The 57,671-nt window shown below is 64.2% G+C and carries 48 protein-coding genes (2 of these 48 cut by a window edge); 28 read left to right on the plus strand and 20 right to left on the minus strand.

The features are described from left to right. Positions 1-2,160, minus strand: the 5' portion of a protein-coding gene (gene uvrA, locus HH302_RS12170; protein ID WP_172202427.1) for an excinuclease ABC subunit UvrA. Its footprint begins 657 nt before the window's first position; the window shows 2,160 of its 2,817 coding nt (coding positions 1-2,160); it begins with the start codon at positions 2,158-2,160; the stop codon falls past the left edge of the window. Between the two features lie 37 nt (positions 2,161-2,197). Further along, positions 2,198-2,800, minus strand: coding sequence for a transglutaminase family protein (locus HH302_RS12175; protein WP_172202428.1), 603 nt, complete (start codon positions 2,798-2,800; stop codon positions 2,198-2,200). 78 nt (positions 2,801-2,878) lie between these two features. Between HH302_RS12175 and HH302_RS12180 the strand changes: the two genes are divergently transcribed. Then, a complete protein-coding gene (locus HH302_RS12180; RefSeq protein WP_253946089.1) occupies positions 2,879-4,246 on the plus strand; it encodes an MFS transporter in 1,368 nt (455 codons plus the stop codon). Next, on the plus strand, positions 4,246-4,770 hold the full coding sequence (ssb, locus tag HH302_RS12185) for a single-stranded DNA-binding protein (protein WP_172202429.1): 525 nt from the start codon (positions 4,246-4,248) through the stop codon (positions 4,768-4,770). The genes HH302_RS12180 and ssb overlap by 1 nt, the downstream gene beginning before the upstream one ends. Before the next feature lie 105 nt (positions 4,771-4,875). Here the strand turns inward: ssb and HH302_RS12190 are convergent, their stop codons facing one another. The 4 genes from HH302_RS12190 to HH302_RS12205 form a co-directional block, all read right to left on the minus strand. Then, on the minus strand, positions 4,876-5,529 hold the full coding sequence (locus HH302_RS12190; protein ID WP_172202430.1) for a PEP-CTERM sorting domain-containing protein: 654 nt from the start codon (positions 5,527-5,529) through the stop codon (positions 4,876-4,878). Between the two features lie 370 nt (positions 5,530-5,899). Further along, entirely contained in the window at positions 5,900-6,199 is a 300-nt protein-coding gene (locus HH302_RS12195; protein ID WP_281391266.1) for an HU family DNA-binding protein, read from the minus strand. A gap of 103 nt (positions 6,200-6,302) precedes the next feature. Further along, positions 6,303-6,530 carry a hypothetical protein gene (locus tag HH302_RS12200; protein WP_172202432.1) on the minus strand — a complete coding sequence of 76 codons (228 nt, stop codon included), beginning with the start codon at positions 6,528-6,530 and terminating at the stop codon, positions 6,303-6,305. Positions 6,531-6,661: 131 nt separating this feature from the next. Continuing rightward, entirely contained in the window at positions 6,662-8,251 is a 1,590-nt protein-coding gene (locus tag HH302_RS12205; protein WP_172202433.1) for a response regulator, read from the minus strand. 155 nt (positions 8,252-8,406) lie between these two features. Between HH302_RS12205 and rapZ the strand changes: the two genes are divergently transcribed. From rapZ to mgtE, 4 genes are all read left to right on the plus strand, one after another. Then, entirely contained in the window at positions 8,407-9,249 is an 843-nt protein-coding gene (gene rapZ / locus HH302_RS12210) for an RNase adapter RapZ (protein ID WP_172202434.1), read from the plus strand. A gap of 15 nt (positions 9,250-9,264) precedes the next feature. After that, a complete protein-coding gene (locus tag HH302_RS12215) occupies positions 9,265-9,654 on the plus strand; it encodes a NusG domain II-containing protein (protein ID WP_172202435.1) in 390 nt (129 codons plus the stop codon). Then, a complete protein-coding gene (locus tag HH302_RS12220; protein WP_172202436.1) occupies positions 9,635-10,168 on the plus strand; it encodes a Gx transporter family protein in 534 nt (177 codons plus the stop codon). The genes HH302_RS12215 and HH302_RS12220 overlap by 20 nt, the downstream gene beginning before the upstream one ends. 114 nt (positions 10,169-10,282) lie before the next feature. Next, complete coding sequence (gene mgtE, locus HH302_RS12225) at positions 10,283-11,728, plus strand: magnesium transporter (protein ID WP_172202437.1); 1,446 nt, start codon at positions 10,283-10,285, stop codon at positions 11,726-11,728. Between the two features lie 24 nt (positions 11,729-11,752). On the opposite strand, the gene HH302_RS12230 is transcribed toward mgtE, so the two are convergent. The 5 genes from HH302_RS12230 to HH302_RS12250 form a co-directional block, all read right to left on the minus strand. Then, on the minus strand, positions 11,753-12,517 hold the full coding sequence (locus HH302_RS12230) for an ABC transporter substrate-binding protein (RefSeq protein ID WP_172202438.1): 765 nt from the start codon (positions 12,515-12,517) through the stop codon (positions 11,753-11,755). A gap of 69 nt (positions 12,518-12,586) precedes the next feature. Beyond that, on the minus strand, positions 12,587-13,810 hold the full coding sequence (locus HH302_RS12235) for an MFS transporter (protein WP_172202439.1): 1,224 nt from the start codon (positions 13,808-13,810) through the stop codon (positions 12,587-12,589). Positions 13,811-13,910: 100 nt separating this feature from the next. Then, positions 13,911-15,194, minus strand: coding sequence for a glutamate-1-semialdehyde 2,1-aminomutase (gene hemL / locus HH302_RS12240; protein ID WP_172202440.1), 1,284 nt, complete (start codon positions 15,192-15,194; stop codon positions 13,911-13,913). Between the two features lie 71 nt (positions 15,195-15,265). Further along, on the minus strand, positions 15,266-15,889 hold the full coding sequence (thiE, locus tag HH302_RS12245) for a thiamine phosphate synthase (protein ID WP_172202441.1): 624 nt from the start codon (positions 15,887-15,889) through the stop codon (positions 15,266-15,268). Then, a complete protein-coding gene (locus HH302_RS12250; protein WP_172202442.1) occupies positions 15,886-16,710 on the minus strand; it encodes a hydroxymethylpyrimidine/phosphomethylpyrimidine kinase in 825 nt (274 codons plus the stop codon). The genes thiE and HH302_RS12250 overlap by 4 nt, the downstream gene beginning before the upstream one ends. A gap of 104 nt (positions 16,711-16,814) precedes the next feature. On the opposite strand from HH302_RS12250, the gene HH302_RS12255 reads away from it, so the two are divergent. From HH302_RS12255 to HH302_RS12280, 6 genes are all read left to right on the plus strand, one after another. Beyond that, on the plus strand, positions 16,815-16,967 hold the full coding sequence (locus HH302_RS12255) for a rubredoxin (protein WP_206256560.1): 153 nt from the start codon (positions 16,815-16,817) through the stop codon (positions 16,965-16,967). A gap of 161 nt (positions 16,968-17,128) precedes the next feature. Next, complete coding sequence (locus HH302_RS12260) at positions 17,129-17,485, plus strand: PleD family two-component system response regulator (RefSeq protein ID WP_172202666.1); 357 nt, start codon at positions 17,129-17,131, stop codon at positions 17,483-17,485. A 26-nt stretch (positions 17,486-17,511) separates the two neighbouring features. Then, positions 17,512-17,877, plus strand: a complete 366-nt coding sequence (locus HH302_RS12265; RefSeq protein ID WP_172202444.1) for a response regulator transcription factor — start codon at positions 17,512-17,514, stop codon at positions 17,875-17,877. 16 nt (positions 17,878-17,893) lie between these two features. Beyond that, on the plus strand, positions 17,894-18,415 hold the full coding sequence (locus HH302_RS12270) for a chemotaxis protein CheW (protein ID WP_172202445.1): 522 nt from the start codon (positions 17,894-17,896) through the stop codon (positions 18,413-18,415). Between the two features lie 64 nt (positions 18,416-18,479). After that, a complete protein-coding gene (locus HH302_RS12275; RefSeq protein ID WP_172202446.1) occupies positions 18,480-20,633 on the plus strand; it encodes a methyl-accepting chemotaxis protein in 2,154 nt (717 codons plus the stop codon). Positions 20,634-20,657: 24 nt separating this feature from the next. Beyond that, a complete protein-coding gene (locus tag HH302_RS12280; RefSeq protein ID WP_172202447.1) occupies positions 20,658-27,167 on the plus strand; it encodes an Hpt domain-containing protein in 6,510 nt (2,169 codons plus the stop codon). 80 nt (positions 27,168-27,247) lie between these two features. Here the strand turns inward: HH302_RS12280 and HH302_RS12285 are convergent, their stop codons facing one another. From HH302_RS12285 to HH302_RS12310, 6 genes are all read right to left on the minus strand, one after another. Beyond that, complete coding sequence (locus HH302_RS12285; RefSeq protein ID WP_172202448.1) at positions 27,248-28,687, minus strand: deoxyribodipyrimidine photo-lyase; 1,440 nt, start codon at positions 28,685-28,687, stop codon at positions 27,248-27,250. Between the two features lie 83 nt (positions 28,688-28,770). Next, entirely contained in the window at positions 28,771-30,843 is a 2,073-nt protein-coding gene (locus HH302_RS12290; RefSeq protein ID WP_172202449.1) for a transglycosylase domain-containing protein, read from the minus strand. 3 nt (positions 30,844-30,846) lie between these two features. Next, positions 30,847-31,938, minus strand: coding sequence for a multifunctional CCA tRNA nucleotidyl transferase/2'3'-cyclic phosphodiesterase/2'nucleotidase/phosphatase (gene cca, locus HH302_RS12295; protein WP_172202450.1), 1,092 nt, complete (start codon positions 31,936-31,938; stop codon positions 30,847-30,849). After that, positions 31,938-32,582 (minus strand): glutathione S-transferase family protein, encoded by a 645-nt coding sequence (locus tag HH302_RS12300; protein WP_172202451.1) that lies wholly within the window; start codon positions 32,580-32,582, stop codon positions 31,938-31,940. The genes cca and HH302_RS12300 overlap by 1 nt, the downstream gene beginning before the upstream one ends. Positions 32,583-32,597: 15 nt before the next feature. Then, positions 32,598-33,560, minus strand: a complete 963-nt coding sequence (locus HH302_RS12305) for a complex I NDUFA9 subunit family protein (protein WP_172202452.1) — start codon at positions 33,558-33,560, stop codon at positions 32,598-32,600. Between the two features lie 14 nt (positions 33,561-33,574). Beyond that, a complete protein-coding gene (locus HH302_RS12310; protein WP_172202453.1) occupies positions 33,575-35,530 on the minus strand; it encodes a lytic transglycosylase domain-containing protein in 1,956 nt (651 codons plus the stop codon). Positions 35,531-35,649: 119 nt separating this feature from the next. On the opposite strand from HH302_RS12310, the gene HH302_RS12315 reads away from it, so the two are divergent. From HH302_RS12315 to HH302_RS12325, 3 genes are all read left to right on the plus strand, one after another. Beyond that, on the plus strand, positions 35,650-36,285 hold the full coding sequence (locus tag HH302_RS12315; protein ID WP_253946090.1) for a 5-formyltetrahydrofolate cyclo-ligase: 636 nt from the start codon (positions 35,650-35,652) through the stop codon (positions 36,283-36,285). Positions 36,286-36,351: 66 nt separating this feature from the next. Continuing rightward, positions 36,352-36,984: a 1-acyl-sn-glycerol-3-phosphate acyltransferase gene (locus HH302_RS12320; RefSeq protein WP_172202454.1), complete on the plus strand. Its 633-nt coding sequence runs from the start codon at positions 36,352-36,354 to the stop codon at positions 36,982-36,984. Then, positions 36,981-37,976 carry a phosphatidate cytidylyltransferase gene (locus HH302_RS12325; protein WP_246479702.1) on the plus strand — a complete coding sequence of 332 codons (996 nt, stop codon included), beginning with the start codon at positions 36,981-36,983 and terminating at the stop codon, positions 37,974-37,976. Before HH302_RS12320 ends, HH302_RS12325 begins: the two co-directional genes overlap by 4 nt. A 64-nt stretch (positions 37,977-38,040) precedes the next feature. Here HH302_RS12325 and HH302_RS12330 read toward each other — a convergent pair whose 3' ends face one another. Together HH302_RS12330 and HH302_RS12335 are read right to left on the minus strand one after the other, a co-directional pair. Beyond that, positions 38,041-39,216 (minus strand): nitronate monooxygenase family protein, encoded by a 1,176-nt coding sequence (locus tag HH302_RS12330; protein ID WP_246479701.1) that lies wholly within the window; start codon positions 39,214-39,216, stop codon positions 38,041-38,043. Positions 39,217-39,385: 169 nt separating this feature from the next. After that, complete coding sequence (locus HH302_RS12335) at positions 39,386-39,592, minus strand: lipoprotein (RefSeq protein ID WP_371814714.1); 207 nt, start codon at positions 39,590-39,592, stop codon at positions 39,386-39,388. Positions 39,593-39,666: 74 nt separating this feature from the next. Between HH302_RS12335 and cyaY the strand changes: the two genes are divergently transcribed. Both cyaY and HH302_RS12345 read left to right on the plus strand, forming a co-directional pair. Beyond that, positions 39,667-39,987 carry an iron donor protein CyaY gene (cyaY, locus tag HH302_RS12340; protein WP_172202456.1) on the plus strand — a complete coding sequence of 107 codons (321 nt, stop codon included), beginning with the start codon at positions 39,667-39,669 and terminating at the stop codon, positions 39,985-39,987. A 38-nt stretch (positions 39,988-40,025) separates the two neighbouring features. Further along, positions 40,026-41,474, plus strand: a complete 1,449-nt coding sequence (locus HH302_RS12345; RefSeq protein WP_172202670.1) for a cobyric acid synthase — start codon at positions 40,026-40,028, stop codon at positions 41,472-41,474. Here HH302_RS12345 and HH302_RS12350 read toward each other — a convergent pair. Beyond that, positions 41,464-43,833, minus strand: a complete 2,370-nt coding sequence (locus HH302_RS12350) for a penicillin-binding protein 1A (RefSeq protein WP_172202457.1) — start codon at positions 43,831-43,833, stop codon at positions 41,464-41,466. The two genes, HH302_RS12345 and HH302_RS12350, sit on opposite strands and share 11 nt — an antisense overlap. Before the next feature lie 170 nt (positions 43,834-44,003). Between HH302_RS12350 and HH302_RS12355 the strand changes: the two genes are divergently transcribed. The 11 genes from HH302_RS12355 to HH302_RS12405 all read left to right on the plus strand — a co-directional run. Beyond that, a complete protein-coding gene (locus tag HH302_RS12355; protein ID WP_206254393.1) occupies positions 44,004-45,083 on the plus strand; it encodes a pilus assembly protein PilM in 1,080 nt (359 codons plus the stop codon). Then, positions 45,080-45,703: a PilN domain-containing protein gene (locus HH302_RS12360; RefSeq protein WP_172202458.1), complete on the plus strand. Its 624-nt coding sequence runs from the start codon at positions 45,080-45,082 to the stop codon at positions 45,701-45,703. Before HH302_RS12355 ends, HH302_RS12360 begins: the two co-directional genes overlap by 4 nt. Positions 45,704-45,714: 11 nt before the next feature. Further along, the gene (locus HH302_RS12365; protein ID WP_172202672.1) at positions 45,715-46,377 is read left to right on the plus strand and encodes a type 4a pilus biogenesis protein PilO; all 663 of its coding nucleotides are present in this window, start codon (positions 45,715-45,717) and stop codon (positions 46,375-46,377) included. Next, entirely contained in the window at positions 46,374-46,925 is a 552-nt protein-coding gene (locus HH302_RS12370) for a pilus assembly protein PilP (protein WP_253946091.1), read from the plus strand. Before HH302_RS12365 ends, HH302_RS12370 begins: the two co-directional genes overlap by 4 nt. Before the next feature lie 2 nt (positions 46,926-46,927). Then, entirely contained in the window at positions 46,928-49,057 is a 2,130-nt protein-coding gene (pilQ, locus tag HH302_RS12375) for a type IV pilus secretin PilQ (RefSeq protein WP_172202674.1), read from the plus strand. Between the two features lie 18 nt (positions 49,058-49,075). Continuing rightward, complete coding sequence (locus HH302_RS12380) at positions 49,076-50,944, plus strand: Ig-like domain-containing protein (protein WP_172202459.1); 1,869 nt, start codon at positions 49,076-49,078, stop codon at positions 50,942-50,944. 97 nt (positions 50,945-51,041) lie between these two features. Further along, positions 51,042-51,554: a shikimate kinase gene (locus tag HH302_RS12385; RefSeq protein WP_371814716.1), complete on the plus strand. Its 513-nt coding sequence runs from the start codon at positions 51,042-51,044 to the stop codon at positions 51,552-51,554. Continuing rightward, a complete protein-coding gene (gene aroB, locus HH302_RS12390) occupies positions 51,524-52,618 on the plus strand; it encodes a 3-dehydroquinate synthase (protein ID WP_172202460.1) in 1,095 nt (364 codons plus the stop codon). Before HH302_RS12385 ends, aroB begins: the two co-directional genes overlap by 31 nt. Beyond that, entirely contained in the window at positions 52,615-53,736 is a 1,122-nt protein-coding gene (locus HH302_RS12395; RefSeq protein ID WP_172202676.1) for a deoxyguanosinetriphosphate triphosphohydrolase, read from the plus strand. Before aroB ends, HH302_RS12395 begins: the two co-directional genes overlap by 4 nt. A gap of 9 nt (positions 53,737-53,745) precedes the next feature. Next, positions 53,746-54,441: a transposase gene (locus tag HH302_RS12400; protein ID WP_172202461.1), complete on the plus strand. Its 696-nt coding sequence runs from the start codon at positions 53,746-53,748 to the stop codon at positions 54,439-54,441. A 200-nt stretch (positions 54,442-54,641) separates the two neighbouring features. Then, a protein-coding gene (locus HH302_RS12405) for a glutamate synthase-related protein (RefSeq protein WP_172202462.1) crosses the window boundary here: on the plus strand, positions 54,642-57,671 show its 5' portion. It continues 1,653 nt past the right edge of the window; 3,030 of the gene's 4,683 nt are visible here — the first part of the coding sequence; its start codon is at positions 54,642-54,644; the stop codon falls past the right edge of the window.

A 57,671-nucleotide genomic window follows, 5' to 3' on the forward strand; every position in this document is an offset into this window, starting at 1 on the left:
CTCACGCGATGCCGGCACACCGGCGTACAGCTCGCGGATCGGCGTCAGCAGGCCGGTGTAGGTCGCGGGGTTGGAGCGCGGCGTGCGGCCGATCGGCGCCTGGTCGACGCTGATCACCTTGTCGAAGAATTCGAGGCCTTCGATGTCGTCGTATGGCGCGGGCTCCGCGACCGAGCCGTACAGATGGCGCGCGGCAATCGCGTACAGCGTGTCGTTGATCAGTGTGCTCTTGCCGGAGCCGGAGACGCCGGTGATGCAGGTGAACAGCCCCACCGGCAGTTCCAACGTCACGTGCTTGAGGTTGTTGCCCCGTGCGCCGCGCAGGTAAAGCTGGCGCTGCGGGTCGGGCGACTTTCGCTCGCCCGGCAACGCGATCTTGCGCCGGCCTGAGAGGAAGGCGCCGGTCGCCGAATCCGGGTGTGCCTCGACTTGCGCCGGCAGGCCGTGCGCGATCACCTGGCCGCCATGTTCACCCGCGCCGGGGCCCATGTCGACCACGTAGTCCGCAGCGCGGATCGCGTCTTCGTCGTGCTCCACCACGATCACCGTGTTGCCCAGATCGCGCAGCCGCGCCAGCGTGCCAAGCAGCCTGTCGTTATCACGCTGGTGCAGGCCGATCGACGGCTCATCGAGCACGTACATCACGCCGGTGAGGCCGGAGCCGATCTGGCTCGCGAGCCGGATGCGCTGCGCTTCGCCGCCCGAGAGCGTATCGGCGCTGCGTTCAAGCATCAGGTAATCGAGGCCCACGTCGATCAGGAACTGCAGCCGCGCGGAGATCTCATGCACGATCTTGTCGGCGATCTGAGCGCGGTGGCCTTCGAGCTTCAGCGTGTCGAAGAAGTGCTTGCACTCGGCCAGCGCAAGGCGGCCGACCTGCGGCAAGGTGCGGTCGCCGATGAAGACGTGGCGCGCCTCTTCACGCAGGCGCGTTCCTTCGCAGGTCGGGCAGGCCTGGTGGCTGCGGTACTTGGCCAGCTCTTCGCGCACTGCGATCGAGTCGGTCTCGCGATAGCGGCGCTCCAGGTTCGGCACGATGCCTTCGAAGCTGTGCTCCTTGGTGACGTTGCGACCGTTCTCCGACAGGTACTTGAAGGCGATCTTCGTCTTGCCCGAACCGTACAGCACGATCTGCTGCATCTCGGCCGGCAGTTCCTCGAAGGTGGCGTCGATGTCGAAGCCGTAGTGCGCCGCGAGGCTCTGCAGCATCTGGAAGTAGAACTGGTTGCGGCGATCCCAGCCGCGGATCGCGCCGCTGGCGAGCGACAGATGCGGAAAGGCGACGACGCGCGTCGGATCGAAGAACTCGACCGAGCCGAGACCATCGCACTTTGGGCAAGCGCCGACCGGGTTGTTGAAGGAGAACAACCGCGGTTCGAGTTCCGCAATTGCGTAGCTGCACACCGGGCAGGCGAAGCGTGCGGAGAACAGGTGCTCCTTGCCGTCATCCATCTCCACCGCCAGCGCGCGGCCTTCGGCATGGGCGAGCGCGGTTTCGAAACTTTCGGCCAGGCGCTGGCGCGCATCGGCGCGCACCTTGAGGCGGTCTACGACGATGTCGATCGAATGCTTGCCGGTCTTTTCGAGTTTCGGCAGTGCATCGATCTCATGCAGCGTGCCGTCGATGCGCAGGCGCACGAAGCCCTGTGCGCGCAGCTCGGCAAACATGTCTTCGAAGCTGCCCTTGCGCTCGGTCACCACTGGCGCGAGCACCATCACCTTGGTGTCCTCGGGCAGCGCGAGCACGGTGTCGACCATCTGCGACACGCTCTGTGCCGCGAGCGGCAACTTGTGTTCCGGGCAGTGCGGCTGGCCGGCGCGGGCGTACAGCAGGCGGAGGTAGTCGTGGATCTCGGTGACGGTGCCGACGGTCGAACGCGGGTTGTGGCTAGTCGCCTTCTGCTCGATCGAGATCGCTGGCGACAGGCCTTCGATCAGGTCGACGTCCGGCTTTTCCATCAGCTGCAGGAACTGCCGCGCGTACGCCGACAGCGATTCGACATAGCGGCGCTGCCCTTCGGCGTAGAGCGTGTCGAACGCCAGCGAGCTCTTGCCCGAGCCCGACAGGCCGGTGATCACCGTGAGCCGGTTGCGCGGGATGTCGAGCGAGATGTTCTTCAGGTTGTGCGTGCGCGCACCGCGGATCTTGATGTCGTCCATGAGCGTTCTTCGATTCCCTTGCCGCGCTTCGGCGCGTCTAGGTCGGGGCGCCGGCGGTTCGCAGCGGCGCCTCGATGTCGGGCAGGTTCAGGAACACCTGCTCGATGGTGGAATGGCGGGTCAATGCGTCGACCACGGCCTGCAGCGGTTCGGCGTACAGGCCTTCGATGTCTTGTTCGGCGCCGCCCCGGATCGGGAAGGCGAGGTGTTCGTGCGGCGGCGTGAAGCGGGCGTCTACGCCGGGCTTGTTGCCGCGGGCGTCGATGCGGTACCAGCCGTGGTCGGCCAGGTACACCGCGTTGAGTCCATGCAGGCAGTACGGCGCACCGCTGTCGTCAACCGGCAGGCGCTGGTAGCAGAGCGCCGCGGGGATGCCGTTGGCGCGCAACAGGGCGGCCAGCAGATGGCTCTTCGCGTAGCAATAGCCAGTTCGGTGTGCGAGTACTTCGGAGGCGCGCAGCGTCATCGGCCCGCTGCGGTAGTCCCAACTGTGGCGGATTTCGTCGCGCACAAATTCGAAGCAACGTCGTGCGATCGCCTCGTCGCCACTACCCGCCTCAGCCGCGAGCTGCTGCGCCAGCGCGTGTACGGCCGGTGTTGTCCAATCAATGCTGGAGCTGGACGCGAGGTAGGGAGTCATTCGATGCGCGAACGCGGGGTGGCCGGGAAGGGCAACCTGCTAATATACGCAACTCGCTGATTCAAAGCCATTTTCCCGATGTCCTCCCCGTTCTCCGACCGCATGAGTGCGCAGGAACGCCGCGCCGGCGCCACGCTGGCCGCGATCTTTGCGTTGCGCATGCTCGGGCTGTTCCTGATCCTGCCGGTGTTCTCGGTCTTCGCGAAGACGCTGCCGGGCGGGAACGACCTGCAATGGGCCGGGCTGGCGCTGGGCGCCTTCGGCATGGTGCAGGCGATTTTCCAGGTGCCCTTCGGTGTCGCGTCGGACCGCTTCGGCCGCAAGCCGGTGATCGTTTTCGGCCTGCTCATGTTTGCTGCCGGTTGTGCGTTGGCCGCCTGGGCGCCCAACATCGGCTGGATGATTGCGGCGCGTGCGCTGCAGGGCGCTGGCGCGATCTCCGCCGCGGTGTCGGCGCTGGCCGCCGACCTCACCCGCGAGCAGCATCGCACCAAGGTGATGGCGATGATCGGTTCGACGATCGGGCTGGTGTTTGCCGTGTCCCTGGTCGCTTCGCCGGCGCTGTACCAGTGGATCGGCATGCACGGCATGTTCCTGCTGACCGGGGCCTTGTCGCTGCTGGCGATCCCGGTGTTGCTGCGCGCGGTGCCGACGCCGCCGCGCATCGAAACCGCGATGCCGCGGGTGCCGCTGGCCACGGTGCTGACCGAACGGCAGCTGATGCCGCTTCATTTTGGCGTGTTCGCGATCCACATGATCCAGATGGGCATGTTCCTGATCGTGCCGCGCATCCTGGTCGAGTCCGAACACCTGCCGCTGACCGAGCACTGGAAGATCTACCTGCCGGTGGTGCTGGCTAGTTTCGTACTGATGGTGCCGGCGATCATTTACGCCGAGCGCAAACGCCAGATGCGGCGCGTACTGTTGGCGTCGATTGCGCTGCTGGCAGCCACGCAACTCGGTTTTCTGTTGGTGCAGGATACGTTCTGGCCGATCGTTGGCCTGCTGTTCCTGTTCTTTGTCGCCTTCAACATTGTCGAGGCCTCGCTGCCCTCGCTGGTGTCGCGCATCGCGCCGCCGCAGGCCAAAGGGGCGGCGCTGGGCGTCTACAACACCTCGCAGTCGATCGGTGCGGCGCTGGGCGGCGCGGCGGGCGGGGCGGTGGCCGCCCACTTCGGGCCGCATGCGGTGTTTGCAGGTACCACGCTGCTGGCCTTGATCTGGTGGCTGTGGGCGCGCAGCATGCGCAACCCGCCGCAGCTGACCGAACGCGAGATCGCGATTGATCCGCATATCGAGATCGCCAGCTTCCGCCACGAACTGCTCGCGCTGCCCGGCGTGCGCGAGGCCATCGTCATCCCCGAGCGGCGGATGGCATACTTGAAGATTAATCTTGAGCGCTGGGATGAAGCATCCCTGCGCCGTCTTACTGGAGGGAAAGCCTGATGGCTTCTGTGAACAAGGTGATCCTCGTCGGTAACCTCGGTGCCGACCCGGAGACCCGCTACGCCCCGAGCGGCGACGCGATCTGCAATATCCGTATCGCGACCACCGACACCTGGCGCGACAAGGCCACCGGCGAGAAGAAGGAAGCGACCGAATGGCACCGCGTTGTGTTCTTCGGCAAGGTCGCGGAAATCGCCGGCCAGTACCTGAAGAAGGGCTCGTCGGTCTATATCGAAGGCCGCCTGCAGACCCGCAAGTGGCAGGACAAGGAAGGTCGTGACCAGTACACGACCGAGATCCGCGCCGACCAGATGCAGATGCTCGGCGGCCGCCCCGGTGGTGAGGGCGGCGGCTCGCGCGGCGGCTACAACAGCGGCGGCGACGACTACAACCAGGCACCGGCTCCGCGCGGCGGCAATCAGGGCGGCGGCAATGCACGCCCGCAATCGCGCCCGGCCCCGGCGCCACAGGCCCCGGCCGGCGGAAACAACTTCGGCGATTTCGACGACGACATTCCATTCTGATACGCGTCCGCCGATTCGTCGCCCGAAAAGAAAAAGCCCTGAGAAATCAGGGCTTTTTGCTGTGTGGCATCCGAGCGCCAGACTCGGCGGCCGGTTGATGAGGTATCAGCCGGTCTTGCGGCGGCGCGATGCGGCGAGTCCGACGAGCCCGAGACCGGTCAACAGCAGCGTGGCGGGTTCCGGCACCGCTGCCGATTCGGTGTCGAGCGTGAGACGGAAATCGCGGTTGAAGAACACCCAGTGATTGGCGTCCGCCCGCGCATCCGCGGTCAACGCAATGGTCAGCGTGTTGTCGGCGAGGTCGCTGCTGAAGTCGGCGGCCGAAAGATCCCAGCTGTAGGGGCCATATCCCGCGGCCGATTCGGAGCCGAGAAACGCGTTGAAACCGTGGAAGCCGTTGTAGGTCAGCGCGGGGTAGGTGTGGCCGCCCAGCGTGTCGTCGTCGACGTGGTAGGCCTTGATCAAGGAATCGCCGGCAAACGAATTGGCCGTGGCGCTCAGCTTCACGCTGCGCAGGCTGGTCGAATCTGCCACGCCGCTCAGATCGAAGCGCAGATACGTCACCAGGAAGTCGGTGCCGTAGCCGTAGATCCCGGACCACAGACCCCCGTAGCTGTAATGCGAGATGTCGCCCATGCCGCGATGGACGCTGGTGCTGTCAGTCGCGCTCAACGTGTAGATGACACCCGCGCTGGCCGTGCCGATCCCTGCCAAAGCCAGCGCCAGCGCGAGGCTTGTCTTGCCGATCATGTGCCGCATACCACTCTCCCTTGTGACGTAGTCCAAACAAAAACGGAATTCATCCGGTCTGGAAGCAACCCAGGTGATACGGGCGTTCCGATCGTGGGCCACGTTCTGATGCGCGGCACTGCCGTCGGGAGCGATGCGTCCGCCGGAATGGTTCGGACGCGCAGTCGGAATCGCGATTCTCGCGAGGCGGTCGCGGTACGGAATTGATCTGGCGTGGGGGTGGGGCGTTGCGCGGCGGAAATATGTCACACAGATAGACGGATTTCCCTTGTGCCGGCTTCGCAAGTGGAAACTCCGGCGGGAGCCCAAAAGAAAACGCCCCGCAGGGGCGGGGCGTTCATCCGCTCGGCCAGCGGTGGCTGGCCGATGCGACGGTCAATTACTTGTTGACCGCGGCCTTCAGCTTGGCTCCGGCGCTGAACGTCGGGGCCTTCGATGCGGCGATCTGGATCGCTTCGCCGGTCTTCGGGTTGCGGCCGGTACGGGCGGCACGCTTGCTGACTGAGAAGGAGCCGAAGCCAACCAGGGAGATTTCGTCGCCGGCGGCGAGGGTTTCGGTCACGACATCCAGCAGGCCGTCGAGGGCTTTGGCGGAGTCGGTCTTGGTGAAGCCGGTCTTGGCGGCCAGCGCATCGATGAGTTCGGATTTGTTCATGATTCGGGTTCTTTTCCGGGTTATGTGAAAAGCGTGTGGCCACGCCGGAAGGGGATGTTATCCCATGACGGCGCGGAATGGCGTTGCAAAGCTTGAAAACCTTGGGTTTGGCACGAAAAAAAGCGTGTCAACCGTTTGCCGGGCGGGCCAGCCCGCGCCAGCGGCGAATCCCTCGCACGCTGCGACGCAAGTCTATGCCAAATACGCGGCGGAACTGCCACCAGCCGCGATCGCCGCCCAACACTGCCCATTGTGCCATTTGCTGCTCGCCATCTTCGGTCTGGACCTCGTACCAGCCGTCACGCACCGGTGCGGTGTTGGCGGGGAACCATCCGGTCAGTCTGGGCTTGCGCATACATGCCTCCATGGGGCTTGCCAGCGCTTGGATTCGGTTATCCAAGCGTATTTGCCGTTGCGGGCGGCTCGCTGCCGCATTTCTAGCATAGCGCCAGGCCGCGGGCGCGTGCATGAGCCCGCCATGCCAGTTCAGCTGGTGTCTGAGACGATCGCCTTGCGGGTCGTTGGCTTGTGGCGGTCGCCGCCGTTGCGCACCGCAATCCGGTCATAGCGGATATGTGCCTGAATCACCTCGCGCTCGCGCGGTGCGGCGCTGAAGGCGTCGATCAACAGTTCACGGCACGCCGTCGCGCGATCGGCATCCCAGGCGCTGTCCAACGCATCGAGTGCCGCGGCGAGCGCTTGCAACAGCCGTGCGGTGGCTTCCGGATCCGCTTCGGTACCCGGCGGGGGCATCGCCATCGGCGGCGCTGCATCCGCGGGCGGTGCAGCGGGTTTGATGCGCCCGAGGCGGCGCCTGAGGCTCGCGTCGAGCTTTTCCGGGTCTCCCTCGATGCGCTCGGCAACCTTCAATGCATCTTCGTTGCGACCACTCTCGATGCAGACTTCCGCGAGGTCGACTGAAATTGAGACCGCAATCTGCGGCGTCGCCGCGTGGACCGACAGCGCCCGGTCGATCGCGGCGCTCGCGGCCTCCAGCTGGCCTTCGTCGCGCCGCAACCGTGCTTCGGCGACATCGCTGGCGATGAGCCCGTCGGCCGTCTCCGCGTGGGCCTGGCGCATGGCCTTGAGGCGTTCGTCGGCTTCCTTGCGGGTGCTTTCGCCGACCAGATTCTTCAACAAGGTCAAATGGTCGTCGATCTTGGTACGTGCGCTCTTTTGCGTTCGGTCGACCACCTTGCGCATCGCGCTGGCGGCGCGTTCGCGGTCGCCCGTTTCCGAGGCGAGTTTGCCCAGGTGGCGCAGCCGTTCAAGGTTGGCGGGCGAGAGCGCGTCGGCACGCTCCAGGTAGTCCATCGCCGCGGCCAGGTCGCCGCGCTGCTCATGCGTGCGGGCGAGAAAGTCGTACACCGAGAGGTACTCAGGGCATTCGAGGTTGAGCTTCGCCGCTTCGTCGGCGGCTTCGTCAAGCTGGCCGCGTTTCTGCAGCACCATCGCGTAGCCCATGCGCGCCCAGGGCACGGCGCGCTGGGTGGATACGCTGGTGTAGATCTCGGCGGCTTCATCGATGCGATCAAGCGTGAGCAAGGCTTCGGCCTTGATCCGTTGCGCATCCAGCGTGTGGTGGCCCTTGCCCGAGATCACCTTGTCGCAGGCGGCCACCACGCCCGCGTAATCATGCTCCGCCAGCTTCGCGAAGACGTCCTTGAGGATCTTCTTCTTCATCAGCGCAGCCATCACCCGGTGGCTCAGGTCATTGGCCGAAAAGGGCTTGATCAGGTAGTCGTCGGGCGCGAACTCCACTGCCGAGATCACGCGCTTGTAGGTGCGCTCGCCGGTGACGATGAGGAACACGGACGATAGGGGCAGCAGGCTTTGGTAGCGCAGGTCTTCGAGCAGCTCCACGCCGTCTTTCTGGTTGTCCAGGTGGTGGTCGCACAGCACCACGTCGAAGCTGCCGTTGCGGCACTGGCGCAGCAGGTCGGTGGCATTGGCTGCCATGCTGGCCTGCTGGATGCCGATCAGCGCCAGTTGCGTGCGTAGCCAGGTACGCACCGAGCCTTGCTGATCGGCGATCAGCACTCGAATCTGCGAGAGGTCGAGATTGGGCAACTGCAAGTGAAGAGCTCCCTGTGTCGTGCCGGCTTGGGTGTGCGAAGACACCCTCACGCCGGATAACGGCAGTTTCGCCCCAATGCTTAATCGCGACGCGCCTGACAGGCTGCCAGGCTTCCGTTATGCTCGGGACACCCCCGTGCCGACCCCCCGACACCATGCAACTGATTCTGATCTCCGGCCTCTCCGGTTCCGGCAAGAGTATCGCGCTCGCGGTGCTTGAAGATGCTGGTTACTACTGCGTCGACAACCTGCCGGCACCGCTGCTGCCTGGGCTGGTTGCCCACCTGCGCGGCGCGGGCTACGAGCGCGTCGGTGTTGCCGTGGATGTGCGCGGCGGCGCCAGCCTGCAGGCGTTGCCCGAGACCATGGCTGCGCTGCGCGGCGAGGTCGAGGACGTCCGCTTCGTTTTTCTTGAAGCACGCAACACCACGCTGATCGCCCGCTTTTCGGAAACCCGTCGCCGCCACCCGCTTGCGGACGACGGCGTGACGCTGCTCGAAGCGATCGAGCGTGAGCGCGACGCGCTGGAAGCCGTTGGCGAGCTGGGCCAGCGTATCGATACCAGCGATCTGCATCCGAATACGCTGCGGGTGTGGCTGAAAGACCTGATCCAGGCTTCGCCAGCGCAGGGCCTGACGCTGTTGGTGGAATCCTTCGGCTTCAAGCACGGCATTCCGCTCGACGCCGATCTGGTGTTCGATGTGCGCTGCCTGCCCAATCCTTTCTACGACCCCGCGCTGCGGCCGCTGACGGGGCGTGACCAGCCGGTGATCGACTTCCTCTGCGCCCACGAAGACGTCGGCCGCATGGTGCAGGACATCGGCAACTGGCTCGCGAACTGGCTGCCCTCCTACATGCGGGACAGCCGCGCCTACCTGACGCTGGCGATCGGTTGCACCGGTGGCCAGCACCGCAGCGTCTACATCGCCGAAACGATTGCCGCGCGTTTCCAGGATCAGGTGCGGGTGCTGCTGCGGCACCGCGCACTCAAGTCCTGAGCCGGGCTGGCGCCGATGCGGCTCGCGGCGCGCGACTGGCTGGCCCTGATCCGGCCGGGCGACTACCTCGTGCTGCTGCTCGCCGCAGTGCTGGTCGGCATGCTCGGGCGGCATTTCTGGCGTGGCGGCGAGGCGGATCGTGCGGAAATCCGCGCCGCCGGCAAGCTGTTTGCGACGGTGCCCTTGTCTGCGCCGCAGGTGATTACGGTGCCGGGCCCGCTCGGCCTGACGAAGATCGAAGTCGACATCGGCCGTGCGCGCGTTGCGAGCGATCCGGGGCCGCGTCAGTACTGTGTGCGGCAGGGCTGGCTCAGCACCGCTGGGGCGGTCGCAATCTGCGCGCCCAACGAGGTCACGCTCGCCTTGCTGGCGCGCCAACCTGCCTATGACTCACTCGGTTATTGAACTACGACCCGATGCGTCGGACATCCGCGTGGCGCGTTTTGCCACCGCGGCGATCGTGCTGTCGCTGGCCGAAGCGGCGATCCCGCTGCCGCTGCCGGGCGTAAAGCCGGGCCTCGGCAACATCGTCGTGCTGATCGTGCTGTGGCGCTGGGGTTGGCGCGATGCGGCCTGGGTCGCGCTGCTTCGGGTGTTTGCCGCAAGCCTGCTGCTCGGCCAGTTTCTCGCGCCTGGATTCTTCCTTGGCCTTAGCGGCGCCCTGGCAAGCCTTTGCGCACTGGGTGGTGCGGTGCATCTGCCGCGCCGCTGGTTTGGCCCGGTCACCGCGAGCCTGTTCGCCGCGTTTGCACACATCGGCGCGCAACTGGTGGTGGCGCGGCTGTGGCTCGTGCCGCACGACGGCGTGTTTGCGCTGGCGCCGATCTTTGCGCTGGCGGCACTCGTCTTTGGCCTGATCAATGGGCTCGTTGCCGCCCGCATGTTGGCCGAGCTGGAGGCCTCCGGCGCGCCGACCTGAGCCGGCGCAGGCGCTCACCATACCGCTTTGCTTGCCCGGCGCCGCTAATCGTTCGCGGTTGTCACACGATTCCCGTACACTCCGCACTCCCTCCAGCCTGCCGGCGTAGTGAAGATGGCAGAAGTCCACGAAACCCCGCATCACAGCGACGACGTACAGCAGCACCTCCGTGAGGTGCAGGCGGCGCTCGCACGTCACAAGGTTGTCGAGGAGCTGGTGCATCGGCAGGAAATGCCCAAGCACGAGCTCGTCGAGAACCTGGTGCACAAGCAGCACCTTGCCGAGCTCGCAACGCGTCTCGACAAGCTCCACCCGGCGGACATCGCCTACATCCTCGAAGCGCTGCCGCTCGACGAACGTCTCGAAGTCTGGGATCTGGTCAAGGCCGAGCGCGACGGCGAGATCCTGCTCGAAGTCTCGGATGCGGTTCGTGAATCGCTGATCGAGACGATGGACCAGGCCGAGCTGGTGGCTGCGGCCGAACAGCTCGATGCCGACGAACTCGCCGACCTTGCCCCTGACCTGCCCAAGCAGGTCATGGAGGATGTCTATCTCGGCCTCGATGCCGAGGCGCGCGAGCAGTTGCGTGCTGCGATGTCCTACCCGGAGGATTCGGTCGGCGCGCTGATGGACTTCGACATGGTCACCGTGCGCGAAGACGTCAGCCTCGAAGCGGTGCTGCGCTACCTGCGCCGCTTCGACGAACTGCCTGATCACACTGATCTGCTCTTCGTGATCGACCGCAAGGAGCGCCTGCGCGGCGTGCTGCCGGTGGGGCGCCTGCTGATCAACGATCCGGACGTCGTCGTCAGCGACATCATGCTGACCGAGCACCTCACGCTGGAGCCGGGCGACTCGGCCGACGAGGCGGCGATGGCCTTCGAACGTTACGACCTGGTGTCGGCGCCGGTGGTCGACTCGCACCACCGCCTGCTCGGCCGCCTCACCGTGGCTTCGGTGCTCGATTTCGTGCGCGAGTCGTCGGAAGCCGAGCTGCTCGGGCAGGCCGGCCTGAAAGAAGAAGAAGACATCTTCGCGCCGATCGTCGACTCGGTGAAAAACCGCTGGCGCTGGCTGGCGATCAACCTGGTCACCGCCTTCATCGCCTCGCGCGTGATCGGCGCCTTCGAAGGCTCGATCCAGAAGCTCGTCGCGCTGGCCGCGCTGATGCCGATCGTCGCCGGCATCGGGGGTAACTCGGGCAACCAGACGATCACGATGATCGTGCGCGCCATCGCGATGGGGCAGGTTGCGGCGGAACACGGCAAGCGCCTCTTCCGCAAGGAAATCGGCGTCGCGCTGTTCAACGGCATCGTGTGGGGCGGGCTGCTCGGCCTCGCGGCGATCCTGCTCTATCGCGATATCAAGCTGGGCATGGTGCTGACCGCGGCGATGACGCTCAACCTGCTGCTCGCCGCATTCATGGGCGTCGCGATCCCGATGACTCTGATGCGCTTTGGCAAGGATCCGGCGGTGGGCTCTTCGGTGCTGATCACGGCCGTGACCGACTCGGGCGGCTTCCTGATCTTCCTCGGGTTGGCGACGCTGATTCTGCTGTAGCCCCGTGGCGGGGGCGTCGTTGCCTCAGTCGCGCGGCGGCGCTTGCTTGAGGATGCGCTGGTAGCTGCCGTTCTCGACCAGGCGTGCCCAGGCGCTGCGCAGCTTGTCCAGCGTTTCGCGTGGGGTGGCCGGGTTGGCGGCCAGGTAGAGCGTGAGCTTCATGCCGAGCGCCACGGTCGGCTCGAACTGGCTGCAATCCAATTGCTCGGCGCGGCAGTAGGCATCCAGGCTGCCCGTGGCGATCGGTGCGTAGTCGACACGGCCCAGGCTGAGCAGCCGCATGGCCTGCCGGTTGTCGGTGGTTTCGATCAGTTCGGTCTGGGGCGCAAAGCCCTGTTGCTGCAGATAGATTTGACGCGCATCGCGCGGCACCACGGCGATCGTGTGTCCGCGCAGATCCGCCAGCACTTGCGGATGCAGATCGGTGCGGCGCTTGAGTTTGTAGAGTCTGTGCTCGAGCGTGCCAAGCGGTCCGATCCATTGAAACGCCGCCTCGCGCTCGGCGGTGCGCCCGATCGGATAGACCAGTACGGCATTCTGCGTGGCGGCGGTCTGCATCACTGCGTTCCAGGCGCGCAGATCGAGCCGGTATTCGAGCCCGGCCTCCTTCAGCAAGGCTTCGATGAATTCGGTCGAGCTGCCAACCACGCGGCCGTCGCGCAGGCTGCTATGCGGTTGAAGTTCCTCGGTCATCACCAGCAGTTCGCCGGCAAGGGCGCGCGAAGCCGATAGCGTGGCGACAAGCGATGCTGCGGCGACAAGCATTCGGACAAAGGCTTTGGCTGGCATGGCCACTCCGGCAGTCTGTTGAGCTTGAGTCTAGGCCCAGTCGCAAAATCCGGCGAGAGGCCGCGACAGTCAGGCCGCAGCGGTGCGCAGCACCGGCGCCTCGCGGATCGGCAGGTTCACCAGCGCCGCTGCGCCCGCCAGCGCAATATCGGCGTACCACATCGCGTCGTAACTGCCGAGGCGGGTAATCGCGATGCCACCTAGCCATGCGCCGAGAAAGCCGCCCATCTGGTGCGACAGCAAGGTCAGGCCGAACAGCGTGGCCAGATAGCGGTGGCCGAACAGTTTGCCGACCACCGCAGCGGTGGGTGGCACGGTGGCGAGCCAGGTCAGGCCCAGCCCGGCGGCGAAGAGATAGAAGGTCAGCGGCGTTTTCGGCGCGACGAGATAGAGCGCCACCAGCAGCGCGCGCGAGCCATACATCCAGAACAGCACGTACTTGCTGCGCATGCGCTGCACTGCCCAGCCGGCGGCAAGGCTGCCGAAGATGTTGGCCAGCCCGATGATCGCCAGCGACCAGCTCGCCACATTGCCCGGCAGGCCGCACAGCTGCACTTCACCCGGCAGGTGGGTGACGAGGAAGGCGATGTGGAAGCCGCAGGTGAAGAAGCCGGCGTGCAGCAGCAGGTAGCTGCGGTCGCCCATCGCATCGCCAATCGCCGCGCGCAGGCCGCGGTCGGCTGGTGCGTGCGGTGCGGCAGGCTGTTGCGGCACATTGCGGTCGCCGACCAGAGGCCGGATCAGCGGCAGCGCCGCGAGCGAGATCAGCGCGAGCGAGAACATCGCGCCCATCCAGCCAAAGCCGCCGATCAGGCGCTGCACCAGCGGCGCGAACACGAACTGGCCGAAGGATCCGCCGGCGTTGATGATGCCCGACGCCATGCCGCGTTTTTCCATCGGCAGCTTGCGGGCGGCGGCGCCGATCAGCACCGAGAAGCTGCCCGCACCGGCGCCCGCGGCGGTCAGCACGCCGATCGCGAGCGACAGCCCGAAGGCCGACTGCATCAAGGGTGTCAGCGCCAGCCCGACGGCCATCAGGAAGGTCCCGCCGACCAGCACGCGGCCCGGTCCCCAGCGGTCTGCGATGGCGCCCGCCACCGGCTGCGCCGCACCCCACATGAACTGGCCAATCGCCATGGCGAAGCTGATCGTGACGACACCCAGGCCGGTCGCGCTGTTGATCGGCGACACGAAGAGCCCCATCGACTGCCGTGCTCCCATCGTGATCATCAGGATCGCGGCCGCGGCGAGGGTGACGGTCCACCAGGTGCGTGCTTGGGTCGGGGTCAGCATGGCGGCTCCGTTCAGGGAAGGCGGCGATTATCGGGGCCGCGCCGTGCGGCCGCCATCCGTACCGATACGGAGGCGACAATGCCGCCCCCGTTCGCGTCGATCAGCCGAGAGTGGCGAACACCGCGTCAGCAGCGGCGATCGTTGCCGCAACGTCGGCTTCGGTATGCGCCGCCGACACGAAACCGGCTTCGAACGAGGCCGGCGCGAAGTAGTGGCCGGCGTCCAGCATGCCGTGGAAGAAGCGGTTGAAGCGCGCTTTGTCGCAGGCCATCACCTGATCATAGGTGCTCGGCAGCGCGTCGGTGAAGTAGAGGCCGAACATGCCGCCGACCGCCTGGGCACAGAAGGCGACACCGTGCTGCTTCGCCGCCGCGGCAAGGCCGTCGGTGAGCTGCTTCGTGCGCGCCGAAAGGTTCTCATAGAAGCCCGGAGCGCTGATCAGGCGCAGGGTTTCGAGGCCCGCAGCCACCGCCACCGGGCTGCCTGACAAGGTGCCTGCCTGATACACCGCGCCAAGCGGTGAAATCTTTTCCATGATCTCGCGCCGGCCGCCGAAGGCGCCCACCGGCATGCCGCCGCCGATCACCTTGCCCAGCGTCACCAGATCCGCATCGATACCGAACAGGCCTTGCGCGCCCTTCGGGCCAACGCGGAAGCCAGTCATTACCTCGTCGAAGATCAGGATGCTGCCGTGCTTGGTGCACAGCGCGCGCAGCGCGTCGAGGAAGGCGCGGCTGGGCATCACGAGGTTCATGTTGCCGACCACCGGTTCGAGGATCACGGTGGCGATCTCGCCGCCGCGGCTGGCGAACACTTCTTCCAGTGCGGCGACGTCGTTGTAGGGCAGCACGATGGTGTGCTTGGCGAAATCCGCCGGCACGCCGCCCGAGGACGGGTTGCCGAAGGTCAGCAGGCCCGAGCCGGCCTTCACCAGCAGGCTGTCGGCGTGGCCGTGGTAGCAGCCTTCGAACTTCACGATCGCGTCGCGGCCGGTGAAACCGCGCGCGAGCCGGATCGCGCTCATCGTTGCCTCGGTGCCCGACGACACCAGCCGCACCATGTCGAGGTTGGGCACGAGGCGGCACAGGGTTTCCGCCATCTCGACCTCGATCTCGGTCGGTGCGCCGAACGAGAGCCCCAGCGCTGCTTTCTCCTGCACTGCGCGGATCACGTCCGGGTGGGCGTGGCCGAGGATCGCCGGGCCCCAGGAGCCGACATAGTCGATGTACTCCTTGCCGTTGGCGTCCCACAGCCGGCTGCCCTGGGCGCGGGCAAAGAAACGCGGCGTGCCGCCGACGTTGCGGAAGGCGCGAACGGGCGAATTGACGCCGCCGGGGATGCTGCGTTGGGCGCGGTCGAAGAGCTCTTGATTGCGATCGGTCATGGTTGGGACTCGGGAATGCGATTTCGAGGCCGGCGATTGTCTCACCGCCGGGCGCTCGCGTCCCGTGACGATCAGTGGCCGGCGAACAGTGCGGCGTAGGCGGCAGCACGTTCGCGCGGCGTGGCGGATTCGTAAAGATCGCTGATCACCGCGAGCAGGTCGGCGCCAGCGGCGACCAGCGCGCCGGCGTTCTCTGCGGTGATGCCGCCAATGCAGGCCACCGGCTTGCCGAACGCACGCGCTGCGCCGAGCAGCGACATCGGTGCCGGCGGCGCATGGGGTTTGGTCGGTGATGCGAACATCGCGCCGAAGGCGACATAGTCGGCGCCGCACTCTGCCACATCGCGCGCACGGTCGAGATCGGCATAGCACGACACGCCGATGATCGCGGTGGCACCAAGCCGGGCGCGCGCGGCGGCCAGTTCGCCATCGTCGCGGCCGATGTGGGCGCCGTCCGCGCTAATTGCGGCAGCAAGTGCCACATCGTCGTTGATCAGCAGCGGCACGGTGTAGCGCTGGCACAGCGCCAGCAGCGCGGTGGCCTGCGCGAGCGCGAGCGCCGAGTCGGCGAGCTTGTTGCGGTACTGCAGAAGCACCGCGCCACCAGCGAGAATGGATTCGGTTGTCGCCAGCAGGCGAGCCGTATCGGTCCAGTCCGGCGTGATCGCGTACAGCCCGCGGCGCAAACGAGTCATGGCTGGCCCCCGAGCGGGCGATGCGGAATCCGCCGCCCCATGCCGAGCTGCTGTGCATTGGCGAGCGTCTGCCAGACATAGGCCTGCGCGCTCCGCGCAGCGTCGGACAAGGCCTCGCCGCGCGCCAACCTTGCCGCGATGGCCGCCGAGAGGGTGATGCCGGCGCCGAGGTAACTTCCCGACAGGCGTTCCCATGCATCGGTCCGCACCACGCCCCGGATCCCGTAGAGCGTGTTGATGACTTGCGCGGTGGGCTCGTGACTGCCGGTGATCAGCACATGCTCACAGCCCGAATCGAGCAGGATCTGCGCACATTCGGCGAGCGAACGACCGGCCGGACCGTCGCTTTCCTGTTCGTCGGCCAGCAAACGCGCTTCGATGCTGTTGGGAATGAACAGCGCGCACTGCGGCAACAAAAGTTCACAAAGTGCGCCGATCAGGTCTTCATCGATCTGGCCATCATCGCGGCCACCGTAAAGGTCCGGGTCCAGCACGACCGGCACGCTCGGATAGTCGGCCACCAGCGCCGCGACCATTGCGGCGGTTCGCGCGTCGGCCAGCGTGCCGACGTGGAAGGCCGAAACCGGCAGATCCTCAAGCACGGCGCGCGCTTGCTCGTCGATCAGCTCAGCCTCGACCGGCCAGAAACGCTCCACGTTGCGTGTGTCGCGCACGCTCAAACCGGTCGTTACGCAAGCGGCATGCGCGCCGGCTGCCGCGATCGAAAGCGCAGCACCAACGTTGCCGCCACCCCCGGAAGGGTCGCTGCAAGCGAGGCTCAACACGACTGGAAGTGCCGTGGCGTGGGGCGGGGAGGGCATTGGGGGACGGCGGGCGGGGCCGCGAAATGCGGTAAGATCGTGAAATCTTAAATGAATTTCATAAAGAAATGAGTTTGTCAGCCGATACCCCGATGCGTACCTGGATGTGCCTGATTTGCGGCTTCATCTACGACGAAGCGCAGGGCCTGCCCGACGAGGGCATTGCACCGGGCACGCGCTGGGAAGATGTCCCGCCGAACTGGACCTGCCCCGAATGCGAAGCGCGCAAGGATGATTTTGAACTCGTCGAAATCTGAGCAAGAAACAGCGCCGAAGCCGGCGCTGCTGGCGTTTTGCGGTGCCGCGCGGGTAATTTCAGTTATATTCACGCGTCACATCGACAATTCCAACAATACGGGCATGAACTGCGGAGGTATGCGTCTTGGCTGATGCTTCGACCCTCAACGGCGTGAAGGTGATGGTCATCGACGACTCGAACACCATCCGGCGCAGCGCAGAGATCTTCCTCGCCCAAGCCGGCTGTCACGTGCTGCTCGCCGAAGACGGCTTTGATGCCCTGGCGAAGATCGCCGACCATCATCCCGACATCGTCTTTGTTGACATCATGATGCCGCGGCTCGATGGCTATCAGACCTGCGCGCTGATCAAGAAGAACCCCAAGTTTTCCGGTACCCCGGTGATCATGCTGTCGTCCAAGGACGGTCTGTTTGACCGTGCGCGTGGCCGCATGGTCGGGTCCAACGAGTATTTAACGAAACCCTTTACCAAGGACAGCCTGCTCAAGGCGGTAGCCGCACACGCCGGCCGCGCCTGACCCCGCTGAGCAAACAAGGAGCACCCATGCCGATCAAAAAGATTCTCATCGTTGATGATTCGCCCACCGACCGTTTTGCCTTGATGGAGTACCTCGTCAAGCAAGGCTACAACGTCGTCACCGCTGAAGATGGCGCCGATGGCGTGCAGAAGGCGAAGGCTGAACTCCCCGATCTGATCCTGATGGACGTCGTGATGCCTGGCATCAACGGCTACCAGGCCACTCGTACGATCTCGCGCGAAGATACGACGCGCCATATCCCGATCTTCATGTGCACCTCGAAGGATCAGGAAACCGACAAGATCTGGGGCATGCGCCAGGGTGCCAACGATTACCTGACCAAACCGCTCGATCTCGATCTGCTGCTCGAAAAGATCAAGGCCCTGGGCTGAAAGCGGAGCGGCGAGCATGGCCAAGCGCATCAGTCTGAGAGAGTTCCAGCAGGATCTTTCGAACCGTCTCGCCGGCACCAAGAACGCACCGGCCAAGCCCGCCCTGCTGGCGGTGCTCGCCGGCGGCGAGGGCTGGCTGGTCGATCTTGCCGATACTGGCGAAATCCTGGCCGTTCCACCGATCGCGCCTGTTCCGCTGACGCAGGACTGGTTCCGCGGGTTGGCCAACGTTCGCGGCAATCTTTTCAGCGTCGTCGATTTCCCGGCGTTCCTCGGTTTGTCCCAGGTTGTAACCGGCAGCGAATCGCGTTTGCTGCTGGTGGGCTCACGGCTCGGTGTGAATACCGCCTTGCTCGTCTCCCGCGCGATCGGTCTGCGCAACCCTGACGATTTCGATGTCGACCCGCGCTTCCACGACCCCCGTCCATGGGTCGCGGGCGGGCTGCGTGATAGCCAGGATCGCCTCTGGAAGCGCCTGTCGGTGCGGCAACTACTCGCCGAACCGCGCTTCCTCGATGCGGCCAACGTGAATCACTGACCGCACAGCCCCTGAATACCCAAACGCTCACAACAACATAACGTCCGCACCTCGGAGTACCTGCATGGCCCTCAAACTGTTCGGCCGCACTCTCGGCCAGAAGCGCCCCGGCGCAGAGCTGTCCGGCGACAGCACGATCATGGAAGACACAGTGATGGAGGCCAAGGCAGGCGCTGCCGCGGCCTCTGGACTGTCCCGACTGCCTCTGCTTGGCGGCAAGACGGTGGCCGAGCAGCTGCGTCTGCTGGGCATCCTGTTCGGTCTCTTCACGCTGATCGCGGTGGGCCTCACGGCATGGCAGCTGCGTAGCGCCGGATTCGGCACCGCCTACGTGTCGGCGGCTGGTCAGATGCGCACCCTGTCGCAGCGTCTCGCGAAAGCGGCGCAGCAGGCACTGCAAGGTAACCCGGGCGCCTTCACGGAATTGAAGGACAGCCGTGAGCGTTTCGAGCAACTGCTTGGTGCGGTGAGCAACGGCGGTTCGGTCGACGGCACTTCGGTACCGGCAAGCGGCCGCAGCGTGCGTGAAGAGCTCGACGGCGTGACCAAGCTCTGGGAAAAGACCAACAAGGACGCCCAACAGCTGATCAGCCAGCAAAAGAACCTCTCCACCCTCGGCGCGGCGGTGACGACGATCAACTCGGAAAACCCGAAGCTGCTCGACTTGTCCGAGCAGGTCGCCGCTTTGAAGCTGCAGACCGGCGCGAATGCGCGCGAGATCGCAACCGCGAACCAGGTCGTGATGCTGACGCAGCGTATGGCGAAGAACGCCAACGCGCTGCTCGTCGCTGACGCGATCGACCCGGAAGTGGCCTTCCTGCTGGGCAAGGACGCCAACACCTTCCGCGAGCTGGTCGAGATTCTTGAGAACATGACGCCGGACTCCGACCGCGACATGAAGAACAAGATCGGCGCGCTGCGCGAAGCGGGCGAAGAACACCTGCAGGGCGTTCAAAGCATCCTTGGCAACATTCAGCTGCTGGTGCAGGCGAAGCGTGCCGGTAGCCAGATCTTCAACGATTCGTCCAAGCTGCTGACCGCCACCGACGCGCTGGCGACCGGCTACAACAAGGCCTACGTCGGATTCACCGCGCTGACCGCGCTGATCATCCTGTTCGCGGCGCTGGCGCTGGTGACCCTCGCGCTGCTCGCGAAGGTCTACAACGACGACCTGAAGATGCGCCAGACCGAAGCGGAGCGTCAGCGTGCGCAGGCGGAAGGCGAAAAGAACGCCACCCAGCAGGCCATTCTTCGTCTGATGAACGAGATGGGCGACTTGGCGGATGGTGACTTGACGGTGCGTGCAACGGTTACCGAAGACATCACCGGCGCGATCGCGGACTCGGTTAACTACACGATTGAAGAACTCTCGGTTCTGGTACGCCGCCTGAACGACGCAGCAGGCCGCGTGACGGCAGCAACCGAATCCGCGAAGCAAACCTCGGATGAGCTGATCGACGCCGCTGAAAAGCAGTCGCGCGAGATTCAGCAGGCCGGCTCGCAGGTGACGGAGATGGCGCGCCAGATGACCGACGTGTCGGGCAACGCGCTGCAATCCGCTCAGGTTGCCCGCCGCTCGCTGGATGCAGCGCGTAAGGGTCAGGACGCGGTGCAGAACACGATCAAGGGTATGAACGAAATCCGTGAGCAGATCCAGGAAACTTCGAAGCGGATCAAGCGCCTCGGCGAAAGCTCGCAGGAGATCGGTGAAATCGTGGAACTGATTTCGGACATTACCGAACAGACCAACGTGCTCGCGCTGAACGCCGCAATTCAGGCTGCATCAGCCGGTGAAGCCGGTCGCGGCTTCACGGTGGTTGCGGAAGAAGTGCAGCGCCTCGCGGAACGTTCCGCGGAAGCAACCAAGCAGATCGCGGCGATCGTGAAGACGATTCAGACCGATACGCAGGATGCTGTGGCCGCTATGGAAAACTCGACCCGTGGTGTGGTCGATGGGGCCAAGCTGTCCGATGCCGCAGGTCAGGCACTGTCCGAGATCGGTGACGTGTCGGTGGAAGTGGCCTCGCTGGTTGAAAAGATCTCGTCCGACACGCAGAAACAGGCAAACGTCGCGACCGAGGTGGCAGGCACCATGCGCGACATTCAGAGCCTGAACGAACAAACCACCCGCGGTACGCAACAGACCGCCGTCTCGATTGGCCAGCTCGCCGACCTCGCGGTCGAACTCAAGGGCTCGGTTTCCGGCTTCAAGGTGTAAGACCCGCAGGGAAAGACGCTGACGATGAATTCCGAGATGGAACTCGACATCGCCCCGCTGACTTGGGTCCGGGGCGAGATCGACGCTGCCCTGGCCCGGGCACAGGATGCTTTGACCAAGGTGGAAGCGGGCGAGGACCGCAGCGAACAGCTGCGCTTTGCCCAGAACCATGTCCACCAGGTCCAGGGGGCGCTCTCCGTCGTCGGTCTCGACGGCGTGACACAGTTTGCCGAGGCGCTCGATGCGCTGCTGGCCTCGCTCGCGGGGGGGCAGATCGAATTTGGCGATACGCATGCGCCGCTGCTGCGCCGTGCGCTGATCGCACTCGGCAACTATCTTGCGGAGCTGCAGGACGGCGCGCCGCATCAGCCGCTGCGCCTCTACCCGCTCTACGCGGAGATCGCCGAGGCCCGCGGCATCGAGGTCCCGGGACAGAGCGAACTGTTCTTCCCGAATCTGGCCGTGCGGCCATCGCAGGATTCGCACGTCAGCCTAGATCCGGCGGTCGCAGCCAAAGAGTTGCGCACGGCCCGCGCGCGTTTCGAGAAAGGCCTGCTGTCCTGGCTGCGCGAACCCGCGTCGGACAGCGGCCCGCGCCTGATGCTTGTTGCGATCCAGCGGATTGCCGAAATCAATCCGGCTCCTGGTGCGCAGGGCTTCTGGTGGGCATCGATTGCGTTCTTCGAGGGCTTGGCCCAGCGTGCGATCGCCGCTGACCGCGATGCGCAGCGCCTGTGTCGGCGAATCGACACGCAGATGCGCCGCCTGCTCGAAGGCTCGCATGTTGTGGCCGAGCGTCTTGTGCGCGACGTGCTGTTCCATGTGGCCAACGCGAGCATCAATACCGAGCATGCGCGTGCGGTGCGCAGCGCGTTCCGTCTTGATGCCTTGCTGCCCGCCGCAGCTGACGCGCGCATCGCAGAAACGCCCTTGGCGCCGGTGCAGCGCGCATTGCGCGAAGCGATCGAGAACGCCAAGGAGTCGTGGAACAAATTCGCGGCAGGGTCTGCAGTTGGTCTGCCGCAGTTGCAGGAGAACCTCGCGGCCGCGCGCGCGCCGTTGCAGACGCTGCATCAGCCCGCTGTTGCGCGGCTGGTTGAGGCGCTGCATGGCACCGCGGCGTGGTTGCGCAAGGATCCGCTGAAGTCGAACGACGACCTGTCGATGGATGTCGCGACGGCTTTGCTGATCGCCGAGCAGGCGGTTGATGCCGCCTCTGCCCCCAGCCAGGATCTGCTGCAACGCCAGGTCGATGCGTTGGTTGCGCGCCTCGCCGCGCGTGAGGCCGGCCGCGATCCGGGCGAGCTCGACGAACAGCTGTTCGGCGAAAGCTCGCGACGTGCGCAGGAGCGCTTGTTCTTCAACCAGCTGGCGCGTGAGATTCAGACCAGCCTGGGCCAAGTCGAGCAGACGCTGGACACGTATTTCCGCAATCCGTCCAACAGCGCCGCGCTGGCCGCGCTGTCGGCTCCGCTCAAGCAGGTCGAGGGTGCATTCTCGATGCTTGGCGAGACCGACGCCGCCAAGCTGGTCGCAGAGAACGCCGCGCGTGTTGCGGCGCTCGGCGGCGAAGAGCCGGTTGCTCCCGAAGTTTGCGAACAGATCGCGCATGAGTTCTCTGCGCTGGGCTTCTTTGTCGAGGCCCTGCGTTTCGGCCCGGCGCGGCTCGAGAAATTCCTCGCCCCGCAGGGCGGGGCTGTAGCGCCCGAAGCACCCGCTACGATCGAAGCGGAAGTGCGCCAGCAAAGCCGCGAGACGCAGCAGCTGATCCAGCAATTGGCGGAAGCGCCTGCCGATCAGAAGGTGCGCGAAGAACTCAAGCAGAACCTCGAAACCCTGCGCGAAGACGCAGCGTTGCTGGCCGACACCAAGCTCGAACAGCAGGCTCGGGAAGCGCTCGCGGCGTTGAAGACGGGCGATGACTCCGCGAAGGTGCAGGAAGTTGTCGCCGCTATCGCCCCCGCTGCGGCACCGGAGCCTTCGGCCGATGCGGCTCGCCTGATCTCCGCCAGCGAAGACGAGGTCGACGCCGAACTGCTCGCGATCTTCCTGGAAGAAGCGCACGAGGTGCTGGAGACAATCCGCTCGCACCGCGAGGCGGCCTCGCTTGATCCGCACAACCACGAAAACATCGTCACGATTCGCCGCGGCTTCCATACCCTCAAGGGTTCGAGCCGGATGGTCGGCCTCAACGACTTCTCCGACGCGGCCAAGGCGGTGGAATTTTCGCTCAACCGCTGGTTGCAGCAGGAGCGTGACGCGACTCAGCCCTTCCTTGATCTCGTCGCCAACGCCCATGTGCTCTTCGGCGCCTGGGTGACGCAACTGGAAGCGGGTGGCAGCACATGGCGTGACGCAAGTGCTTTGGTCGCCCAGACCGAGGCGCTTGATGCGCTGATGGAAGGCGTCTCGCCCGAAGTCTCGACCGTCGCCCCTGTGGCGCCGGTGGAAGTACCTGCGGCGGCGCCCGCGTCCGCTGCGCCCGAGGCCGACCTGGATCTCGAGCTTGAGTTCGACAGTGCCGAGCCCGAGATCGATCTTGCCTCGACCTTGCTCGCCCCGGTGCAGGACTCGGTTGCCGAAGAAGAGCCGGAAACCGTTGATCTGACCGCCACCCTGCTCGCACCGTTCGACGATGCAGTCAGTGCCGCCGAGCCCGCGAAGCCATTGATGGCTGAGCTGGATGAACTCAAGGCCGACGCGGTTGAGCAAGAAGAAGTCTTCGATCTCACCGCCAGCCTGACCGGACCGGAAGATCTCGCGTCGCTGAGTTTCGAGTCCGAGCCGGAAGAGCTCGTCGAGCCGCCAATGATGGCGCCGATTGCGCCGTCGCCCGCGCCGACGAGCGAAGCGACGCTCGATTTCGATCTGGCCGAAGTGTCGCTGACCGACGAAGAGGCGCTGCCTTCCCACTCCGGCGAGGAAGAAGTCGATCTGACGGCGACGCTGCTCGCGCCGCTGGAAATGCGCGAGGCTTTCCTTAACGCGCATGACGAACCTGCGCCTGCCGAGGAAGTGCCGAGCCTGCCGACGCTCGACCTCGATCTGGAACCGGAGCCCGAACCCGAAGAGGTGCTGGAGGTTCAAGCGCCGGTTGAGCTCGCCCCGGAACCAGAACCCGAGGCCGCCGCACCGATCGAGATTCCGGAGATCGTGCCAGTCGAGCCGCTCGAGGCGGATCTGGCGCTCGAGTCGCTGCAGGATGTCGTGCTTGAGCCGGTTCCTGAACTCGTGCCCGAAGCCGAGCTGGTTGAAACCGCCGCTCCGGTGGAATTTGGGGTGGCTGAAGAGGCTGCGCCAATCGAACTCGAAGTGCCGGAGCTGTTGCCGGTCGAGGAAGGCACGGACGAGGCCAGCCTTGCAGAGCTTGAAGCGCTCGATGCCGTCCCCGAGATTGAAGAGGTGGACGACACCGCGGCGCCGGCCGAGCTGATCGAGCCGGTTGATCTCGCGCTTGAGCCCACCGGATCTGACGCGCAAGAGCTGGACGAGCTGGATGCCATCGATGACGCCGTCGCGTCGGGCGATTTGACCCTGGAAGAGCCCGAGGCGCCGCCGCCCGAGCCGGACACCGTGCGGATCGGCGACACCGAGATTTCGCGCCAGCTCTTCGAGCTCTACATCGCTGAGGCGCACCAGCACGTCGCTACGCTGCGCGAAGAACTGCCGCGCTTCCAGCACAACCCGGTGCTGGTGCCGCAAGAGCCCGTCATTCGTGCGGCACACACGCTGGGTGGCATTTCCGGCACTGCCCGCATCGATTCGATCCGCACGCTGGCCAAGGCGCTCGAACACGCGCTTGCTCGTCTGCATCTCGCCGAACAGGCGCCGACGCCGGATCAGGCCGATCTATTCCGCTTGAGCGGCGAACGCCTGCAGGCCATGGTGGCCGAGGTGGACGCGCGGCAGATGCCGCTTGCAACGCCCGAACTGGACGACGCGCTGGAGCGTGTAGTGGCGCATGCCGAGCCGGAGGTCGTGGAAGAGACGCTTGAGGCGTTGGATCTCGCCACGCTGACCGAGGCCGAAGAGCCGACCGTCGACGCCGAACCCGAGGCCTCGTTCGACGAGACCCTGGTGCCGGCCGAAGCCGCTGCGCTTGAAGAGCCGGTCACCGTGGCCGAGGAGGCGCCGCTTGCTGCGCTGCCCGAAGCGCACGAAGCGGTGTTCGAGGCTGAAGAGGCCCCGATCGTTGCGGCCGTCGAGGCGCCCGAGCCCGAACGCGCGGTGGTGCACGACGATCTCGACGAACAGCTGTTGCCGATCTTCTTCGAAGAAGCCGAAGAACTGATGCGCGACCTCGCTGCCGAGGCCCGCAAGCTGCATAATCCGGCTGAAGCCGAAGAGGGCGCTCAGGCGTTTGCACGCCTGTTGCATACCCTCAAGGGCAGCGCCCGGATGGCCGGCGCGATGACGCTCGGCGAGTTCGTGCATGGCATCGAGAACCGCTTGCTGCACGCACGCGCTGCCGGTGTAGACGGCACGCAGCTCGCCGACGACATGGAAAGCGGCCTCGACGCGGTGGGCCACATGGTTCAGCGCATGCAGCGCGGCGAACCTGCGCAGCCGCCAGTCCACGCTGCCGTGAGCGCTGCACCCGCGGCAGACGCCCAGGCGCCGGATACAACGGTCGCCACGGCTGCGCCCGCAGCGCCGAAGCCGGCCGCGCCTGCGATGGTCAGCGTGGAGGAGGCGGAAGCGCAGGCTGGGCCGCGTGCAACGCTGCGTGTGCGCTCCGACATGGTCGACCGCTTCGTCAACGAGGCCGGCGAAATCTCGATTGCACGTACACGTATCGAAGGCGAACTGCGCACGCTGCGCCGCTCGCTGCTCGATCTGACGGAAAACGTGATTCGTCTGCGCAACCAGCTGCGCGAAGTTGAAATCGCGGCCGAAACGCAGATGCAGGCGCGCGTTGCGCAGGCCGAACATCAGCATGCCGACTTCGATCCGCTCGAATTCGACCGATTCACCCGCTTCCAGGAACTGACGCGGATGATGGCCGAGTCGGTCGGTGACGTGACGACGATCCAGCAGAACTTGCTGAAGAACCTCGACGCCGCCGATACTGCGCTGCACGCGCAGGGCCGCTTGTCGCGTGACCTTCAGCAAGCGCTGATGGGCGTGCGAATGGTGCCGTTCGACGAACTCTCCGATCGCCTCTACCGCGTCGTGCGGCAGACCGCGAAGGAACTCGGCAAGCGCGCCAACCTCGACATCCGCGGCGGCACCATCGAAATCGACCGTGGTGTGCTGGACAAGATGACGGCCCCGATCGAGCACTTGCTGCGCAACGCGGTGGCGCACGGTCTGGAAACGCCGGAACAGCGTCGCGCTGCGAACAAGCCGGAGATCGGCCAGATCACGCTGACGATCACCCAGCGCAGCAACGAAGTTGCGATCGAGCTGGCGGACGACGGACGTGGTCTGGACTTTGACGGTATTCGCCGACGCGCCGAGTCGAAGGGCTTCCTCACCGCGGGTGAGAACGCCTCCGACGCGCGACTGACCCAATTCATCTTCGAGCCGGGTTTCACCACCGCCGAGAAGGTGTCCGAGGTTGCAGGCCGCGGCGTCGGCATGGACGTGGTGAAGAGCGAAACCACCGGTGTTGGCGGCCGTATCGACGTTGGCTCAGTCGCTGGCCAGGGGGCACGCTTCCTGATCCACCTGCCGCTGACGCTCGCCGTGACGCAAGCTTTGCTGGTGCGTTCGGGCGAACGCACCTACGCGATCCCGTCGAACATGGTCGAGCAGGTGCTCGAGCTCAAGCAGGACGCGCTGGACGAGCTGCGCACCAATGGTTTCGCGACCTGGAAGGATCAGCGTTATCCGTTCTTCTATCTGCCGCGTGTGCTGGGCGATCGCAAGTCACAACCGGCTGCCGGCCGCTTCCACTGGGTGCTGCTGCTGCGAGTCGGCACCGACGCAATCGCGCTGTATATCGACGAGCTGCGTGGCAACCAGGAAGTTGTGGTCAAGAACGCCGGGCCGCAGTTCACGCGTCTGCAGGGCTTCTCGGGCGCGACGGTGCTGGCCGACGGCGAGATCTCGCTGATCATCAACCCGGTGGTGCTGGCCGACCTGCTGCAATCCGCGACGGCGCATGCCGAGGCGGCCGCCGCCGCAGGCGAGCCGGTGGCGCCGCCGCCGGTCGATACGTCCTATGTGCCGACGGTGATGGTGGTCGACGATTCGCTGACGGTGCGCAAGATCACCAGCCGCCTGCTCGAACGCGAGGGCTATCGCGTCGTGACGGCGAAGGATGGTGTCGATGCGCTGGAGCAGTTGGTCGAAACGATGCCGGACGTGATGCTGCTCGATATCGAGATGCCGCGTATGGATGGCTACGATCTGACGCGCAACATCCGCGCCGACGATCGCCTGCGTCCGCTGCCGATCATCATGATCACGTCGCGCATGGCGGACAAGCATCGCAACTACGCGTTCGAGATCGGGGTGAATCACTACCTCGGCAAGCCGTACAACGAAGAAGAACTGCTCGGCCTGATCAAGGATTTCGTCAAGCGCTGAACGCCGCAGTCCTGAAACGAGAAACCCCGCTACGGCGGGGTTTCTTTTTTCTGACTGACCAGGGATCGCGCAATGCGCACCTAGTCGGTTTCGCTCGTCTTGACGAGCTTGAAGCGCTGCAGCGTGCGCTCTCGCGCTTGAGCGTGATCGACCAGCGGTGGCGGATAGTCACGTCCGATGACGCATGCGTGCGAAGCCTGTTCGAGCGGGCTCATCAACCAGGGCGCATGGATCCAGCGTGCCGGCACATCTGCGAGTTCAGGCAGATAGCGCCGAATGAAGCGCCCGTCCGGATCGAAGCGCTCCGACTGGGTCACCGGGTTGAAGATGCGGAACCAGGGCTGTGCGTCGCAGCCTGTGGACGCGGCCCATTGCCAGCCACCGTTGTTGGCTGCGAGGTCGTAGTCATTGAGCTTCTCGGCAAAGTAGCGTTCGCCACGCAGCCAGTGAATGCCGAGGTCCTTCGTCAGGAAGCTTGCGACCACCATGCGCAGCCGATTGTGCATCCAGCCCGTCTGGTTCAACTGACGCATCGCGGCGTCGACGAGTGGATAGCCGGTGCGCGCCTCGCACCATGCCTCGAACATGCGTTCGGCGCCGGGGCCTTCTTCCCAGCGCACCGCGTCGAACTCAGGGCGGAAGCTGCGCGCCACGACGTCCGGCCGGTGCCATAGCACCTGCTGATAGAAGTCCCGCCAGATCAGTTCGTTAAGCCAGGTTTCGGCACCCCTGCCTGGTGTATCGAATGCCGCGCGCGCGAGTTCGCGGATCGAGATCGTGCCAAATCTCAGGTGTGTCGAGAGGTAGGACACGCCCTTCACGGCCGGGAAGTCGCGCGCCCGGTCGTAGTCGCCCATGCGTGAGCGAAAGTCCTGCCACAGCGCGCGGGCGCCGGACATGCCACAGGGCATCGCGAGCTGAGCCAGGTTGCTGGGCTCAAACCCAAGCTCCGCGAGGCTCGGAATTCGTCTGTCGTCCTTAGGCGCGCGCAGGTTAGCGGCGTAGCGTTCGACCGGGTACGCCTGCAGGAAGAACGGCGTCAGCTGGCGTCGCCACGCGTTGCGGTACGGCGTGAATACCGAGAATGGGCGTCCGGCGCCGGTCAGCACCTCGCTCTTCTCGAATATCACCTGATCCTTGAAGGTGTGGAACGCCACGCCGGCCGCGCCGAGCGCACCGCGGACCGCGTCGTCGCGTGCGAGGGCCGCGGGTTCGTAATCGTGGTTGGCGTACACCGCGCTCGCCCCGAGTTGCAGCGCGAGCGCCGGCAACGCCTCGCGCGCGGAGCCATGCAACACGATCAAACCGCCGCCGCGCGCGCGCAGTGCGGTATCGAGCTCGACGACGCTGGCGTGGATGAACTCGACCCGTCGATCCTGGCGACACGGCAAGGCATCGAGAATCTCGCGATCGAACACGAAGCTGCAGTACACCTGTGTATGCGCCTTGAGGGCGTGGTAGAGCGCAGCGTGATCGTTGTCGCGCAGATCGCGACGGAACCAGACGAGGGCGATGGACATGGTGGCCAGCGGAGCGAACGGATGGGAATGACAGCTGACCGCTGCGCAAGTTCAGTGCGCACCGCAGCGCCTGCGCACGAAGCCTAGCGCGGCGCCCGCACCGGCGCGCGCGGTTCCGATTGGGATGCGCCGCCGCCGGGTGCGTGCTCGCGCGTTGTGTCGTCGTCCGGGTAGCTCAGTGTGAACTCGCGGCGATCCCACACCACCCCTTCGGGCGAGCGCAACTCAAGGCGGTAGTGCCCGGCCGGCGGCGCCCACAGGATCGTTGCCCCCTCGCCGATCAGCTCGTCGTCAGCCCACCAGCGCGCGTCCGGCGTGGCTGGGGCGCTTTCCAGTACGAGCGCTTCGCCGCTGCGCAAGAGCGCGCCGGTGCTGGAGCCCTCGGGCGTTACGATCTTGTGCGCGAGCGTGCTGTCGCGGCCCGGCGCCACCGACAGCGACACTTCCGTGCCGCGCAGGAACCATTCCCGACGCGCCGGCTCCACCGGCGGATCAAAAGCGACAACACCGAGGACGACGCCGGATGGCGTTCGCGGCGCGCGCGACGGCGGATTGCCCAGATGGTGCTGGATCGCCGCGATGGTTCGTGCCGCCAGTCGGGCGGGCTGCTCGGCGCCACTGCCGCTGCCGGCGACTTGCACCGCGATCAAATACCGCTCGCCGGCATGCATCGCAATCGCGATGTCGCGCGTGGGATCGCTCATCCGCCACACCGCCTGCCAGCCACCGTCCGGCCGCTGCAGCTCACTGGCAGCCCCTTTCTGCGTCGGATCGGCCAGCCAGTCCGCGATGATGTAGGCGGTGTCATTGCGCCACAGCCGGCGTGCAGCGGCCGTCGTGCTGTCCGCCTGCCAGCGCGCCGCCTGCCAGTTGCCGCCTGCGACGAAGGGCCGGAAGGCTTGCGCGGCCTGCAACAGGGTCAGTTCGGGAGACGCCGCGCTGTCCTTGGGCAGTTCCAGGCCTGCCTGCCGCAGTCGCTCTGCGGGAGGCTCCGCCATCGCGAGCATCGCCGCCTGGCTGCCGGATTCGGGCTGCTGCAGCGCCACGCGCATGCTGCGCCAGGGCGATTCCCCTTCGCTGCTGTTCGGGAGCAGGCTGGCCCCGGTGACCAAACGCCGTTCGATCAGATTCGCTGCGCTGAAAGGGAGCCAGAGTGCCGACTGCACGCTGCGCACCGTGGTGACGGCATCGGGACTGCGCGGATCCAGGCCGCCGACCCATGCGCGCACGCTTGCATCACTCACGTCGAGGACGAGTACCGCAGCACTGCTGACGCGTTGCGCGGCGCCTTGCAGTGCGTCACGCAGGCCGCTGCTCGCGGCTTGCTGGGTCGCTGCGTCCAGCGTTGTGGTGACGCGTTCGCCGCCTGCATGAAGTACCCGGCCCGCCAGATGCGGCGCCAGCGTGAAGCGCGGCCGGTTGCGTGGCGTGTCGAGCCGCGGCGCGAGTTCGTACAGCCGAGGGCACAGGTTGCCGACGCCCATCTTCTTCGCGCGGGCGCAGGCACGGCGAGCGGTGCGTTCGGCGCGCCCGTTCGGGCTCGGCAGCAGCGCGGTGATCAGCAGGGCTTCCGGCCGATCCAGCGCCGCGGGTGATTTGCCGAACAGCACGGCGCTGGCGGCATGCACGCCTTCGAGATCGCCACGGAATGGCGCGAGGTTCAGATAAGCCTCAAGGATCTGTGCCTTGCTCCAATGGGCTTCCAGTTCCTGGGCTGCGAGTCCCTGGTCCCACTTCTGGCCGACGCTTCGACGCGCGCCGGGCGCCGCGGGAATCGCGATGGCCGGGTCGAGCAGACCGGCGAGCTGCATCGTCAGGGTCGATCCGCCGCGCTTGTTGTCATGCAGCAGGTTGTGCCACAGCGAGCCGACGAAGGCGCGCCAGTCGACGCCCTCGTGTTCGTAGAAGCGATGGTCTTCGGCGGCAATCAGGGCTTCGCGCAGCGCGGGTGAAAACTGCGCCAGCGGCACCCAGTCGAAGCGCCGGCGTGTCAGGTCGAAGCGGATGTCGGCGAGCGGTTCGCCATTCCGGTCCAGCAACAGCGCGTCGGAGGGGTGGTAGGCCGCACGCACCTGCTCAAAGCTTGGCAGTTGAGCGGCGGCGCTACCGCTTGCCAAAGCGGCAGCCAGGACAACGCGGCGCAGCGCTTGCAACATGCCCTAGTCGAGATCCTTTGCGACAGCCGCGATGCGCGCCTCACGCACGCGGCGGGGGATCTCGCTCTTCTCCTGGCACTGCTTGGCCACCGCACCGGCATCAACCGCACGCGCACGTTCCAGCGCAGCGGCGATGCGCCCCAATTGCACCTTGGGCACCAGATGGGCCGCGCAGGCGAGCAGGTCGGCAAATCGCCGCGGGCGCCGCCAGGCGTCACAGCGGTCGAACAGCGCGATCAAGGTTGCCGCATCGAGTGTTGCGGTCTTCTCGAACACCTGCTGTTCGCACCACAGCAATTCGGCCAGCTCGCGCGGATCCGTCGGTACGCGCAAATCGATGCACAGGGCTTCGAGTGATGCCACGCTGTCGAGCGCGGCGGCGAGCAGCGCGAATCGGGCATCGAGGCCAAGTTGGCCGGCATGGTCGAGACGCCGTCCGATCAGGCGCCGTTCCGCCTCCCAGGCGTGGTTGAGGGCAGGAGCCAAACGCGCGAGCGCGCCGCAGTCGTGCAGCAGCGCGAACATGCGCGAGGGGGCGGTCGCCAAGAGACCGCGCGAGATCTCCTGCCACACGCGCTCGGCGACCAGGTGGTCGACTTCGCCGGCCTCCACCATCTCGCGCATCAGCGCCAGGGTCTCGTCCGCCACCGTGAAATCCGGGAAGCGCGCCGCGAAGCGTGCAATCCGCAGGATGCGCACCGGGTCTTCCGCGAAGGCGGGGCTGACATGGCGTAGCACTCGGGCGGCAAGGTCGCGCTGGCCGCCGCAGGGGTCGATCAGTGTGCCGTCCTCATCGCGTGCCATCGCGTTGATCGTGAGGTCGCGGCGTTTCAGGTCCTCTTCCAGCGATACATCGGGCGAGGCATGGAAGACGAAGCCGTGGTAGCCGGGCGCGGTTTTCCGCTCGGTGCGCGCGAGCGCATATTCTTCCTGCGTCTTCGGATGCAGGAACACCGGGAAATCCTTGCCCACCGGTCGGAAGCCCTGCGCGAGCATCTCGTCTGGCGTGGCGCCAACCACCACCCAGTCACGGTCAGCCCCCGGCAGCCCGAGCAGGGCGTCGCGCACCGCGCCACCGACCACGTAGGCGCGCATCAGTCCGGCAACTCGTCGGCAGGCACGACCTCGCTCTCGGCCAGCGCCGCGGCCTGCCACTCGCGCATCGCGGGGTGCGCCAGCATCGTTGCCAGGTAGGCGCCTGCTTCGCCGCTGGGCTCCACGCCGTAGCTCTGGAAGCGGAAGCAGACTGGCGCGAACATCGCGTCGGCGGCGGTGAAGCTGCCGAACAGGTAAGGGCCGTTGCGGCCATAGCGCTTGCGGCAATCGAGCCAGATCGCAATCACGCGTGCGATGTCGGCCTCTGACGCCGGTGTGCGGCCACGCCCCGGCAGCTGGCGGCGGATATTCATCGGCATCTGGCTGCGCAGCGCCGGGAAGCCCGAATGCATCTCGGCGGACACGGCTCGGGCGTGGGCGCGTGCGGCGGCGGTGGCCGGCCACAGCTGCGGAAAACGCTCGGCGAGGGTTTCGATGATGGCCAAGGAATCCCACACCGTAAGCGTGTCGTCGATCAGGCAGGGCACGCGGCCCGAGGGCGAGTGCTCGAGGATGCGCTCTCGGGTGTCGGGCTGATCCAGCAGCACGCGCACTTCCTCAAAGGGTTGGCCGACGGCACGTAGAGCCAGCCAGGCGCGCAGCGACCAGGACGAGTAGTTCTTGTTGGCGATGACCAGTTTCATAGGGCGAACTCCGGATTACGGGGCGCGACGGGGCTGGGTGCGCAGGCGTGCATAGCGCCCGCGTTGCGTGCGGTTGCCGAGCCAGGCCGGCGCTACAGCGTCGAGTGCGGTGGGCGTCAAGCCAAAGGGCTGTGCGGCGCCGCTTGCCACGTTGTCGCGATCCATCGAGCGAACGTTGTCTGGGCTCATCAGCCCGCCCGGCAGCCACGACAGTACGGTCGCCTGAAGCATCGCAAGGCTGCGCGGCAGCGGCACGATCAACGGGTGATGGCCGCCGAGGCGCGCGGCGTAGTCCACAAGCTGGGCGAGCGTCCAGACATCCGGCCCGGCGATTTCGTAGGTGCCGCCAATGCCGAGATCCTGATCGATCGCTGCCAGAATCGCGCGGCTAACATCGCCCACGTACACCGGCTGGAAGCGCGCGCCCGCGCCGCCGAGCGGAATCACCGGGAAGCTGCTGGCGAGCCCGGCAAAGAGGTTCAGGAAGCGATCTTCCGGCCCGAACACGACCGAGGGGCGGAAGATCGTCCAGCGCAGCGCGTCGCCCGCATCGCGGATCGCGGCCTCGCCGTCCGCCTTGGAGCGCAGGTACTCGGACGGGCCGTCGTGCGCAGCGCCAAGTGCGCTGACATGGATCAGGCGTTGTACGCCCGCTTCCCGCGCGGCGGCGACGATGCGCCGTGGCAATTCCACATGCGCCTGCGCAAAGGCCGCGCCATAGGGCTTGCCCGACGGCGAGTGCAGCATGCCGACCAGATTCACCACCGCGTCGACATCGCGCATCAGGCGCCGCAGCGTCTCTGCATCAAACACATCCGCCGACACCACTTCCGATGAAGGCAGCACCAGCAATGGGCCACAGGGGGCCAGACGCCGTGTTGGCACCCGCACAGCGATGCCGCGCGCTGCGAGTCGGTTGGCGAGATGGCGGCCGAGGAAACCCGTGCCGCCGATGATCAGTACACGTTTGGGTTGCATGAGGTCCGATCGGGTCAGTTGCCGCCGTCGCCGGCCGGCATTTCGTTGAGTTCCGGAACATCCGCGCCTGCGGTGCCGTTAGGCTGCACCGTGCCGAGGCGCTGTTTGAGCGATTGCGGCTTGCCGGTCAGCACCGCCGCATAGGCGACCGTGTTGGCGAGCACCTTCTTCACATAGTCGCGGGTCTCCGAGATCGGGATCGTCTCGGCAAACACCGCACCTTCGAGCGGTTCGGCCGCCTTCCAGCGCGGTATGCGGCCGGGGCCGGCGTTATACGCGGCCGAGGCGAGCGCCGGATGGCCGTCCAGGCGGTCGAGCACCATCTTGAGATAGGCAGTGCCGAGCATCACGTTGGTATCGAGGTCGATCACCTGGCCCTTGGTGTAGGGCATGCCGATCTTCTTCGCGACGTAGCTGGCGGTGCCGGGCATCACCTGCATCAGGCCCTGCGCGCCAACCGAGGAACGCGCCGCGGTGACGAAGCGGCTTTCCTGCCGCATCAGGCCATAGACCCAGTACACATCCAGCCCCCAGCGCCGGCTGGCGGGCTCCACCTTGTCGTAGTACGGAACGAGGTAGCGCATGCCGAAGTCGTGTTCGGCCTGGGTACGCTCGGCACTGTAGATCGCACGGTCGTAGAGCTGCTCGCGGCGTGCGATTTCGGCCGCCGCGAGCAGGAAGCGGTCGTCCGCGGCGCGCATGGCCCAGTTCCATTCACGTACGCCGTCCAGTCGCCCTTCCAGGCGGAACAAGGCCAGTGCACGCCGCACCGATACATCGGATTCAACACGGGCGATCTCGGCGCGGCTGGGCGGCTTGGCGCCTTTCGGGGCAACAAACGGACGGCCCAGCTCCTCGCCGGCCAGCATGCCGTAGAAGGTCGGCGCGCCCGCGATCCGTTCGAGTTCTTCGCGGCCCTGTGCCGTGCGGTTGGTCTCGATCAGCGCGCGGCCGTACCAGTAAACCCATTCCGGCTGGTTGCGTTGTGCCGGCGGCATGGCTTCCACCGCGCGACGCACCTCGCCCCAGGCACGCGCCCGCAAGGCGGCTCGCACCTGCCATGCGCGCGATTCTTCCGATAGCGGCGCGCTGCCCGCGGCGCGATACCACGCCAGCGCTTCCGGCTGATTGCCGCGTGCCGCTTGCCAGCCCAGCACGCCTGAGAGCCACGCGCGGTCGCTCGGCGACAGTGCCGTGCCGAGGGCTTCCACCCGCGCTGCGGCGCCGCGGTAATCGGTCTGCGCCAGGCGCGAGAGCGCCAGCACGGTGATGTCTCGCTGCGTGCGACTGACTGGCGTTGGATTCTTCGCAAGCCAGCGCAGCGGATTGTCGAGCGCCTCGGCCACCGCGGTGCCGGAAACGGCGTTACCCGGCAGTGCCTCCAGGGTGGCGCGGGCAGCGCCGTAGCGACGCGCATCCACGAGTCGCCGTGCGCGTTGCCAGTGGGCGTCTTCGGACTTGCTGGCACTCAGCGCCGCGATCACCGGCGTGCAGGCCTCACCGGGCTCCGCCGTGCTCTCCCACTGCGGTTCGGCATCCTTGAGGGCCTGCGGGTCGCCGGTGTTCAAGCGCGCCTGCAGCACCCAGCAGTTCATCTCCTGTTCGGGCTGACGCAGCATCGCGCCTTCGCGCAAGACCACATCCCAACGCTGCGCGCGCGCGGCGGCGCGGATCCAGTCTCCGCGAGCACGTTCGGCCAGCAGGGTGCCTTCCTCCCGCGCTGTGAAGCTGGCCAGGTCGCCATCCACGTCGTCCTTGCGCGCAAGGCGAATCGAAAGCGCCCAGTAATCGATATAGGCATCGAGTGGGTCGCCGCCGCGCTGTGCGGCGAGCTGGTTGATGCGCGCGAGATCGCCATTGCGTGCGGCGTCGCGTGCGGCGAGAAAGCGCTCCTCGCCTCCGGCTGCGTAGGCGCCGGTGCCCAAAGACAGGGCACCAATCGCGAGCGCCACGCACAATACCTGCTTCATTCCCTAAACTCCTCAAGGCCGCGCTCGTTGCGGCGGCACGGCACCGACCCGGTACCCTCAGTGCTGCGACAGCGGCTTTGCCAGCAAGTTGCCGCGTGCCGAATGGATACGGACCATTTATGAAGGATAGCACTTTGTCGTTCCCCTCCACCGTGCCGGAAGCCGCGCCGGACAAGGCTTTGCGGCAGGAAATGCGACGCTTCGCCATCGCCGCGCGCGAGTCTCTTGCGGCGGCCGAGCGAGAGCGCCTGAGCGGGCTGCTGTGCGAGCAGTTGCGCCCGCTGCTGGCGCGTCTCTCACCGCGCAATCTGGGGTTCTGCTGGCCTTACCGTGGCGAGCCTGATCTGACCGCGTTTGTCACCGATTGGCTGGCAGCGGAAGCGGCCCGCGTGGCCGCGCTACCGGTGGTGGTGGCTGCGGATGCGCCGCTGGCGTTCTCAGCCTGGCGGCCCGGCGCCGAACTGGCTGCCGACGCGTTCGGCATTCCGGTGCCGTCGCAGTTCGAATCGGTGGATCCGGATGTGGTGCTGGTGCCGCTCAACGCCTTCGATGCGGCGGGCTACCGGCTCGGCTATGGTGGGGGATTCTTCGATCGCACCCTGGCGGCGCGAAGCCCGGCGCCTATCTCCGTCGGGGTGGGGTTTGAGTTGGGGCGTGTCGATAGCATCCGGCCCGAGCCACACGATATGCCGCTCGATTGGATCGTGACAGAAAGCGGCACGTTCGGGCCGTTTCGCGGCAAGAACGGTATTTGATCTGGCAGCTTGCGCTAAACATCGGCGCGGTACACCATTCGCGCCTTCCAAAATGCCGTACTGCTGATGTCTCTAGCGTCTTTCGTTGCCTGGGTGATTTGCGGTTTCGCCCGCATGCTGACCGGTGTCCAGGCTCGCTGGCTCGGATGCGCGCCTGCGCCCGTCCAGCGCATCTACTTCGCCAACCACTCCAGCCACGTCGATTTTGTGCTGATCTGGGCGAGTTTGCCCAAGTCGCTGCGCCGTCGTACGCGCCCGGTGGCGGGCTCCGATTACTGGGAAAAGTCGGCCGTCCGCCGCTTCCTGATCCATCAGGTGTTCCGTGCCGTGCTGGTCGACCGCGCGCGCAGCGGCGGTTGCGATCCGCTGGAGGTGATGCGGGCCGCGCTGGACGCGGGCGACTCCTTGATCATCTTCCCGGAAGGCACGCGCAATCTCGGTGATGAGCTGTTGCCCTTCAAGGGCGGCTTGTTCCACTTGGCCGAGAGTCATCCTAAGGTGGAGCTGGTGCCGGTGTGGCTGGCCAACCTCAACCGCGTGCTGCCCAAGGGCCAGATTCTGCCGGTGCCGCTGATCTGCACCGTAGGCTTTGGCGAGCCGATCGGGCTGGCGCAGGATGAGGATCGCGACGACTTCCTTCACCGCGCGCGCAGCGTGCTGCAATCCTGGGCGCCGAAGGGTGAGGAGCCGCTCGAATGATGTCGATCGACCTCTCCAAGCTGCCGGTACCACCGTGGACCGGGCCAACGCTCGGCCCCCGCACGACCACGGCGCTGCTGTTCGCCGGCGTGTTTCTGGTGTTGATTCTCGCCACGCTGTTCGGGCGCTATCTTCGTCGCCGCGTGCGTGGCCGCCGTGTCGGCGTGATCGAGAGCTACGTTGCGCGCGTGCGCGGCTGGTGGATCATGGTGGCGTGGATCGGCGTCGCCTTCCTCGCCGGTCGAAAGGGGGTGGCGCTGCTGTTCGCCTTTGCGTCGTTCGGCACGCTGCGCGAATTCATCACGCTGTCGCCGACGCGTCTGGGCGACCACTGGACGCTGCTGGCAGCCTTCTTTCTCGTGCTGCCGCTGCACTACCTCGGCGTGTGGCACGGCTGGCTGACCTTCACCGAACTCTGGGTGCCGGTCTTCGCCTTCCTGTTCCTGCCTATCATTTCGGCGCTGCGTGGCGACGCCAAACGCTTCATGGATCGCGCGGCCAACGTGCAGTGGGGGCTGATGATCTGCGTCTACTGCCTCTCCAACGTGCCGCAACTGCTGGGTCTTCGCATCAACGGCTATGCCGGCCGCAACCTGCTGCTGATCGCCTTCCTGGTGCTGGTGGTGCAGAGCGGCGATGTGCTGCAGAAGTTCTTCTCGGCCCGACTCGGCCGCACGCCTGCAGCGCCCGGCGTGTCGCTCACCCGGACGTGGGAAGGCCTGGTGCTGGGCGGTTTCGGCGCCGCGCTGCTGGGTGCGCTGTTGGCCTGGATCACGCCCTTCGGGGTTTGGGCGGCGTTTGGCATTGCGTTGGCCGCGACCTGGATGGGCTTCCTCGGCAGCCTGGTGATGACGGCCATCAAGCGCGATCGCGGCGTGCGTTACTGGGGGCATTCGATCGTCGGCCACGGCGGCATGCTGGACCGCGTGGCACCGGTGGCCTTCGCCGCACCGATCTACTTCCATCTGGTGCGCTACTTCTACGCCAGCTGAGGCAGAGCGCGCCCAACAAAAAAGCCGGCATCGCGCCGGCTTTTTTCTTGCCAAGGTGGCTTGATCAGACGGCCAGCGGACGGCGGTCGGCGAGCAGATACTCGACCAGTTCGCGGACCGAGCGCATCTCGGTGCCGAAGGGCAGGGTGCCCTTGCCGCGGAAGAACAGGCCCTTGGCGATATCGCCCTTCACCGCGTGTGCGAGCTGGTTGTCGATACAGAACTGGCCGAACTTCGCGAGCTTGTCGCGCAGGCCGCACTGGAGCAGGCAGTCCCACTTGAGCGTGCACTGGCGTTCGCCACCTTCACGCGCGGCTGCGCCTTGCAGCTTTTCCTCGCGTTTGAGGTAGTTGCTCAGCCACGGGGTCGCAACGGCGCGCGCCGGCAGGCCGGCACAGCTGGTGAATTCGACGATGTCCTCGGCGCTCGCGCCCATCAACACGCGCTTGAAGGCGTCCGCCGCGTCGCCTTCTGCAGTCACTGCAAACGCGGTGCCCACCTGAACGGCGGAGCCGCCCAATTCCATCATGCGTCGCACCTTGTCGTGCGTGTCGATGCCGCCAGCGGGAATCAGCGGGATCTGCTCCGAGGCAAGCCCAAGGCCCCGAATCGCTTCAAGGCATTCCGGTACGACTTTCTCGAAATCGAAGCGCTGGTCCGTGGTGCCGGCGACGTTCGCCGCACCAAGGTGCCCACCCGCCCAACCCGGGTGTTCCAGCACGATCGCATCCGGCAGACGGTTCTTCTTCATCCAGCGCTTGAGGACAACACTGACGCCCCGCGCATCGGACAGGATCGGGATCAGCGCGATATCCGGGTGGTCCGCCGTCAGTTCGGGCAGATCCAGCGGCAGGCCGGCACCCATCACGATCGCATCTGCACCGCTGCGGCAGGCTTGGCGAACAAGGTCGGCGTACTGGCTGACCGCACGCATCACATTCACCGCGACCACGCCCATCCCCTTGGCGATTTCTCGCGCCGCGGCAATTTCGCGATCGAGCGCGGTCAGGTTGGCTGCCTCGATCGCGGCCTTGTCGCGGCAACGCGCGGTCGCCTCTTCCAGATCCGGATGCATGCGCCGAAGATCGACGCTGGCGATGGTGCCGACGCCGCCAAGTGCTGCCACGGCACCCGCGAGGCGGTGAGCCGACACGCCGACCCCCATGCCGCCCTGCACGATCGGCAGAAGTTGCTTGCCGCGCAGGACGAGCGGTTTGAAGGCATGCTGGATCATCGACATCGGCGTGTTCCCTGAAGGCAAAGGCCTTGACTCTTGCATTGCCTGCGCAGGGGGGCCTTGATGCGACGCAAACGCGGCCGGACTATTGCAGTTGCGTGGCGGCGCTATCGGCGGCCAGGCAACAGCCCGCCGCACGGCGCGCGTGCGCCGCTCCGGTGGAGGGGCTAACTCAGGGGGCTACCGGTGCGGGGCTTTTGCTACCATCCGCGGCCGGTTGCACCGGTGCGGACTGCGTCGCTGGCGGTGGCGCCGGTTGTGCGACCGGCGCGGGGAGATACAGGGGGCCCTTGATGCCGCAGGCTGCCAGCAGCAATACGGCGGAACAAAGCAGGGCGCGGTGCAGTCGGTAGAGCATTCGGGTTCCAGGTTGCGGCATCGATGCCGGACCGCCCTGCGCCAATCAAAGCAGTGTCGTCCGGCTGGGCCGGATGCTAGCAGACAGGAACGACGATGGACGAGAAGCTCTTCAACCCGCTCGCCGAACAGGAGCTCGATCGCATCGAGCGCGCGTTCGAGGCCGCGGGCATCGACGTCGAGGTGCAGCCGGGTGGTGTGCTGCAGATCGAATTCGATGATGGTAGCCAGATGATCATCAATCGCCACAGCGCGGCGCGCGAGATCTGGGTGGCGGCGAAGCTGGGCGGATTTCACTTCCGCCCGGATGCTGGGCAGTGGATTGGCACCCGCGATGGTGTGGAACTGTGGGCGGCGCTCAACCGGCTAGCGAGCGCTCAGGCTGGCGAGACAGTCACGCTGGTACGCCCGGCGTGACGAGTGGGCCGCCGGCGCGCACACGCGCCGCGAGCCTGATGGTGCAGGGCACGACATCGGACGCCGGCAAGAGCACGCTGGTGGCGGGCCTCTGCCGCGTGCTGGCGCGCCGCGGTGTGCGTGTCGCCCCGTTCAAGCCGCAGAACATGGCGCTCAATGCCGCAGTGACAACCGATGGTGGCGAAATCGGGCGGGCCCAGGCGCTGCAAGCGGCCGCCTGCAGCATCGCACCGCATAGCGATATGAACCCGGTGCTGCTCAAGCCGACTACCGACGTTGGCGCGCAGGTCATCGTGCAAGGGCGGGTGCTTGGCAACTATGCGGCGCAGGCCTACCACGCGCTCAAGCCGGCTCTGCGCGAAGCGGTGCTGGAATCCTGGCAGCGCCTCGGTGCGCAGTACGACGCGGTGATCGTGGAGGGCGCGGGCAGCCCGGCCGAAATCAATCTGCGCGAAGGCGACATCGCGAACATGGGCTTCGCGGAGGCGGCCGATTGCCCGGTCATCATCGTTGCCGATATCGATCGCGGCGGCGTCTTCGCGCATCTGGTCGGTACGCTCGATTTGCTGGCGCCGAGCGAACAGGCGCGGGTGATCGGGTTTGTCATCAACCGTTTCCGCGGCGATATCGCCCTGCTGCAGCCGGGCCTCGACTGGCTCGAACAGCGCACCGGCCGGCCGGTGCTCGGTGTGCTGCCCTACCTTCAAGGCCTGACACTTGACGCCGAAGACGCGCTGCCCGCTGCGACCGCGCCCGCGGAGGGCGCATTCCGCGTTGTCGTGCCAGCGCTGCCGCGGATTTCCAACCATACCGATTTCGACGCACTGCGTTTGACGCCGGGCGTTGCGCTTGAGTTTGTACCGGCAGGCCGTGCACTGCCCCCGGCCGACCTCATCATCCTGCCGGGTAGCAAGAACACTCGCGCAGACCTGGCATGGCTGCGCGAACAGGGCTGGGACGCAGCGATCCGCCGACACCTGCGCTATGGCGGCAAGGTGCTTGGCGTGTGCGGCGGCTTCCAGATGCTGGGAGAGGCGGTGTGCGACCCGCGCGGCGTTGAAGGCGCGCCGGGCGACACGGAAGGCCTTGGCTTGCTTTCTATGCGCACCGAGCTGTGCGCCGAAAAAAAGCTACGTCGGGTGGCCGGGCGCCTGACGCTGGGGGGTGAGTGTCTGACAGGCTACGAGATCCACGCCGGCGAATCGTCGGGAACAGCCCTTGGCCGCCCCTTATGCTCGCTCGACGACGGTCGCGCAGACGGTGCGATCAGCGCGGACGGCTGTGTCGCCGGCACCTATGTGCACGGCCTCTTCGATCAACCTGAAGCATGTCGCGCGTTGCTTGCGTGGGCTGGACTGATCGCCGCCGAAACCCCCGCGATGGACGTGCTGCGGGAGACCGCGCTGGACCGGCTTGCGGATGCGATCGAGGCGCACCTGGACTTGGCGCGCCTCGATCGGATAACTGGCCTGGGTTTCAGCCGTTGACTTCGTTGTGCTGTTGTTGCGGCGGGCGCGGCACCGGCGTGGGCTGGGGCTGAGCCGGAAGCAGCGGTGCAGGCGAGGGTGTCGGAGCGCTTTGCTGAGCAGGCGCTTCGCCATCTGCTGGCACCTCGGTTTCCGGTGGCGGCGTACCGAGGCGCTCTTCGTAGACGAAGTCTTCCTTGCCGTCGGCCGTCGTGATCGTCAGCAGGCCCTGCGGTATCTCCATGAGCTTCTCCGGCACCCCCTGCAGTGCCTTGGCCATGAAGTTAACCCATACCGGCAATGCTGCGGCGCCACCCGTTTCGCCAGAGCCGAGCTTGCGGGGCGTGTCGTAGCCGATCCACGCAATGCCGACGAGTGTCGGCTGGTAGCCGCAGAACCATGCGTCCACATACTCGTTGGTGGTGCCGGTCTTGCCGGCCAGGTCGCCCCGCTTGAGCGCGAGCGCCTTGGTCGCCGTGCCGCGGCGCACGACGTCCTTCATCATGCTGTCCATCATCCAGGCGTTGCGCGGGTCGATGACACGCGGCGCACCGTCACCCGCACTGGTTGTCTGCGTACGCGCCAGCACGCGGCCCTGACTGTCCTGCATTTCCTTGACGATGAACGGCTGCACCCGATAGCCGCCGTTCGCGAATACCGAGTAGGCCTGCGCCATCTGCCACGGCGTCACGGAGCCTGCACCGAGCGCCATGGTCAGGTAGGCCGGATGCTTCTCTGGGTCAAAGCCGAAGCGGGCTGCGTAGTCTTGCGCGTACTGCGGGCCGATCGAGTTGAGCAGGCGGATCGACACCATGTTCTTGGACTTCGCCAGCGCGGTCCGGATCGACATCGGGCCGTCGTATTTGCCGTCGTAGTTCTTGGGCTCCCAGGCCTGGCTGCCGGTCTGACCGGAAGAGAACGAGAGCGGCGCGTCGTCAACGATGCTGCTCGGGCTGTAGCCCTTCTCCAGCGCGGCGGAGTAAATGAACGGTTTGAAGCTCGATCCGGGCTGACGCCAAGCCTGAGTCACATGATTGAACTTGTTGCGGTTGAAGTCGAAGCCGCCCGCGAGCGCGCGCACGGCGCCTGTCGCCGGTTCGACGGCGACAAATGCACCCTCGACCTCGGGCACCTGGACGATCTCCCAGCCCTTCGCGCCCTCGGCGACGCGCACGACCGCGCCACGGCGTAGGCGCTTAGCCGGCGCTGCATTGTCGGCCAGCATCGGCGCCACGAACCGCAGTGCCGGTCCTGTGAATTCCAGCACCTCACCACCGCGGCGGTAGGCGCGAATGCGCTTGGCGTTCGCTTCCAGCAAAATCGCCGGCACCATCTCGCCGTTGTCGGGGAAATCTTCCAACAACACATCGAGCTGCTCGTCGCTGTCCGAACGCACGGCGGACATATCGACGTAAGCCTCCGCACCACGATAGGCATGGCGGCGCTCGTAATCGAGCAAACCACGGCGGAGCGAGTTGTAGGCCGCCTCCTGATCTGCGGCCTTGATTGTCGTGATCACTCGGATGCCCGCGGTGTAGGCGGCATCCTTGAATTGCTCGACCGCCATCTGGCGCGCCATCTCGGCGACGTACTCGCCATGCACCGGGTAGCTTTCTGCACCGCCGCGAACCACCTTGAGCGGCGTCTTCAAGGCCTGCTCATACTGCGCTGCGTCGATGTAGTTCAGCTCGCGCATGCGGCGAAGCACGTAATGCTGACGCTGGGTCGCGCGGGTCGGATTGCTGATCGGGTTGTAAGCGGAAGGCGCCTTGGGCAGCCCTGCCAGCATCGCAGCCTCGGCAACATTCAACTGTGCGAGATTCTTGCCGTAATAAATCTGCGCGGCCGCCGCGAAGCCGTAGGCGCGTTGGCCAAGGTAGATCTGATTGAAATACAGCTCGAGGATCTGATCCTTGCTGAGGTTCTTCTCAATCTTGATCGACAGCAGGATCTCGTAAAGCTTGCGGCTATAGCTCTTTTCCCGCGTCAAGAAGAAGTTTCGTGCAACCTGCATCGTGATCGTGCTGGCGCCTTGGCGCTTGCCCCCCGACGTCAGATTGGCCACTGCCGCGCGCGCGAAACCGGCTACGTCGATCCCGCCGTGCTCGTAGAACCGGTCGTCTTCCGCCGCGAGGATGGCGTTCTTCATGTACGCCGGCACTTCCTGGATCTTCGCGAATGTGCGGCGCTCCTCGCCGAATTCGCCGATCAGCTGGCCATCGGAAGTGAAGACGCGGAGCGGGATGCGGGGTCGGTAGTCGGTCAGCGCCTCGAGTGTCGGCAGCTTCGGCCAGGCGAAGGCGACAGCAAGCCCGACGGTGGCGGCAGCCAGAAGGAGCAGTCCGACAAAAATCGCGAATATGTAGGTTGCGATGCGCATGGATCGGAAGGTGGGATGGGATGCGGGATTATAGGCGAGCCAAGGCCTGCGGCCCGCCGAACATTCCTAATTCATACTTTTGTCTTTACATACGCTGAAAGATGCTGCTAGGATTTCAAGTAAATTGTGGCAATTGTGCCTAATTTGTTGATTGAAAAGGGAATTTTCCCGTGATCGACTTCTCTTCGATCTTCGCCGGAAAAGCGCGCCCGTTGATTGGTCTGGACATATCCTCGTCCGCCGTCAAACTGGTCGAGTTGTCCGACGTAAACGGCCGCCAAAGGCGCCTGGAACGCTACGCCATCGAGCCTTTGCCTCGTGACGCAGTGAGTGACGGCAATATCGCCCAGCTCGATGTGGTTGCGGATGCGGTACGACGAGCGTGGAAACGGATGTCGACCACCACCCGGAACGTTGGTATGGCGTTGCCTGCGGGCGCGGTCATCACCAAGAAGATCATCCTGCCGGCCGGGTTGCGCGAGACCGACATGGAAGTTCAGGTCGAGTCCGAAGCCAATCAATACATTCCCTTTGCCATCGAAGAGGTCAATCTCGACTTTCAGGTCCTTGGCCCTGCGCCCGGGGGTGAAGAGGAAGTCGAAGTCCTGATCGCCGCGTCGCGCAAAGAGAAAGTCGAAGACCGTGTCGCCGTCGCCGAAGCCGCGGGTCTTAAGCCGCTGGTGATGGACGTCGAGTCCTTTGCGTCGCAAAGTGCGCTGGATCTGATCCGCGCCCAGCTGCCCGAAGGCGGCAAAAACCGGATCGTCGCACTCGTCGATGCCGGCGCGAATATGCTGAAGACGACCGTATTCCGTAATGAGCAACAACTCTATACGCGGGAGCAGGCATTCGGCGGTAACCAATTGTCGCAAGACATTGCCCGCCAATACGGCATGAATGCCGATGAGGCTGAATCCGCAAAGCGGACTGGCAGCCTTCCAGAGAATTACGAAGTCGAATTACTGCGCCCGTTCATGGACAGCCTTGCGTTGGAAGTCTCGCGCGCGCTGCAGTTCTTCTTCACGTCAACGACATTCAACCAGGTCGACCACGTCATCCTCGCCGGAGGCTGTGCCGTCATCCCGGGTCTTGATCAAGTAGTAGCGGCACGTACTCAAATTCCCGCGACTATCGCAAACCCGTTCTCCGGAATGGCGCTCGCTCAGCGGATTCGGCCGAAGACCCTTGCCGCGGACGCTCCGGCCTTAATGGTCGCCTGCGGCCTCGCCCTTCGGAGGTTTGACGAATGATCAGAATCAACCTCCTTCCGCACCGCGAAGAGGCCCGCAAGCTTCGGCGACAGCAGTTCTATGGGCTCGCAGTAGTCGCCGTTCTGCTTGGGGCTGTAATCGCCCTGATGGTCCATTCGTTGAATGAGTCCCGGATTCAATCTCAACAAGCGGATAACGACTTCCTCAAGAGCGAGATCGCGAAGCTGGACAAAGACATCGCGGAGATACAGAGGCTAAAAGAGCAGACTCAAGCCTTGTTGTCGCGCAAGCAAGTGATTGAACTGCTTCAAAGCCATCGTGCCGAAACTGTCCATGTATTCAACGAACTGGCAAAGCTTGTGCCGGACGGCGTCTATCTTGGTTGTGCGCAGGCCGAGCCTGATTGCAAAGCATTCAAACAATCGGGGATGAAGATATCGTTGATCGGCGTAACGCAGTCCAATGCGCGAGTTTCAACTTTAATGCGAAATCTCGATGCGTCTCCGATTTTCGAGCGCCCGCAACTCGTCGAGATTAAGGCTGTGGAGCAAGGAAAGCGACGCGTGTCACAGTTCAATCTTGATATCTTCATTGAGCGCGCGCGCGATCCTGGAGATTCTGCAAAGTCGTCGCCGACATTGCCGGGGAAAAAGCCGTGACATCGAAAACCATGGAGAGTTTGCGCAACATTCGGATTGATCGTCTGGCGCAAGATTTTCGAAATCTAGATCCGAACGATCCTGGTCTTTGGCCGTTAGCTCCGCGCATTGCAGCGCTAGCAACCGTGCTCATTGTTTTGCTCGGGTTGGCGTGGTGGTTCGATTGGAAGGGCCAAAGCGAGGACCTAGAGCAGAGGGTTGCCCAAGAGTCACAGCTGAAAGAAGAGTGGCTGTCAAAGAAGCGGCAGGCCGTCAATCTTGATGAGTACAAACGCCAACTTACTGAGATTGATCGGCAGTTTGGGGCTTTGCTAAAACAGCTGCCAAGCAAGACGGAGATGGAGAATCTGCTGATTGATATCAACCAAGCGGGGCTTGGCCGAGGACTTCAGTTTGAGCTTTGGAAACCAAATTCTGAGTCGCCGAAGGACTTCTACGCTGAACTCCCTATTGCGCTTCGCGTTACGGGCAACTATCACGACTTGGGCAATTTTGTTGGCGATGTGGCTAAGCTGCCGCGGATCGTTACGCTAAATGATTTGGTAATTGAACCGCGGAAAGATGGCACGCTCAAGATGGATGCCTTGGCGGTGACCTATCGATATCTTGATGATGAGGAAGTCGCGAAGCAGAAGCGGGAGAAGGCTGCGCAAACGAAGGCAGGTACGAAATGACCAAATACTTTCGTGCGAACAGTGTAGGCCGTATCCGAATTGCGCCGGTGGTAATGATTCTGGCTGCGCTGGCGGCATGTACCTCAGATGAGCATTCAGGCGTGAAGCAGTGGATGGCGGAATCTTCACGCGATTTGAAAGGCCGTGTTCCGCCGCTTCCACAAGTCAAGGCGTTCCCAGTGGTGGCGTACGAGGCCGGTGCTCTTGTGGACCCATTTCGTAGCTCAAAGCTTGAGGCAGCAAAGGCGGGCGGTAGCGGAACCGGGGTCAGGCCCGATCTCAACCGGCGTCGAGAGCCCTTGGAGGCGTTCCCTCTAGAGAGTTTGAAGATGGTGGGTACCTTGACCATGAAAGGGCGGCCTCTTGCAATCATTAGCGCCGATCGAACGCTGTATCAAGCTGGGGTTGGAAACTATATGGGGCAGAATTTCGGTGTTATCACTCAGGTAACCGAGAGCGAAGTAACCCTTAAAGAGCTGATTGAAGACACCAACGGCGACTGGGTTGAGCGTGTCAACACGCTGCAGTTGCAGGAGGCTACAAAATGAGAATGTCACATCGGCTGATCGCAGCCGCATTTACCAGTGTATTGTCGTTCTTGCCGTTGTTCGCTCTGGCGCAGGTTGCCAGTGATAACTCAAATTCGATAGAGGCGGTCGGCGTTGCGCGACAGGGCGATGGCGTTGTGGTGAAGGTGACAATGAAGAAGCCGCTGGGGTCGGTTCCCGGTAGCTTTTCGGTAGCCAACCCCGCCCGGATTGCCTTGGACTTTCCGGCCACATCGAATGGAACCGGTAAGACCGCCCAGGTCTTCAATGAGGGCGATTTGCGCAGCGCCAACATCGTTCAAGCTGGCGACCGTACTCGGCTTGTCTTAAATTTGCTGCGACCGCTCTCCTATGAAACGCGCGTTGAAGATAGAAACGTTCTGATCTCACTTTCAGGGGCCCCCTCAGCTGCTGCTGTTCCGCAGGCCGCGAAGTTCTCTGAGCCATCAGCAACTAAGGCCGCGCACGCCATTCGAGATATCAACTTCCGCCGGGGCAAGGATGGCGAGGGGCGTGTCGTCGTGGACCTGTCGGATTCTGGCATCGGAATCGACATAAAGAATCAAGGCAACAATCTTGTTGTGGATTTCTCCAAGACGTCGCTGCCAGATTCGCTGCGGAAGAAGCTTGACGTCACGGATTTCGCCACCCCGGTGCTTGCGGTGACGAGTAGTCCTGTTGGCCAGAATGTCAGAATGGTCATTTCCCCGAAAGGAAACTGGGAACACAACGCTTATCAAAGTGAAAATCAACTGGTCGTCGAAGTCAAGGCGGTGGTAGAGGATCCACGGCAGCTTACCCAAGGGGCTGGAAAGCAAAAGTACTCTGGAGAGAAGCTTTCGCTGAATTTCCAGAATATTGACGTCCGTTCTGTTCTACAGGTAATCGCGGACTTCACGAACTTCAACATAATCACCAGCGACTCCGTCAGCGGTAGCTTGACGCTTCGACTTAAAGATGTGCCTTGGGATCAGGCACTTGACATCATTCTCCAGGCGAAGGGCCTGGACATGCGGAAGAACGGCAACGTTATCTGGATTGCTCCGCGCGATGAACTGGCCACCCGTGAACGACTGGAGTTTGAGTCTCGGCAGCAGATAACTGACTTGGAGCCTCTGCGCACCGAGAGCTTCCAGATTAATTACCATAAGGCAACCTCCGTTGCGGCCTTCCTCCGGAACAGAGATCAGACGATCCTTTCGAAGCGTGGCAGCGTTGTTGTTGACGATCGAACCAACAAGCTGTTCGTTTCGGATATTGGCTCCCGTCTTGACGACATCCGCAGGGTTGTATCGGAAATTGACGTTGCGGTTCGCCAGGTTCTGATCGAGGCGCAAATCGTTGAAGCGGCGGATACTTTTACCCGGAATTTGGGTGTCCGACTAGGCTTTGGCGGTAGTTCGGGTGGTGTCGTCGGCACAACAGCGGACGGTCGTTCCGTTGGTCGGAACACATTTGGGGGTGGTATTGCTCAAACCGGCTATCAAGGTGGACTCATTGAAACGAAGCCCGCCACGCTCGATAGCGCGTTGGGCGTAAACCTGCCGGCGGGTTCCATCGCCGCAAAAGCGGCTGGCGCGCTGTCTTTTGTGCTTTGGAATAGCAACGCCACACGCTTTCTAGCGCTGGAGATTTCTGCTCTAGAAGCCGACGGTAAGGGGAAGGTCATCTCCAGGCCCCGCGTGATGACCGCCGACCAAGTGGAAGCGATCATTGAGCAGGGCGTTGAGATCCCATACCAGCAAGCGACGAGCTCTGGAGCAACGAGTGTGTCTTTCAGGAAGGCGAACCTCTCTCTCAAGGTGAAGCCACAGATTACGCCTGACGGGAAGATCATGATGAGCTTGGATGTCAATAAGGACACCCCGAACACAAAGATCTCAACTAGCTCAGGTATCGCAATTGATACTAAGCACGTGCGTACGGAGGTTCTCGTCGAGAATGGAGGAACAGTAGTGATCGGCGGAATCTATACGCAGGAAACTACGAATCAGTCGACGAAGATCCCGCTGCTCGGTGATATACCGATCGCTGGATATTTGTTCCGCGATAACGCGAAAGTGGATGACAAGACCGAGTTGCTGGTGTTCATTACGCCGCGGATTGTGTCGGAGCAAACGGCGAACCGCTGAGGGATAAGTGAAGGACGAATGATGAGAATTACGAGATTGGTTCGCGGATTTTTGCTCGCTCCGGTGGTTGGCGTGTTGCTGTCGGCTTGCGGCGGGGGGAGCGGAGGCTCGGCTTTGGTTCAGCCACAGCCGGAAGTGACCTATAAGCTTGACCTTACGACGAGCAGCGCGACGCTGCCGTCCGATGGCACTTCAACAGTTGGTTTGACCGCACGGGTACGCAATGCATCGACAAATGCAGCCGTGTCAGCTAAAGAAGTGATATTCGGTGCCGATTCAGGGCTATTAAGTGCAGGTTCTGCTGCTACGGATCAAGCGGGCAACGCCGTGGTGACCTTGTCTGCGGGAGCGGACAAAGCCAACCGCGTCATTACGGCAACTGCGTCCGTCGGCAGCCAGACCGTCACGGCGACTGTGACCGTGTCTGGCACGGTTTTGGCGTTCGGTGGTAGCAAGAGCGCTGTCGTTAATCAAATGCAGCAGATGACGGTTAGTTTGCGCGACGCTGCAAACAAACCAATCAGTGGGCAGTCGATCGCGCTAAGCGCTTCGGGCGGGGGCTCGGTTCCCGCCAGCGTGACCAGTGACTCGAATGGTCAGGCGACGTTCAATTACACGCCTGTGACAGGCGGCACCGAGACGCTTACGGCGAAGAGCCTTGGTGCATCGGTCACCGTTGACGTCGCTGTCTCGAGCAAGAGCATTAGCGTAACGAGTCCGGCGGAAGGGGCGCTTGTCGACATAGGAAGCTGTGTGGAAGTTGACGCCGACGTTGGTGGCTCCCCCGCGAGCGCTGTGTTCGCCATAACCCGAGGGCAACTGTATTCGACGTCGACGTGTGGTGGATCTGCATCGTCCGTATTGACGGTTGCAGTTGCCAGTGGCAAGGCGGTGGCGTACATGAAGTCCACTAACCCAGGCGCTACCCGCCTATCAGTTTCGGATCCGACTGGAGGAGCTGCAAGCGCCGCTTTCACTTTTGTATCTAAGACTCCGGCCACGATCACCATACAGGGTGATCCATCTACCGTTAGCGTAGGCGGAAGCAGTGCAATCTCGGCCTTCGTTCGCGATTCAAATAACAACCCGGTATATGGCGCGACCGTCTATTTCTCGGCACCGCAGGGCGGTGGGTCGCTTAACCCCGCGTCTGCTACGTCGAATGAACAAGGTGTCGCGACGACGGTGTTCAAGGCGGACAGCTCGTCATCCGGCCAAAAGGCGGTCTCCATACAGGCGGACATTCTCACGCCGAAGATTAGCGGGAGTGCTAGCCTCACTGTATCCGGGCAGTCGGTTGCTGTTGCGATCGGTAGCGACAACAAGGTCTACCTGCTGGATGCAAAGCTTTCTTATGAGCAGAGATTTATTGTGACGGTTGCCGATACCGCTGGTAATCCGATCGCGAATCAGTCTGTTTCGGTCTCCCGACGCCAACCGTATTACGGAAAGGGGGACTGGGTGTTGGACTCTGCGACTAAGGTATGGGTTCTGCCGCCCACTCACTTCCTTAGTTGTGCGTCAGAGGATGTCAATGGTGACGGGAAATTTGATACCTTCGATTTCAACGGAAACGGTACAATTGAGCCGGACACTGCAACAATTGTCCGGCCGGGCGATGGGTACGGGGCCGGGAGCGGTGGTAGCTCTGCTGTCGTGACCACTGATGCGGCCGGTTCGGCTATTGTCTATGTCGACTATCCGAAAGACCACGCCGGTTGGGTCGAAATCGAGCTCACGGCAACCGCGGTTGTTCAAGGCGTCAACAATGCGGCGACTAGAAGTTTCTGGCTCGGGGTGCCCTACGACGATACGAAGCTAGAGGCTGCGCCTCCCTTCGTTGTGAGTCCGTTTGGCAGGGTGTTGAGTTGTAGTAGCCCGGACTAACGTCCAACCACAAGGAGAGTGCCGTCGCCCTTAGGGGGTGGCGGCACTGTTTTTTTGGCCTATCGCATCTGGATCAAGCTCCGTGAGTCGGAATATTGTGTTGGTCGGACTAATGGGATCCGGCAAGACAACCATTGGCCGAGTCTTGGCGCGGCGCCTCGGACGACCGTTCCTAGACGTCGACCACGAGATCATTCGTAGGACTGGCGTTTCGATTCCGACGATATTCGACCTAGAGGGTGAGACCGGGTTTCGCAGATGGGAGTCGGGGACCATTGCGAGCATTTGCGCCGACGGGGGGCAAGTGATCGCGACTGGTGGCGGAGCGGTGATGGATGCGACGAATCGATCCGAGTTGAAACGCAACGGTTGGATTGTCTATCTGGATGTTCCGGTGGTTCAGTTGCACGATCGGACACGCAACGATCCAAATCGACCACTGCTTCAGGTTGATGACCCGTTGGGCCGGCTGCGGGAGCTTTATCGCCTAAGGGATCCTGTCTATCGTGAAGTCGCTGACTTCATCCTCGACGGCTCGCGGTACCATTCGTCTTCGGCCGTTAACAGGATTCTGAAGGAATGGGAGAAGCAGTCCGCGTCCTCGACGTAGCGCTCGGCGAGCGCAGTTATCCGATTTGTATTGGATCGGGTTTGCTCGACGAGCCGTCGTACCTGATCCGGGGGCTCGGCCGGAAGCGCGCGGTCGTGGTGACCAACGAAACGGTGGCGCCGCTTTACCTTGAGCGTGTTTTGGTCGGGCTTCGCGCCCACGGTGTTGAGGTGTCCGAGGTGGTTTTGCCGGATGGCGAAGCCTACAAGGACTGGCCGACACTCAATCGGATCTTCGATGCCCTCCTCGCGAACATGGCGGAGCGGTCTACAACGCTGATCGCCCTTGGCGGTGGTGTGGTCGGCGATATGACGGGCTTTGCCGCTGCGACTTATCAGCGCGGCGTTCCGTTCATCCAGATTCCGACGACGCTCCTCTCCCAAGTGGATTCGTCCGTCGGTGGCAAGACCGCGATCAATCACCCGCTTGGTAAGAACATGATCGGTGCCTTCTACCAGCCCAAGCTGGTACTGGCCGATATCTCGACCTTGAATTCCTTGCCCGATCGGGAGCTGAAAGCTGGGCTCGCCGAGGTCATCAAATATGGACTGATTCGGGATTTGCCCTTCTTTGAATGGTTGGAGGGCAACCTGGACCGATTGCTCGCACGGGAGCCAGAAGCCCTTGCGGATGCGGTCGAGCGCTCATGCCGCAACAAGGCCGAGGTGGTTGCTGCGGATGAGACCGAGCAGGGCGAGCGGGCGACGCTGAATCTGGGGCACACCTTCGGGCATGCGATCGAAACTGGGCTGGGCTACGGCGTTTGGTTGCACGGTGAAGCCGTCGCGGCTGGAACCATCATGGCTGCCGAGCTTTCGCGCATATTAGGTTGGCTGACAGAGGACGATGTCGCGCGAATCCAGCGCTTGTTCGTCCGCGCCGGGTTGCCCGTCCGTGGCGCCCCTTTGGGTGCAGACCGTTACCTTAGCCTGATGCGACACGACAAGAAGGTTGCAGACGGGCAGCTACGTTTGGTGCTCTTGAAGGCCATCGGGCGGGCCACGATCTCGGCGGAGGCGGATGAAGCTCAGATTCGCGCTGCGATTGAGCGCTGCGGGGGCTGACGATGTTGGCACCGTACGCCGTAACGGAGATCAATTCGAAGGGGCGTCGGGTTGCCGAGCCGGCGCCGCAGGGCAGGGGCGAGTTTCAGCGCGACCGAGACCGCATCGTTCACTCGACGGCATTCCGCCGGCTTGAATACAAGACACAGGTCTTCGTCAATCACGAAGGGGATCTGTTCCGCACGCGCCTGACCCACAGCATCGAGGTCGCGCAGATCGCGCGGTCGATCGCGCGCGTGCTGCACCTCAATGAGGATCTCTCGGAGGCCATCGCGTACGCCCATGACCTTGGGCATACGCCGTTTGGGCACGCCGGTCAGGACGCGCTCAACGACTGCATGCGTGAACACGGCGGTTTTGAGCACAACCTGCAGTCGCTGCGCACCGTCGAGGTGCTGGAGGAGCATTACGCAGACTTTGACGGCCTCAATCTCGTGTACGAAACACGCGAGGGCATCCTCAAGCATTGCTCGCTTCGGAACGCTCAACAGCTTGGCGAGCTTGGGCGGCGCTTCATTGAAAAGCGCCAGCCATCGCTCGAGGCGCAGTTGAATAATTACGCCGACGAGATCGCCTACAACAACCATGACATCGACGACGGGCTTCGATCGGGCCTGATTTCGCTTGCTCAGCTTGAAGACGTGGCGCTCGTGGCCAAGCATCTCGCCGCCGTGCGTGCCGCATACCCGGGACTGGGTGAGCGCCGCTTGATTCATGAGACGGTCAGGCGCTTGATCAATGAACAAACGTTGGATCTGTTGCGCACGACCGAGGCGGCGATTGCCTCAAGCGGCGTCGCCAGCCTGGATGACGTGCGTGCGGCGGGCCGGCTTGTGGGCTTCAGTGAGCAGATGCACGCGGCCCTGCAGCCGCTGCGCAAGTTCCTGCGGGAAAACCTCTACTGGCACTTCCGCGTCTTGCGCGAGATGGCCAAGGCGAAGCGCGTGATCGCCGATCTGTTCGATGCCTTCATGAACGACCCCCGCCTGCTCCCGCCGCAATACCAACAGCGGGCCGCGGACGACAAGCCTCGTGCCATCGCCGACTACATCGCTGGCATGACCGACCGCTATGCGATGAAGGAGCATCATCGCCTGTTCGCGATCTCCCCCATCTAGGGCGAATTGATGGCGCGGCTTGCGCGACTCTACATCCCGGGGCTGCCCCAGTTGATAACCCAGCGGGGCAACAACCGGAATCCTCTGTTTCTCGACGAGACGGACTATCAGCAGTTTCTAGCGTGGCTGCGCGACGCACTCAAGGAGTGCGATGTCGCATTGCATGCCTACGTGCTGATGCCGAATCATGTGCATCTGTTGGTCACTGCGGCAGATGCGCAGGGCGCATCACGGTTGATGCAACGCCTCGGGCGCCGCTATGTGCGTTGGTTCAACGACCGCCATCGCCGGACTGGCACATTGTGGGAAGGGCGCTACCGCTCGACGGTGGTCGATCCCGCGCAATGGCTGCTGCCCGCCTATCGTTATGTTGAATTGAATCCGGTTCGCGCAGGGCTCGTGCCTGACGCGGCGTACTGGGTCTGGTCGAGCGCGCGCGCCCATCTGGGGCATGAAAGTGATCCGTACCTGACGGACCATGCGATGTTCTGGGCGCTGGGCAACACGCCTTTCGATCGCCAGGCGGCCTATCGAAAAACGGTCGAAGCCGGACTGTCCGCGCAAGAGCTTGAGGCGATCCGCTTTGCTGCGCATCGCGGCTGGATGCTGGGCGACCCGCCGGACGAACCGGGCGACCCCGCGCCTACTCGCCGTGCGAGACCGCTGCCCAAGGGGCGACCGAGCAAGGCGGTAACTGTGGACTGATCTCAATCGTTGCTCCCAGCGTCGCCTCGCACCAAAGTAATATGTCCCCATTAAATGTCCGCACCTAGAGTGGGCATTTTTATATTGCACTCTGACCCCGTTTTATAGTGCTTGAGTGCACTGTTGCAGCGCGCTATCTTTCCGCCGTCCCGGCCAAGGGCCGGCCTACGCGCGCACGCGCGCCGCCAAGGGAGCAAGTTATGGAACAGCGCCAGGGTCTCTACGATCCCGCCAATGAGAAAGATGCCTGCGGTGTTGGCTTTGTCGCCCACATCAAGGGGCAGAAGAGCCACGAGATCGTTCAGGGCGGCCTGAAGATTCTCGAGAACATCGATCACCGCGGTGCAGTGGGCGCCGACCCGCTGATGGGCGACGGTGCGGGCATCCTGGTGCAGATTCCGGATCAGCTCTACCGCGAGGAAATGGCTTCGCAGGGCGTGAAGCTGCCGCCGCCGGGCGAGTACGGCGTCGGCATGATCTTCCTGCCGAAGGAGGCGGCATCGCGACTCGCCTGTGAGCAGGAGATGGAGCGCGCGGTGCGCGCCGAAGGCCAGGTCGTTCTGGGCTGGCGCGATGTGCCGGTCGATCGTGACATGCCGATGTCGCCGACCGTGCGTGCGAAAGAGCCGGTGATCCGCCAGATCTTCATCGGTCGCGGCCCGGACGTGATGGTGACCGAGGCGCTGGAGCGCAAGCTTTACGTTATCCGCAAGATGGCGAGCCACGCGATCCAGAATCTCAAGCTCAAGCACGGCAAGGAGTACTTCGTGCCGTCGATGTCGGCGCGCACGATCGTCTACAAGGGCCTGCTGCTCGCCAACCAGGTAGGCGTCTACTACAAGGACCTCGCCGATCCGCGCTGCGTGTCGGCACTCGCGCTGGTGCACCAACGCTTCTCGACCAATACGTTCCCAGAGTGGCCGCTGGCGCACCCCTACCGGATGATCGCGCACAATGGCGAGATCAACACGGTGAAGGGCAACTTCAACTGGCTGCGCGCGCGCGAAGGCGTGATGAAGTCGGCGGTGCTGGGCGACGACCTGAAGAAGCTCTACCCGATCGTGTATGAAGGCCAGTCCGATACGGCGACCTTCGACAACTGCATCGAGCTGCTCACGATGGCGGGCTACCCGCTTGCGCAAGCCGCGATGATGATGATTCCGGAGGCGTGGGAACAGCACACGCTGATGGACGAGAACCGCCGCGCCTTCTACGAATACCACGCGGCGATGATGGAGCCGTGGGACGGCCCTGCCGCGATCGCGTTTACCGATGGTCGCCAGATCGGCGCCACGCTGGACCGCAACGGCCTGCGCCCCGCGCGCTACATCGTCACCGACGACGATCTCGTCGTGATGGCCTCGGAATCCGGCGTGCTGCCGATCCCCGAGAGCAAGATCGTCAAGAAGTGGCGCCTGCAGCCGGGCAAGATGTTCCTGATCGACATGGAAGCCGGCCGCATCATCGACGACAAGGAACTCAAGGACGCGCTGGCGAACGCCAAGCCCTACCGTGAGTGGATCAAGCGCATCCAGGTCAAGCTCGACGAAGTCGACGGCCCGGAAGCCCAGCAGGAAGTGCGCGCCTCGCTGCTCGACCGCCAGCAAGCTTTCGGCTACACGCAGGAAGACATCAAGTTCCTGATGGCGCCGATGGCGGCCAGCGGTGAAGAAGCGATTGGCTCGATGGGCAACGATTCGCCGCTGGCGGTGATGTCCAACAAGCACAAGCCGCTCTACAACTACTTCAAGCAACTCTTCGCGCAGGTGACGAACCCGCCGATCGACCCGATCCGCGAACAGATCGTGATGTCGACGGTGTCGTTCATCGGCCCGAAGCCGAACTTGCTCGACCTGAACAACATCAACCCGCCGATGCGTCTCGAAGTCTCCCAGCCGGTGCTGGACTTCAAGGACATGGCAAAGCTGCGCGAGATCGAGAAGTACACCGACAACAAGTTCAAGTCCTACGAACTGAACATCTGCTACCCGGTCGCCTGGGGCCGTGACGGCATCGAGGCGCGCATCGCCTCGCTGTGCGCGGAAGCCGAAGATGCGGTGCGCTCTGGCTACACCGTGCTGATCGTGTCGGACCGCAAGGTCGACGCGCAGAACGTCGCGATCCCGGCGCTGCTTGCCACCTCGGCGATCCACCAGCACCTCGTTGGCAAAGGCCTGCGTACCTCGACCGGTCTCGTCGTTGAAACCGGTTCGGCACGTGAGGTGCACCACTTTGCACTGCTCGGTGGCTATGGTGCCGAAGCTGTGCACCCCTACCTCGCGATGGAAACCCTGCGCGAGATGGCGAAGGACATGCCGGCCGAGCTGGGCCCGGACAAGGCGATCAAGAACTTCGTCAAGGCCGTCGGCAAGGGGCTCAACAAGGTCATGTCCAAGATGGGCATCTCGACCTACATGTCCTACTGCGGTGCGCAGATCTTTGAAGCGATCGGCCTGAATTCCGACCTGGTGCAGAAGTACTTCAAGGGCACCGCGTCCAACGTCGAAGGTATCGGCATCTTCGAAGTGGCGGAAGAGGCGCTTCGCCTGCACTCCGCTGCATTTGGCCAGGACCCGGTGCTTGCCAATGCGCTGGATGCCGGCGGCGAATACGCTTTCCGCGTGCGCGGCGAAGAGCACATGTGGACGCCGGACGCGATCGCCAAGCTGCAGCACTCGACGCGTTCGAACAGCTTCCAGAACTACAAGGAATACGCCCAGATCATCAACGACCAGACCAAGCGCCACATGACGCTGCGCGGTCTGTTCGAGTTCAAGATCGATCCGGCCAAGGCGATTCCGCTCGACGAAGTCGAACCGGCGAAGGAAATCGTCAAGCGTTTCGCTACCGGCGCGATGTCGCTCGGCTCGATCTCGACCGAAGCGCACTCGACGCTGGCCATCGCGATGAACCGCATCGGCGGCAAGTCGAACACCGGCGAAGGTGGTGAGGACGAAGCGCGCTACGCCAAGGAGATGAAGGGTATCTTCATCAAGAAGGGCGAGTCGCTGGCATCGATCATCGGCAAGGAACAGATCGAGCGCGACATCGAGCTGCAGGAAGGCGATTCGCTGCGTTCGAAGATCAAGCAGGTTGCGTCGGGCCGCTTCGGTGTCACTGCCGAATACCTCGTCTCGGCCGACCAGATCCAGATCAAGATGGCGCAGGGCGCGAAGCCGGGTGAGGGCGGCCAGCTGCCGGGTCACAAGGTGTCCGAGTACATCGCGAAG

The organism is Niveibacterium sp. COAC-50 (assembly GCF_013184235.1).
In the GTDB taxonomy this organism is placed as follows: Bacteria; Pseudomonadota; Gammaproteobacteria; order Burkholderiales; family Rhodocyclaceae; genus Niveibacterium; species Niveibacterium microcysteis.

Excerpts from the sequence above, each read along its gene's own strand:
- HH302_RS12175 (WP_172202428.1), bottom strand. The coding sequence starts at position 2,800 with ATGACTCCCTACCTCGCGTCCAGCTCCAGCATTGATTGGACAACACCG.
- HH302_RS12180 (WP_253946089.1), top strand. The coding sequence starts at position 2,879 with ATGTCCTCCCCGTTCTCCGACCGCATGAGTGCGCAGGAACGCCGCGCC.
- ssb (WP_172202429.1), top strand. The coding sequence starts at position 4,246 with ATGGCTTCTGTGAACAAGGTGATCCTCGTCGGTAACCTCGGTGCCGAC.
- HH302_RS12190 (WP_172202430.1), bottom strand. The coding sequence starts at position 5,529 with ATGCGGCACATGATCGGCAAGACAAGCCTCGCGCTGGCGCTGGCTTTG.
- HH302_RS12200 (WP_172202432.1), bottom strand. The coding sequence starts at position 6,530 with ATGCGCAAGCCCAGACTGACCGGATGGTTCCCCGCCAACACCGCACCG.
- rapZ (WP_172202434.1), top strand. The coding sequence starts at position 8,407 with ATGCAACTGATTCTGATCTCCGGCCTCTCCGGTTCCGGCAAGAGTATC.
- HH302_RS12215 (WP_172202435.1), top strand. The coding sequence starts at position 9,265 with ATGCGGCTCGCGGCGCGCGACTGGCTGGCCCTGATCCGGCCGGGCGAC.
- HH302_RS12220 (WP_172202436.1), top strand. The coding sequence starts at position 9,635 with ATGACTCACTCGGTTATTGAACTACGACCCGATGCGTCGGACATCCGC.
- mgtE (WP_172202437.1), top strand. The coding sequence starts at position 10,283 with ATGGCAGAAGTCCACGAAACCCCGCATCACAGCGACGACGTACAGCAG.
- HH302_RS12230 (WP_172202438.1), bottom strand. The coding sequence starts at position 12,517 with ATGCCAGCCAAAGCCTTTGTCCGAATGCTTGTCGCCGCAGCATCGCTT.
- HH302_RS12235 (WP_172202439.1), bottom strand. The coding sequence starts at position 13,810 with ATGCTGACCCCGACCCAAGCACGCACCTGGTGGACCGTCACCCTCGCC.
- hemL (WP_172202440.1), bottom strand. The coding sequence starts at position 15,194 with ATGACCGATCGCAATCAAGAGCTCTTCGACCGCGCCCAACGCAGCATC.
- thiE (WP_172202441.1), bottom strand. The coding sequence starts at position 15,889 with ATGACTCGTTTGCGCCGCGGGCTGTACGCGATCACGCCGGACTGGACC.
- HH302_RS12250 (WP_172202442.1), bottom strand. The coding sequence starts at position 16,710 with ATGCCCTCCCCGCCCCACGCCACGGCACTTCCAGTCGTGTTGAGCCTC.
- HH302_RS12255 (WP_206256560.1), top strand. The coding sequence starts at position 16,815 with ATGTGCCTGATTTGCGGCTTCATCTACGACGAAGCGCAGGGCCTGCCC.
- HH302_RS12260 (WP_172202666.1), top strand. The coding sequence starts at position 17,129 with ATGGTCATCGACGACTCGAACACCATCCGGCGCAGCGCAGAGATCTTC.
- HH302_RS12265 (WP_172202444.1), top strand. The coding sequence starts at position 17,512 with ATGCCGATCAAAAAGATTCTCATCGTTGATGATTCGCCCACCGACCGT.
- HH302_RS12270 (WP_172202445.1), top strand. The coding sequence starts at position 17,894 with ATGGCCAAGCGCATCAGTCTGAGAGAGTTCCAGCAGGATCTTTCGAAC.
- HH302_RS12275 (WP_172202446.1), top strand. The coding sequence starts at position 18,480 with ATGGCCCTCAAACTGTTCGGCCGCACTCTCGGCCAGAAGCGCCCCGGC.
- HH302_RS12280 (WP_172202447.1), top strand. The coding sequence starts at position 20,658 with ATGAATTCCGAGATGGAACTCGACATCGCCCCGCTGACTTGGGTCCGG.
- HH302_RS12285 (WP_172202448.1), bottom strand. The coding sequence starts at position 28,687 with ATGTCCATCGCCCTCGTCTGGTTCCGTCGCGATCTGCGCGACAACGAT.
- HH302_RS12290 (WP_172202449.1), bottom strand. The coding sequence starts at position 30,843 with ATGTTGCAAGCGCTGCGCCGCGTTGTCCTGGCTGCCGCTTTGGCAAGC.
- cca (WP_172202450.1), bottom strand. The coding sequence starts at position 31,938 with ATGCGCGCCTACGTGGTCGGTGGCGCGGTGCGCGACGCCCTGCTCGGG.
- HH302_RS12300 (WP_172202451.1), bottom strand. The coding sequence starts at position 32,582 with ATGAAACTGGTCATCGCCAACAAGAACTACTCGTCCTGGTCGCTGCGC.
- HH302_RS12305 (WP_172202452.1), bottom strand. The coding sequence starts at position 33,560 with ATGCAACCCAAACGTGTACTGATCATCGGCGGCACGGGTTTCCTCGGC.
- HH302_RS12310 (WP_172202453.1), bottom strand. The coding sequence starts at position 35,530 with ATGAAGCAGGTATTGTGCGTGGCGCTCGCGATTGGTGCCCTGTCTTTG.
- HH302_RS12315 (WP_253946090.1), top strand. The coding sequence starts at position 35,650 with ATGAAGGATAGCACTTTGTCGTTCCCCTCCACCGTGCCGGAAGCCGCG.
- HH302_RS12320 (WP_172202454.1), top strand. The coding sequence starts at position 36,352 with ATGTCTCTAGCGTCTTTCGTTGCCTGGGTGATTTGCGGTTTCGCCCGC.
- HH302_RS12325 (WP_246479702.1), top strand. The coding sequence starts at position 36,981 with ATGATGTCGATCGACCTCTCCAAGCTGCCGGTACCACCGTGGACCGGG.
- HH302_RS12330 (WP_246479701.1), bottom strand. The coding sequence starts at position 39,216 with ATGTCGATGATCCAGCATGCCTTCAAACCGCTCGTCCTGCGCGGCAAG.
- HH302_RS12335 (WP_371814714.1), bottom strand. The coding sequence starts at position 39,592 with ATGCCGCAACCTGGAACCCGAATGCTCTACCGACTGCACCGCGCCCTG.
- cyaY (WP_172202456.1), top strand. The coding sequence starts at position 39,667 with ATGGACGAGAAGCTCTTCAACCCGCTCGCCGAACAGGAGCTCGATCGC.
- HH302_RS12345 (WP_172202670.1), top strand. The coding sequence starts at position 40,026 with ATGGTGCAGGGCACGACATCGGACGCCGGCAAGAGCACGCTGGTGGCG.
- HH302_RS12350 (WP_172202457.1), bottom strand. The coding sequence starts at position 43,833 with ATGCGCATCGCAACCTACATATTCGCGATTTTTGTCGGACTGCTCCTT.
- HH302_RS12360 (WP_172202458.1), top strand. The coding sequence starts at position 45,080 with ATGATCAGAATCAACCTCCTTCCGCACCGCGAAGAGGCCCGCAAGCTT.
- HH302_RS12365 (WP_172202672.1), top strand. The coding sequence starts at position 45,715 with ATGGAGAGTTTGCGCAACATTCGGATTGATCGTCTGGCGCAAGATTTT.
- HH302_RS12370 (WP_253946091.1), top strand. The coding sequence starts at position 46,374 with ATGACCAAATACTTTCGTGCGAACAGTGTAGGCCGTATCCGAATTGCG.
- pilQ (WP_172202674.1), top strand. The coding sequence starts at position 46,928 with ATGTCACATCGGCTGATCGCAGCCGCATTTACCAGTGTATTGTCGTTC.
- HH302_RS12380 (WP_172202459.1), top strand. The coding sequence starts at position 49,076 with ATGATGAGAATTACGAGATTGGTTCGCGGATTTTTGCTCGCTCCGGTG.
- aroB (WP_172202460.1), top strand. The coding sequence starts at position 51,524 with ATGGGAGAAGCAGTCCGCGTCCTCGACGTAGCGCTCGGCGAGCGCAGT.
- HH302_RS12400 (WP_172202461.1), top strand. The coding sequence starts at position 53,746 with ATGGCGCGGCTTGCGCGACTCTACATCCCGGGGCTGCCCCAGTTGATA.